Source organism: Brucella sp. HL-2 (assembly GCF_025846885.2).
In the GTDB taxonomy this organism is placed as follows: Bacteria; Pseudomonadota; Alphaproteobacteria; order Rhizobiales; family Rhizobiaceae; genus Brucella; species Brucella quorumnocens.
In genome coordinates this window covers 1-57,314 of sequence record NZ_JAOYTK010000023.1, presented here as the reverse complement: position 1 = coordinate 57,314, position 57,314 = coordinate 1, and the positions used below count along the sequence as shown (strand labels likewise).

Genomic DNA, 57,314 nt, shown 5'->3' with positions numbered 1-57,314 from the left:
ACAAGCGTTAAAAATCGCTCTCTTTCGATGGAGCACTTCCAGCAAAAGTGCGAAGCGGTTTTGCGCGGGATAGTGCGTAAAGACAAAAACGAGAGCCGTTCTGACATTTATTTTTAAACCAGAACTGCTCTCGCTTCCGTAGAAAGCAGATTCAAAAAAGTGGCGCGCATTGTTCGCGCCACTTTTTTTATTTATAGACGACGCAAACAATCCTTGGGTGTTTGCCCGCAAAAATCCGGAAAACTTCATGCTGCGCCGACTTTATGACTGGACGATCTCGCTTGCTGCCCGAAAGTCTGCCGAATATTGGCTCGCTTTCATTGCATTTGTAGAAAGCTCAGTTTTTCTCGTCCCAGCTGATGTGCTGTATCTGCCGATGGCGCTCGCCCGCCCCGAGCGGGCCTATCGCTATGCTTTGGTTGCAACCATATTTTCCGTTCTTGGCGGCATCGCAGGCTGGTATCTCGGCTACCATGCCTATGAGCAGGTCGCTAAACCCGTATTAGAAATGTATGGCAAGCTCGACACATTTGAGCAAATGCGCGGCACGACCAGCGCTGACATGATACTTCTGATGCTCATCACATCAGGACTGGCCCATTTGCCGCCTATCAAGGTGGTGACGATCCTATCGGGAGCCGCTGGCATCAACATCTGGCTGTTTATTGCATCGGCAATCGTGGCTCGCGGCGCACGCTTCTTCTTCCTTGCATGGCTGTTGAAGCGCTACGGTGAACCGATCCGTGGTTTTATCGAAAAGCGCCTCGGCCTTCTGGCTGGGCTGGTTGCCGTGGTGCTGATCGCGATGTTCCTGGCGGTTAAATATCTCCACGCCTGATTTTGCCTCAAGTCGGTCAAAATAAACTGATTGGAGACAAAGTAGTAATTTGGCTTATCTGCACCAAAGAGCATTTCCAGCAAAAGTGCGTGAGCTTTTTGCATGAGGATAATGCGATTAAATAAATACTGAGAGCCGCTTCAGGGAATTTCATATGGCATTTGCACTCAACAAACCGGTCGGCAAAATTCAGGCTTGGTCCGCTGGCATCATGACAGTCGGATTGGCCGCAACCGTTGGAACCGCTCTCGGCTTCGAGCATCTGGCTGGGTTCATGCCCTGCAAGCTCTGCCTTGAAGAGCGTACGCCATATTATATCGGCGTTCCCGTTCTTGTTGCGGCCTTGGTTTCCTATCGCTTGAAATGGCCTCCAATCCTGACGCGCGGCCTGATCCTGATCGGCGCGCTGCTGATGACCTTTGGTCTGGCGCTTGCCATCTATCACACAGGCGTCGAGCTAAAATATTGGCCGGGTCCGGCTGATTGCAGTGCAGCGACCATGAAAGTGACGCTAGATGCAGGCAATCTGCTCGGCGATCTCAACGCGACCCGCCCACCAGCATGTGACAGTGCACCAGGCTTTTTCCTTGGCCTGTCTTTTGCCGGATGGAACGTCGTCGCAAGCCTGCTCTTTGCAGCGATCGGCTACTACGGCGCTTTTGCAAAAGCTGGGAAGTAAGAGCGATTTCTGAGGGAATCGTTCTTTCTACAGCATGTCGCAGAATAGTGTCTGAATCAATAAGCGGCAGGCCGTGGCGAAAATGGTGATTTTCGAGTACCGAAGCGGAGTGTACTTTTGGGTACATGAGCATCGGAACGCAGACAAATCGCAATTTGCAGACCGGCTTGGCGACTTTTGGAACAGACACTAAGGCTCTAGTTCAACATCCCAATACAGAAAGTCGAGCCAGCTGTCGTGGAGATGGTTGGGTGGGAAAAGGCGCCCATTATTGTGCAGATCCTGCACAGTGGGCGTGACCGGCTTCTGGCGCGGCCACATATGCGCCTGAGCCGGCATCAAGCCGCCTTTGCGCAAATTGCACGGAGAACATGCGGCGACCACATTTTCCCACGTCGTCTCGCCGCCATGGCAACGCGGGGTGACGTGGTCGAAAGTCAGATCGTGCAGAGAGCCGCAATACTGGCATTCGAAACGATCACGTAGAAACAAATTGAAGCGCGTAAACGCCGGATAGCGCGGTGGCTTCACATAATCCTTCAAGCAAATCACGCTGGGAACGCGCATAGAGAATGAGGGGGATGATACGATCTGGTCGTATTCCGCCACAATATGCACGCGCTCGAGAAACACCGCTTTGATCGCGTCTTGCCAGGACCAGAGCGACAAAGGGTAATAGCTGAGCGGACGATAATCCGCATTGAGGACCAGCGCGGGTAATCCACTGCTCGACACGGTCCGGGGAGAGACGGCTACATTCAAGGGCGCACCTCCTTCAGAGCAACTCCGAAAGGAAAAGTGCGAATGGCTTTCCATGCGGAATTGCGTTCTTCATCGAAGCGCCGCGCGTCCATTCTGGGCGCAACCTACGACGCTCCGATCTTGTGAAAGCGGCAAGTGCGATAGGCAGGATATCAAGCTTCTGCGAATCGAAATGCCGTCATCACCTGATGCGAATAATGTAATCCCGACGTGACAGGATTGTGAAGCGGAAACGCATTTATGTCCCCGGAAACACGCAAGATTTACAGAAGCGGCGCCGCCTCGCGGCCTTTGATTGCAGCGTAATATGCCCAAAACAAACGCGCTGCCACGCCACGCCATGGCGCCCAATCTTCCGCAAGCAGACGAAGAGCTGCGGCATCCGGCCGTGTTTCATGCGCAAAAGCGTGACCGACCGCAGTTTGCAAGGCGACGTCGCCTGCCGGAAATACATCTGGATGACCGGCTGCAAAAAGCAGGTAAACCTCAGCGGTCCAGGGGCCGATACCCTTGATCGCTGTCAATGTCTTGATCGCTTCCTCCGCAGGCAGTTCGCAAAGTCCATGCAGGTCAATCGCCCCTTCTGCCAAAGCTGCACTCAGCGCAAAAAGCGTTCTTTGCTTCGGACGCGAAAGCCCGGCAAATCGCCACGCTTCTTCGCCGCCCGCAATGTATCCCTCCGGCGTCATAGGATCGACCACCTGCTTGAACCGTGCCCAGATCGCAGCCGCACTCGCGGTTGAGACCTGTTGTGCGACAATAATTGAAGCAAGGCTTTCAAACCCCGGCTCGGATCGGCGAAGCGGCACTTGATGAGAACGGCTGCGTATATCGACCAGTCGGGCATCGACCAGCACCAGTGCCTCAAGCCCGGCCTCAATATCGCTCAATGTATCGATCCGCAGCATAAGATGGCCTTTCATTTCATTAACTTGCAAAGTACCAATACCGTCAAATGACAATCAACTGACATGATCATGACAAAATCTGTTTTCCGCTTTGCCCCTAGCCCCAATGGCCAACTGCACCTTGGCCATGCCTATTCCGCCCTTCTCAACGCAAGCATGGCGAACGACTGCGATGGTCGCTTTCTTCTGCGTATGGAAGACATCGACACCGCCCGTTGCACGCCTCAACTCGAACAGGGCATCTATGATGATCTCCATTGGCTTGGGCTAAAATGGGAACAGCCGGTGCGTCGCCAGTCGGAGCATTTTGGCGAATATCGCAACGCATTGACCAAGCTTGCCGACAAAGGTCTCGTCTATCCCGCCTTTTTGAGTCGCACAGAAGTGCGCGAACAAATCGGCGAAGCGCACGCCAAAGGCAAAGAATGGCCGTCCGATCCCGACGGTACGCCGCTCTATCCCCAGGGCGAACGTAACCTCAGTGAAAAAGAACAAATGGAGCGCATTGTTTCTGGTGCACCCTATGCATGGCGGCTCAATATGGAAAAGGCGCTTGCAACCACAGGCAAAACACTCTTCTGGAACGAAAGCGGCAAAGGCCCAGATGGCGAGACTGGTCGCCTACCCGCGGACCCCACACAATGGGGCGACGTGGTGATTGCGCGCAAAGATACACCCACCAGCTATCATCTGTCAGTCGTGGTGGACGATGCCCTTCAAGGCATCACTCATATTGTCCGCGGACGCGATCTTTTTCATGCAACATCCGTACACCGGCTGTTGCAGACCCTACTCAGTCTGCCGGAACCGCATTATCATCATCACGATCTGGTGCTGGGCGATGATGGGTTGAAACTCTCCAAAAGCCGCAAGGACACCGCACTTGCATCTTTGCGCGAACAAGGCTTTACGCCTGACGATATACGCGCAAGACTATCACTTTAAAGACCATTTTCGCCGCAGCGTCACAGATGATGTGCCCGGGGGCCGATTGACGTAAGCGCGCTAAAGCGGTTCAAGGATGCATGAAGCTGGCGTTGAAAGACACTGGCGGTATTGTTTTATATTGAAGGAGGCGGAGCCATGGGTAACGTAACAACAAATAATTACGTTGAGATTGAAGGCTTGCGTGTTGCCCCCGAACTGGTGGAATTTCTGGCCAAGGAAGCCGCACCGGGAACGGGCGTGGAACCAGAAACATTCTGGAAGGGCTTCGCAGCCATCATCCGCGACCTCGCGCCGAAGAACCGCGCACTCCTCAAAAAACGCGACGATCTGCAAGCCAAGATCGATGCCTGGTACAAAGAAAATCGCGACAAGGGTTATTCGCAGGCTGATTATCAGCAGTTCTTGAAGGACATCGGCTATCTCCTGCCGGAAGGTGGAGAATTCAAGGTCTCGACCGCCAATGTCGATCCGGAAATCATGCATATTGCAGGACCACAGCTTGTCGTTCCGGTTATGAATGCCCGCTATGCGCTCAACGCTGCCAATGCACGCTGGGGATCGCTCTATGACGCGCTTTACGGCACCGATGCTATCTCTGAAGATGATGGCGCAGAAAAGGGCAAAGGCTACAACCCGAAGCGCGGTGAAAAAGTCATCGCATGGGCCAAGAATTTCCTCGACGAAAGCGCACCGCTCAATGCGGGCAAGTGGGCCGACGTCTCAGGCCTTTCCGTCACGGACGGCAAACTCGCTGTAACGCTTGCCGACGGTTCGAGCGCCGCCTTGAAGGACGGCAGCCAGTTCAAGGGATATAATGGCGATGCAGCGGCACCGACCAATGTGCTGCTGGCCAAAAACAACATGCATGTTGATATCGTCATCAATGCGGACAGCCCGATCGGCAAGACCGACCCGGCACATATCGCAGACATGGTTCTGGAATCGGCCATCAGTACGATTCAGGATTGCGAAGATTCGATCGCTGCTGTTGACGCCGAAGACAAGGTTGCCGTTTATCGTAACTGGCTCGGTCTCATGAGCGGCAAGCTCGAAGACACCTTCGAGAAGAACGGCAAGCAGATGACGCGTCGCCTCAATGGCGACCGTAGCTATAAGGCTGCCGATGGTTCCGAACTTACCCTCAAGGGTCGTTCGCTGATGCTGGTTCGTAACGTTGGTCACCTGATGACCAACCCGGCGATCATCGATGCAGAAGGCCATGAAGTGCCGGAAGGCATTATGGATGCGGCCTTCACCAGCCTGATTGCACTGCACGACATCGGCCCGAATGGTCGCCACCTGAATTCACGGGAAGGCTCGGTCTATATCGTCAAGCCCAAGATGCACGGCCCGGAAGAAGTGGCATTCGCCAATGAAATCTTCACCCGCACCGAAGAGTTGCTCGGCATGAAGCCGAATACGCTGAAGATCGGCATCATGGATGAGGAGCGCCGCACCACGGTCAACCTCAAGGAAGCAATCCGCGCAGCAAAAGAACGTGTGGTCTTCATCAATACTGGCTTCCTCGACCGCACGGGCGACGAAATCCATACTTCGATGGAAGCTGGCCCGATGATCCGCAAGGGCGACATGAAGCAGGCCGCATGGATTGGCGCTTATGAGCAGTGGAATGTCGATATCGGTCTTGAGTGTGGCCTGTCCGGCCATGCACAGATCGGCAAGGGCATGTGGGCCATGCCGGACCTGATGGCTGCGATGCTGGAACAGAAAATCGCTCATCCGAAGGCTGGTGCGAACACCGCCTGGGTGCCATCGCCAACCGCTGCAACATTGCACGCAACACACTATCATCAGGTTGATGTGGCTGCCGTTCAGGACAAACTCAAGAGCCGCCCACGCGCCAAGCTCGATGATATCCTGTCAGTGCCTGTTGCCAGCCGTCCAAACTGGACGCCGGAAGATATTCAGAAGGAAATCGACAACAACGCGCAGGGCATTCTCGGCTATGTCGTGCGCTGGGTTGATCAGGGCGTCGGCTGCTCGAAAGTGCCGGACATCAACAATGTCGGCCTGATGGAAGACCGCGCAACGCTGCGCATTTCCGCTCAGCACATCGCAAACTGGCTCTATCACGGTGTGGTTTCAGAAGCGCAGGTCATGGAAACCATGAAGCGGATGGCCGCGGTCGTTGACAAGCAGAATGAAGGCGACGCGCTTTATCGCCCGATGGCCGCAAACTTCGACAAGTCAATTGCCTTCCAGGCTGCCTGCGATCTGGTTTTCAAGGGCCGCGAACAGCCGAATGGCTATACTGAGCCTGTTCTGCATCGCCGCCGTTTGGAACTGAAGGCGCAGGGCTGATACCAATATTGTAGAAATAGTTTGGCTGCGGCGGGAGAAATCCCGCCGCATTCTTTTGTCTGCTATCCTGAATAACGCTTGACTCCATTATAATAGATATTAATTCTATCATAATGGAAAACGTAATAGATCGGCTCGATAACGCCATCGGCGACAATCTGCGCCGCCTGCGCCTTGCGCAAGGCATGACGCTGGATGCGCTTGGGGATGCGTCAGGAGTCAGCCGCGCCATGATCTCGCGGATCGAGCGTGGCGAAACCAGCCCGACCGCACAGCTTCTGGCGCGCATTTGTGCAGCTCTCGGCACATCGCTCTCAGCCTTCTTTGCTGATGCGGAAGCCCCTGCTTCTCCCTTGCTCACGCATGATCGCCAGCCAGTCTGGCGTGATCCGGATACAGGCTATATCCGGCGGTCTGTTTCGCCACCAGGAACGGGATCGAGCATCGACATGATCGAGGTCGAGTTTCCCGCAGGGGCAAAGGTCGCCTTCGCTCCACAAACAGCCAATGCAGGCATCACACAGCATTTGTGGCTCCTGAAGGGAGAAATGGAAATCACGGTTGGTGAAACCGCATATCGGCTCCAAGCCGGCGACTGTCTTTACATGCCACTCGTCGAGGGCATCACCTTTCATAATCCCGGCATGTCGACCGCACGCTATACAATCGTACTCGAACGCCGCAGCAGTCTTTGAAAGCAATAAGCATGATTCGCGTTCTCAATTTCGAAGAAGCCAGAGCCGCCATCCCGGCACTTGCCGAAATCATTACGGATTGCGTGAATGGCGGCGCATCGGTCGGCTTCATGGCACCATGCGAAACGCATGATTTCATCCCCTACTGGAACCGTGTCGCCAATGAAGTCGATGCTGGCGAGACTGCGCTTCTGATTGCCGAACATCAGGGCGAGATCGTCGGCACGGTACAGCTTGGCCTGTCGCAAATGCCAAATCAGCCGCATCGCGCCGACCTCAAAAAGCTGCTCATCCATACAAAAGCGCGCGGCCTTGGCATTGCGCGCAAACTGATGGAAGCAGCCGAAGAAAGTGCTCGCAACCATCGCAAGACACTCATCTGCCTTGACACCGCGACCGGCAGTCATGCGGAAGCAATCTATACCCATCTTGGCTGGGAACGGGTCGGCGTGATCCCGAACTATGCGCTTTATCCTGACGGAAGCCCCTGTGCGACCACACTTTTCTATAAAGGCCTCTGAAATGACCCTGACTATCCGCTTTGCCAACGAAGCTGACCTCCCTGCCCTGCTCGCAATCTACAATGACGCGGTCAAGAACACGCTCGCCATCTGGAACGACACACTTGTCGATCTGGAAAACCGCCGTGAATGGCTCAAAGCCCGCAATCGCGACGGCTTTCCGGTGCTTGTTGCCGAACGTGAGGGGCAAGTTGTTGGCTATGCGAGTTATGGCCCTTTCCGCCCGTTTGAGGGTTTCCGCCACTCATCCGAACTCTCCGTCTATGTGGCGAGTGACGCACGGGGCGGCGGTATTGGGCGCACCCTTCTCGCCGAGCTTGTCGAAGAAGCCCGTAACCGAAAAGTCCATGTCCTCGTGGCGGGCATTGAATCAGGCAATGCGGCCTCCATTGCGCTCCATAAATCGCAAGGCTTTGAAGATTGCGGAACGCTGAAACAAGTCGGCCAGAAATTCGGACGCTGGCTCGATCTGACTTTCATGCAAAAGATTCTCTGATCAGCAACAAAAAGGCCGCTTTCGCGGCCTTTTTGTTTAGTTCGTCTGTGTAACAACGTCCCCAACTGGCAGCTCGTCAAGACCAATCTCGCCTTCAACCTGATCGCTGCGCGCCATCAGGTAGAGGCCGAGCACGGAAGTCAGAACGGCGATGAACACCAGATACCACGCATGTGCCATCGGATTGACCGCGAGCAACGATGTTACAACAACGGGCGTCAGACCACCAAAAATCGCATAGGAAATATTGTAGGAAAACGACAGGCCAGAGAAGCGGACAGGCGCTGGGAATGCGCGCACCATCACATAAGGAACAGCGCCAACCATACCGACAGAAAGTCCCATCACCGCATACAGCGCGAACAGAACAGGCAGGGAAACCGCCGCATAGGTGTAGAACGCGAAGGTTGCAACACCGAAAAAGACACCAGCGACCGCGAAGAATCTTCCGCTGCCGATACGATCGACAATCGCGCCAGCAGTCACGGTCCCAAACATCAGAAACAGCGTACCAAAGCTCGTCGCAGCCAGCGATTCCAGCGGCGTATAGCCGTAAAGCTTCTGCAGGAATGTGGCGGTCATCAGCGTCGTGACGACAATGCCTGCCGACAGAATCCATGTCAGCAACACGGAAATGACAACACCATGCATGTGGTTGCGCAGAACCGTGCCAAGCGGCAGCTTGTCCTTGAGCAAATGGCTGTTCTTCATCTCGGTGAAGATCGGCGTTTCAGCCAGCCAGCGGCGCAGATAAACGGCAAACAGACCGAAAATACCACCGATGAAGAACGGAATGCGCCAAGCATAGGCAGCAAGCTCTTCCGGGGTGAAAATCCAATTGATGGCGGTTGCAATCAGCGAGCCGATCATAATGCCAAGCGTCAGACCCGAGCAAAGGAAACCACACGCCATGCCAACACGATTGGCCGGTACATGCTCAGCCACGAAGGTCCATGCGCCAGGCACTTCACCGCCAATGGCAGCACCCTGCAACATGCGGAAGATAATCAACAGGATTGGCGCACCAACACCCAGCGTTGCATAGGTTGGCAAACAGGCCATGGCCAATGTCGAAATCGACATCAGGAAAACCGAGAAAGCAAATACGCGCTTACGGCCGAACTTGTCGCCAAAATGCGCCAGCACGATGCCACCAATCGGGCGCACCAGGTAACCTGCCGCGAAAATGCCAAACGTCTGGATCAGCACCAGCCAGTCCGGCATGTCGGGCGGAAAAAACAGATGACCGATAACGCTCGCAAAAAACACGAAGATGATAAAATCATAAAACTCCAGCGCGCCACCCAATGCCGATAGGCCAAGAGTGCGAAAATCCTGCCGGTTTAATGGTCGGGGATTGTTGCTTGCATGAGAGTTTGTCGGTGCCATCGATCCAATTCTTTTCTGGTCGTTGTATTTTGGAGTGGGTTTTAACGCGCATCCCGAAAAGTGTGAAACGGTTTTCGGACAAGATGCGCGTGAAAGCAAACTTTGAGATGCGCCGATATGATTTTATCAGATCGGCGCTCCAATGCTCCAGTTGCGGGCGCTGCAAAGCTTGACTTCTACACGATAAAACTTATTTTAGAATTATTCTAAACTATGGAATTTTGAAATGCTCAGCCGATTCTTTCGCAATGGTCGCCGACCTTTTGATTCGCTCTCCGAACAGGAAATATTGGCGCTGGCCATATCCTCTGAAGAGGATGATGCACGTATTTACCTCTCTTATGCCGATGGTCTGCGCGACGAGTTTCCGCAGTCGGCAAAAATATTCGAACAAATGGCGGCAGAAGAACATGAGCACCGTGATGCGCTGATTGAACGGCATCGCGCGCGCTTCGGTGAACGCATCCCACTGATCCGTCGCGAACATGTCAGCGGCTATTTTGAGCGCAAGCCCGACTGGCTGGTGCGCCCACTTGGCATCGACAAGGTGCGCGACGCCGCAACTCAGATGGAAGAACAAGCTTACCGCTTTTATATCGAGGCCGCGAAGCGTGTAACTGATGCAGGCACGCGTAAGCTTCTTGGTGATCTGGCCCAGCAGGAAAAAAAGCATGAGGTGACAGCCGAGGCGCTGGAGCACGAACTGACACCACATACGGTGCAAGATGAGGAGCGCGCGCTCGAGCGCAAACGGTTCATCCTGACCTATGTGCAGCCGGGTCTGGCGGGTCTCATGGATGGATCAGTCTCGACCCTTGCGCCGATTTTCGCTGCAGCCTTTGCTACGCAGGATACATGGCAGACATTTCTGATTGGCCTTTCGGCATCGGTCGGTGCGGGGATTTCCATGGGCTTCACCGAAGCCGTACATGATGATGGCAAGTTGTCTGGTCGAGGCTCACCCATCAAACGCGGGCTCTCCTGCGGTATCATGACGACACTGGGTGGCCTTGGCCATACTCTGCCGTACCTGATCAGCGATTTCTGGACCGCAACAACGATTGCAGCGATTCTGGTGTTCTTCGAGCTCTGGGCAATCGCCTTTATCCAGAACCGCTATATGGAAACGCCGTTCTTCCGCGCGGCGTTGCAAGTGGTGTTCGGCGGCGCTTTGGTTCTGGCCGCAGGCATTTTGATCGGCAGCGCCTAAGCCTTAACTGCGTCGCGGGGCTGAGAGATCGGTCCTTCAAAGACATCAATCGCAATACGCCCCTGCCGGGAAACAGTGACAAAGCTGTTTGCCGGCACCGCCATCCAGTTTGCCTTATCGCCATCAAGCGGCTCAGAAACCACGCAAATACCAGACGCACTGCCCAGTGTCGCCGTATAAAGTGTTGGCGCAAAAGCATCGGTGGCATAGCGGATCGCATAAAGCTGGTTCCCATCGGAAAAAGCCGCAGTCAGCCGCAAATAAGGTGGAACTCCGGCGCGCACAGCCTCTTCAACAATCGTTGCGACCATACGTTTCATGGCCAGTGCAGGATCGCCATCAAGCCCAAACTCCAGCATCAGCAGAAAGATCAGCTCTGAATCAGTTGCACCGTGTTTCTGACGATAGACGTCGTCGCTCAAGTGGCCTTCAAGCCTGCGCCGCAACCGGTCGAAGTCGCCAATCTGGCCGTTATGCATGAAGCTCCAGCGGCCCGACACAAATGGATGGCAATTGGAGCGGCTGGTTAGTCCGCCCGTTGATGCTCGGACATGCGCAAGAAAAAGGCGCGACTGAATTTGCCGCGCCAGGCTCCGCAAGTTTTGATCAGACCAAGCGGGCAGAATATCCCGATAAAGCCCCGGTTCATCGCGATTTCCGTACCAGGCAACCCCGAAACCGTCGCCATTTGTACGTGTTTTGGCTTCATGCGCATCGTGGCTTTGGGCCACGAGCGAATGGCAGGGAGACGAAATAATGTCTTCCAGATAAGTCTCAGGTCCGAGATAGGCGGCCCAACGGCACATGTTTGATCCGGAAATTACCGGCCCCGGTTGTGTGTCCGCTCATAAAGCTGGCGGACGATCGTGCTTGCCGTCTTCTCGAATAAAAATGGCAAAATTGCATGGATAAGCGCTGCGAACGCTGCGCAAAAAAGCTTGAATGAAAAACGACCGGCAAAGGCCATATGCTGAAAATAGGTTTCGTCAACAGATTCCGGATGCTCGGTAAAGAGGCGGGTAATACGTGTTGTCATTGGAAATACTCCCGTCAATGAGTAATTTGTTCCCGTTACGCGGCGCAGATTGCACCTTGTCTAGAAAATCATTTTAGCAAAAGCAAACGAGATGAAATCTCAATTTGTCCTTGATAAATACGATTCTTTGAGACAAATATCCCAATATGAAACCTTCATTGGATGAAATTGATCGCAAAATATTGGGTGAACTGCAAATTGACGGAACCTTGTCCGTTGATTCTCTCTCAGAGCGTGTGCATCTTTCGCGCAATGCCTGCTGGCGGCGCGTCAAGCGCATGGAAGATGAAGGCTTCATCAAGGCGCGTGTCGCTCTTGTCGATGCCGAGATGGCTGGTTGCGGCCTTTCGGTATTCATTCTGGTTCGCACATCGAGCCACGATCCTGATTGGCTGGGCAAGTTTCGCTCGGCCATGGCGCGCTTTCCTGAAATCGTTGGCGTCTATCGCATGACGGGCGATCTCGACTATGTGCTGAAAGCGCGTGTTTCCGACGTCAAAGCCTACGACCGGCTCTATCAGCGCCTGATTGCCAGCGTCCCCCTGTCAGATGTGTCAGCCTCTTTCGTGATGGAAGAGATCAAGGAAACCACGTCCGTACCGCTGGAACGGGATTGAATTGGCTCAGACATCGCAGCTCATGGTGTAAAAGCATGATCCTGTGCCGCAGTATCATTGCAAAACGTCAAATAGACTGTACACCTTTGGTGCAATTTCACGTATGAGCGTCGCCAATTTGAATTTTCGCAGGAAAGGCTCCCTCATGACCGCAGCATCCGCTCTAGCACCAACGCTCGGCATCATCCGCCTCGAACATGCGGACGGCCTTGAACTCCCCGCTTACGAAACTTCCGGCTCTGCTGGCATGGATCTCCGTGCGGCTGTTGCCGAAGACCGCCAGATCGTACTTCTGCCGGGCCGCCGGACCTTGGTGCCAACTGGCCTCATCTTCGAAATCCCGGAAGGCTACGAAGTTCAGATCCGCCCTCGCTCGGGCCTCGCATTCAAGAACGGCATCACCTGCCTCAACACACCGGGCACAATCGATTCGGACTATCGGGGCGAAGTGAAGGTCCTTCTGATCAATCTGAGCGACGACGACTTCCGCATCGAACGCGGTATGCGCATTGCACAAGCAGTCTTCTCACCTGTCGTTCAGCCAAAGATCGAAGAACGTTCCGAAATCAGCGAAACCGCCCGTGGTGCGGGCGGTTTTGGTTCGACCGGAACGGCCTGAATAAATTACCAAGCAAGCATTATGAAAAGCCGGAACCTCGTTCCGGCTTTTTTATTTGCACTCTCTAGATCACTTTTCTCAGCAGATTTTTCGCGAATCTAAGCTCTAGGACCATTCCGCGCATGACAAATAATTAAGATGAATTCTTGAGTGGGTGAGCATAGATATCTGATTAATACAGCTACTTTACATTGAATTCTCAGAGGGTACAGGGTGCTTAGATCCACCGATTCACTTCCGGCAGGTCAGAAAAAGACCGCATCAGCCAAGCGTGCACCGCGTAATCGACGCCGTTTGTGGGTCTGGTTGCCAATCGCCGCTATCGCTTTGGGCGCGGGTTGGTATTTCCTGAGCGCACGCGAAAGCGGTAGCCAGAAAAGCACCTATCTGGCCGAAACAGTGGAACGCGGAAATATCGAAAATTCGATCACCGCCGTCGGCACGCTCAGCGCCCTGCGCAGTATCAATGTCGGCGCTCAGGTTTCCGGACAGCTTAAAAGCGTCAAGGTCGAAGTTGGCGACGAGGTCAAACAGGGGGACCTGATTGCCGAGATTGACCCCTCGCCGTTTGAGAAAAAAGTTGAAATCGCCAGTGCGCAGCTCGACAATCTCAAAGCCCAGCTTTTAAGCAAGCAAGCGCAACTAACGCTGAAAAAGTCGAATGCTGCCCGTCAGCGCTCCTTGCTCGCAAGCCGCAATGCTTCACAGTCGACTATCGATCAGGCTGATGCTGATCTCGCCATGGCTGACGCTGACGTGAAAGCTTTAAGCGCGCAAATCCGCCAGCAGGAAGCGCAGCTTGCCAGCGATAAGGTCGATCTCGGCTACACCAAGATTTACAGCCCGATGGCTGGCACCGTCGTCGACCAAGCCGCCAAGGAAGGCGAAACACTGAACGCCGTGCAAAGTGCGCCGACGGTCGTCACGGTTGCGGATCTCAAGGTGATGACGGTCGAGGCACAGGTCTCTGAAGCCGATATCAGCAAACTTAAGCCCAATATGCCGGTTTATTTCACCTTGCTCGGCCAGCCTGACAAACGGTTTACCGGCACACTGCGTCAGATCAAGCCAACGCCACAGACCGACAACAATGTCGTTCTCTATTATGCATTGTTCGACGTTCCCAACCCAACTGGCGAACTCATGATCAATATGAGCGCACAGGTCTATTTCGTTCTCGATCACGCCGACAATGTGCTGATCGTTCCGACCGCAGCGCTCAATTCCAAGCGCGAAGGCCAAGGCAAACCACAAGCAACGGTTCAGGTCGTCGATAAAAGCGGCTCCACCACGGAGCGCACCGTAGAGGTGGGCGTTCGTAACCGCGTACAGGCGGAAATCAAGAGCGGGCTTGAAGAAGGCGACAAGGTGGTTGTCACCTCCGCCTCGGCAACGGCAGGCTCAACCCAGCGCGGTCGCAGGCCCGGCGGCATGTTCTTCTGATGGGAGCATCCATGAACGACGCGCCCCTCATCAGACTGAACAATATCAGCAAGACCTATCACAATGGCGATCTCGCCGTTGAGGTTCTGCATGGCATTAAGCTTGATATACGCGCCGGTGAGTTCGTGGCTATCATGGGCGCATCAGGCTCGGGTAAATCGACGCTTATGAATATTCTGGGCTGTCTCGACAGTCCCAGCGGCGGTGAATATCTGCTCGATGGCGAAGATGTATCAACCCTTGATGCAGACGAATTGGCCGCATTGCGCCGCCGCACCTTCGGCTTTGTGTTCCAGAGCTACAACCTCATTGCAACATCGACCGCGCAAGAAAACGTCGAGGTTCCGGCGATCTATGCAGGCATGCCGGCCACCGAACGCCATGAACGCGCGGCCGAACTTCTCAACTCACTGAAACTCGGCGACCGCTTGGACCATCGCCCCAATCAGCTTTCCGGTGGTCAGCAGCAGCGCGTTTCCATCGCACGTGCGCTTATGAATGGCGGACGCATTATTCTTGCGGATGAACCGACAGGCGCGCTCGACAGTCAGAGTGGCGAAGATGTCATGGCGCTGCTTCGCTCCATGCATGAACAGGGTCATACGATTATCGTGATCACCCACGCCCGTGAAGTTGCGGAACGGGCAGACCGGCTGATCGAAATCCGCGATGGACAGATCCTGTCCGACACAACCAATCGTGAAATGCCGATTAGCGATGCACCACAAACCTTGCAGCAAATGACAGCAAGTGGTGCCGCACATATTGCCGATATTTCGGAAGCGGTGAAAATGGCAATGCGTGCGCTGCGCGCCAATATTTTCCGCACAATCCTCACCTTGCTCGGCATCGTCATCGGTGTGAGTTCGGTCGTCACCATGCTTGCCATCGGCACAGGCGCGCAGAATTCTATTCTTGACCGTATCAACGCAATGGGCACCGATCTGGTGCTCATTCGACCATCCATGCCGGGTTTTCGTGGCTCTGGCTCAGTGGCAACGCTGGTGCCGGAAGATGCCGACGCTATCCTGCAGCTGCCCAACATAAAAACGGCTGTTCCAGAAGTGACTGGCAGCGTTACGCTCCGGCGCGGCAATGTCGATTACCAATCGCAGGCAAACGGCACTGTTGCGGCATTCACGGAAGCGAAATCCTGGAAGGTCGCAACAGGCGATTTCATCGCCGATCATGATATGGAAACCTATGCACCCGTTGCGGTGCTGGGCGCTACGGTGGTCAAAACACTGTTCCCGGATGGCTCAAACCCCATTGGTCAATACATCCTAATCCAGAAAATACCTTTTCAGGTGATAGGTACTTTGGAACCCAAAGGAGCTGGCTTTGGTGGGTCGGATCAGGACGACGTGGTGATCGTACCGCTTTCGACCGGAAATCTCCGGCTGTTTGGCCAGAAATTTGTCCGCACAATCACGGTTCAGGTAAAAGACTCGGATCTGATCGATACGACACAGGATCAAATTCAGGAATTGCTGGACCACCGCCACAAGCAGCGTGACACCATGATCACAAACATGTCCTCGATTCGCGATGACGCGGCAGCGATGGGATCGACCCTGACGCTGTTTCTGGGATCTGTTGCCGCAATCTCGCTTCTGGTCGGCGGCATCGGCGTCATGAATATCATGTTGGTCAGCGTCACTGAGCGAACGCGTGAAATCGGTGTTCGCATGGCAACAGGCGCGCGACGACGCGACATTCTGCTTCAGTTCATCACCGAAGCGCTGACAGTCTCGGCAATTGGCGGTGCTGTTGGTGTTATACTCGGCGTCGGCACAGCAGCGGCCCTATCCTGGGCAGGTGTACCTGTTGGTTTCAGCGCAGGTCCTGTGCTTCTCGCCTTTGCCTGCGCCTTTGCAACAGGTCTTGTGTTTGGCTTTCTGCCCGCACGTAAAGCCTCGCGGCTTTTGCCAGCAGTAGCGCTCTCATCGGAATAAGTTACGCAACCGCCAGAACAGAAGCAAAAAGCCCGGCATGAAAGCCGGGCTTTTTGTTTAGAGCATAGTCCTATCGGATTGAAACGAGGATCGATAAGACTATGCTAAAAGTAAAATGAGTTAGAGCGCCGATCCGATTCAATCAGATCGAAACGCGCTCTAATGAAGAAATTCCAAAAGCTTATTTGAACTGAATTGGCACCGTAATCGGCATTCTCGGCTTAGCAATTGCCGCTGGAGGAGCAGGCACAGGCGACGAATTACGCGTTGCTTCAACTGCCAGCTGATCGACAGTTGGATTGCCTGATGATCCAACCAACCTTACGGAAAGAATATTTCCGGATGGATCAACAACGAAAGCGACCTGGGCCGTACCCTTTACGCCGCTTCCGGCCTTACGTTGCAAAGAACGTGTACGGCGCAACAAATGCGAATAGAGCTTGGCCTGCCACTTGTTGGAACTGACACCGGCAGAAGCATTGTTGTCGCCCCGGCGATTGGCTACAGCTTTTGCACCTGCATCAACATCCATGCGCGGTGCACTGGCCTGACGTGTTTCCTTGGCAGGCTCCGCCTTCTTGGGCTTTGGCTTTTCGACCTTCTGCACCGGTTTCGGCTTCTCAGGCTTCGGCTTTTCAACCTTCTTTTCCGGCTTTGGCTCAGGCTTTTCAATCGGCAGCGGCACAGCCACTTCCGGCTTCGGCGCTTCAACCACATCCGGAATCACTTCTTCCGGTTCCTTTACAGGTTCCGGTTCAGGCTCTGGCTCTGGTTCCTTGATTTCTTCCGGCACCGGTTCAGGCTCAACCTGTTCTTCAGGCTCTGCAGCTGTTTCCTGCTGTGGAGCCTCAGAGGCCACCTCTTCCATCGGAGCTTCAGGTTCAGGCGCAAGTTCGATCACCATGGCTGCGACCTGCGCGCCATCCGGTTGATCTTCCTCTTTCGTCAGATGCACAGCATAAGCACCGGCGGCATGAACACTAAGAACGATAATACCCGCACCGATCCAGCGCCCTGCATCATGCCAGAAGGAATGATGATGGCTATCGGTCGACGCCACATTCTTTATAGGGGGATGTTCGGGCGGGAGTCTGTCCATTTACTGAGCTCCCTGAATAGCTGGAGCTTGGGTCGGAGCTTGATCTGGGGCTGCTGCTGCAGAGCCATCAGGCGTAGCAGCACCAATGGTCTCAAGTCCAACGAGTGCAATCTTGAGATAGCCTGCTTCACGCAGCAGGTTCATCACACGCATCAGCTCGCCATAGCCAACATTCTTGTCAGCACGCAGGAAGACACGGGATTCCTTGTTCTTTTCCGACACGATGTCGAGCTTGGGTCCGAGACCTTCACGAACCACCGTGTCATTGCCAACGCTGACGGTCAGATCTTCCTTCAGTGTCACATAAATCGGCTTGTCCGGGCGTGGCGCAGGTGTTGCGCTTGATGCGGGAAGGTCGACATTGATGTCGACCGTTGCCAACGGCGCCGCAACCATGAAGATGATCAGAAGAACAAGCATAACGTCGATGAACGGCGTCACGTTAATCTCGTGGTTCAGCTCCAGATCGTCGCCGTCGCTTTCGCGAATTTTGCCAGCCATAAACGTTACTCCGCAGCGTGCAGCTTGCCCTCAGGCACACCTGCAGTCTTGAAGTCGAGATCGCGGCTCACCAGACGCTCAACACCGGCAGACGCATCTGCCAGAAGCTGACGATAACCTGTGATCGCACGAGCAAAGACGTTGTAGATCACAACCGCCGGGATAGCCGCCACAAGGCCGATAGCCGTTGCAAGCAATGCTTCTGCAATACCGGGGGCGACGACAGCGAGGTTAGTCGTCTGTGCCTGACTGATGCCGATGAACGAGTTCATGATGCCCCAGACAGTACCGAACAGACCCACAAAAGGTGCAACTGAACCAATGGTTGCGAGAATGCCCGTACCTTTGGAAAGACGACGACCAGCCTTCGCTTCGATACGCGACAGGCGCGAAGAAACACGTTCTTTAAGACCTTCACCGCCTGCACGGGCCAGTGCCGGACCAGAGAGGCGAACTTCATCTTCGGCAGCACGTACCAGAATTGCAGCAGGGCCTTTCGCATCGTCCAGAGACCGTACAGCCTCAGAAAGCGTCGCCGAATGGCCGATCACCTTCATGGCACGCTTGGCGCGGCTGCGTGCACCAGCAAGTTCAAGGGATTTGGCAACCCAAACGGTCCAGGTTGCAAGCGATGCCAGGGCAAGGCCGATCATGACCGACTTGACCACCCAGTCGGCGGCCATGAACATGCCCCAAGGCGAAAGATCATGTGGCAATACGAATGTGGGTGCCGCCTCTGCGGTTGTCACAGGCTGTGATACTTCAGGCGCGGTCTGTTGGGTTGCAGCAGGCTCGTTTGATGGCGTCGCTGAAGGTGTGGTCGCTGGCTGTTCAGCAGTTGGCGCCGAGTTTGCAGGTGCTGGGCTTGCAGGTGCCGGAGCTGTCGGCTCGCTTGCAGCAGGTGTGCTTGGCGCTGGCGTTGTCGGCGCTGGACTTGTTGCAGCCGGATTATTGGTGGCAGGCTCGGACGCGCCTTGCGCAAGTGCAGAACCCGCAAATGCCAGCAGCCCCACGCCCATCGCCGCAGCCGTGAAGCCTTTTCGCCAGAAACCAGTCATCTTGATCGCCTTTTGATTGTTCAGGTCCGAGCGCTTATGACTGATCGTTCATGCAGACCGTCGCGCCGCTTGTCGGCCTTTTCTTAACTCCCATTAACCTGATGATGCAAGTCATGTTTTGAATTTAGTTATATTTTCCCACGTTAGAGGTCCGCAAAATGAACTGAACCGCGGAAGAAATACCTATTGCATAAAAACTTCAAATCAGACGTGATATAGACAAGACAGTCAGGACCGACATTTCTCATAAGTGCACGGACCTGGTTGAGGCCTGTGGAGGACATGCCAATGATGTTCAAGGACATTCAGACCCTCGAAAATGCGGCACGCACGGCCATGGCCGGCAATGAAGACCCATTGCCTGTGCAGCAGCCGCTGTTGAAGCCATCCCATTACGGTCTGGCTTTCATAACCCTGCTTGGTGCCGCATATTTGCTTTTCGCCTGAAGCGAGAAGAACAACAGCCCATCTCCGGCTCCCGCCGATGTTTACCATGACTTGCAGTAGGTCATGCATTGAGTTGCTGACCTGCGGCTTTGCATGCAACCATTGGGCCTGAATAGCGTTATCTTGGCTGAACAACATGTGTTGCAGACCAGAGATCGAACAGGAGGCCTGACATGGCGCGCGGAACAACAAATACGCGGAAAATCGAGGAAAAGCTCGAAGAAGCACTGACGGATTCGACAACCGAAGACCTTCAGTCACAGGTCGAACAACTCAAGGAAGATATTGCAGCCATTGCTGCTACCTTGGCTAATCTCGGTTCGCAGACCGTCCGCGATGCGAAGCGCACTGCCAAAGAAACCTATAAAAGTGCCTATGTGCAAAGCGAAGACGTCGTTGGCGACCTCAAGAACAAGGCGCAAGACGTCGAAGCTCAGCTGACCGAGACGATCCGCGCCCGGCCGATTGCATCGCTCGCGACAGCTGTCGGCGTCGGTTATCTGCTCGCCCTCCTCTCGCGTCGCTGATCCGCGCCATGCTGAAACTTTTGGCGCCAGTCGTGGCATCACTTGCCGGTGAAGAGCTGAAGCTCCTCACTGGACGAGCCAAGCGTGCCGCCATTTTTGGGGCGGCAATTGCTGTCTTCGGCCTTATCGCTGTTGTGTTTCTTTGCGTCGCGGCCTTTTTGGCTCTAGCGGAAAACTACGGCGGACCGATTGCAGCGCTGATTCTTGCGGGTCTGTCGCTGATCCTCGCTCTGCTGATTCTCGCTGTTCTGAAAATTCAGGCGGCTGCAGAAGAGAAAAAACGCAAGCAGCGCATTGAGGCGGACAAATCGGCCCTGATGGCCACGGCTGCAATTGCCACGGTGCCATCTATACTGAAATGTCCGATACTGGCCGTCGCGTTGCCGCTGGTCGGCATTGCACTTGTCAGCATGCTTTCAGACAAGAAGAAGCGCTAGAGCGCCGTGCGCCCTCTTGGGCGCACAAAGGTCGCTCTAACACTTTATATTTACAGCATAATTCCTTAAACTGATTCAACTTTAAGGAATTATGCTGTAGTCAAAAAAGCATCTCCCCGTGATCCGCGCATTTCCAGAAAAAGTTGGAACTGGCTCTGATCACGGGGAGATGTCTTTTGTTATCAGTGCCTTTTATCCGGCGGCTTCAGTTTCTGGATCTTCTTTTGTGCTCGCAAGGGATGAAAGACGCACAATGACACGTGTGCCGGAACCGCTCTCAGCCGTTTCGTAGACGGGCTTTTCACCGAACTGCATACAAAGCTGCTCGACGACCAGCGTTCCAAGCCCGGTCTGTTCCTTGGCGTTCTCAGTCTCGTCCCTCTGCCAACCAACACCGTTATCTTCAACGATCAGAGCAGGTATTCCGGTTTCATCATCAAATTTGAAACTCACTGCGATCTGCCCCTCTTGCCGCCCCTTAAAGGCGTGCTTGACGGCGTTGGTGATGAGTTCGCCCAAAATGATCCCGACGGTGGTGACATCGCGTGCTTTGAGATCAAGCGGCGCAAAATCGGTCTGAAAGCTGATCTTGCGGTCTTCGCCGATAGCGTTGCGAATATCCTCGATAACGGTTTCCAGAAACTCGTCGATACGCGTCGATTCCATATCTTCACCCAGGCGAAGCCTGCGGTGGGCAGTGGAAACGGTCTGCACACGATCGCGGGCGGCAGAAAGGGCGGCGCGCGCTTCTTCACTGCGCGTCTGTCGCAGCTGCAGCCCAAGCAACGACGAAACAGTCGCAAGAGAATTACCGATACGATGGTTGGAATCCTGCAAAAGAATCTCGACGCGCTGACGCTCCCGTTCAGCGATGGCGCGTTCTTTCTCCAATTCAGCTGTCCGTTCACCCACACGCTTTTCAAGAAGCTCTTTTTCCGACAGCAAGGCCGACTGACCTTCAAAAAGAACGCGTGCCGCGCGTTGAACACGCGAGAAGAGCAAAAAGCCCAGAACGAAAGCGGAGGCAAGCGCAACAATCGAAGTCGCTGTCAGCCAGTAACGCATCTGATGAATATGGGCGTTACGCTCGGCAAGTTCCTGTTCTTCGGTGGCAATAAACTGAGAGACAGTTTCGGAGAGCTGATCCATCAGGAGCCTGCCCTCATCACCGCGCACTTTTTCAATGGCTTCCTGAACCCTGCCCGCCTTGGCGAGATTGACTGTGGTTCGCACATCATCATGTGCACGCTCGACCAGCGCCTTGATCTTTTTGACCCGGGCATCCTGTTGCGGATTGCCTTCCGTCAACAAAGCAAGATCGGAGAGCGTCTGATCGATATTGACGATTGAGCGCTGGTAAAGCTCGAGATAGGCGTCATCCAAAGTCAGAAGATAGCCGCGACGACTCATCTCGATATTATAGGCAATGCGCGTGACCCGGCCGACCTGCTCACGCAGTTCGAAATTCTTGGAGATATCAACGACCTGGCTGTTAACACCATAGGAAAGGAACAGTGTTATCAGCGCCGACAACAGAACTAAGCTAAGCGACACGATGAATGCTATCGGCCGAACGGAAGGTTTTAAAAGACGAGTTGAAAAGGCTGATACCAAAGGTCAATCCACGATAGAATTATTAAGCTTAAGCCTCACGCGCGAAAGCGCCTGAAATAGACGGCGCTGCAACGTTTTGAAGCCGCAACCAGCGCCGATGACCATTACGGGTCACCGGCGCTGGTTTCGCAAGCAAATATTAGTAGAGCGAAATCTTCAAGTAGCTAATGCTTAAAAACCACAACGGCATCAGCCCAGAAATCGGTATCGATTTTTGGAAGGCCCACTGCGTTGATACGAAAGTTTAGAGCATCGTTGTATAGCGCCCGAGAGGGCGCACGACGCTCTATCTTTTTGTTTTTACGCATATCTTAGTCAGAACACCGGCACCCGCTTTTCGGGTCGTGTTCTAGGCAAAGCTTCTCAAAGTCACGCGGGAGGAGTTCGCATCGGGTCCATAGTCTGCATCGCCTTCAATCTGCAATATCTCCTGCAGACGCGTACGAGCCCGGCTGACACGACTTTTGATCGTGCCCACAGCACACCCACAGATTTCGGCAGCTTCCTCATAGGCAAAGCCTGATGCACCGATCAGAATGATTGCTTCACGCTGATCATCAGGCAATTGGTCGAGAGCTGCTTTGAAGTCCTGCAAATCCAGCATTCCATACTGCGAAGGATGCACGGCAAGCTGCTCGCTGAACACGCCATCAGTGTCCTGCACTTCACGACCGCGCTTGCGCATTTGCGTGTAAAATTCATTACGAAGGATCGTAAAGAGCCAAGCCTTCATGTTGGTACCCAACTCAAAGGATTCCTGCTTGGCCCAGGCTTTCATTATTGTGTCCTGAACGAGATCGTCAGCGCGGTCATGCTGACCGATCAATGATATGGCAAACGCACGCAGACTCGGCAACGATGCCAGGAGTTCACGCTTGAATTGCGCCATCTCCTCAGCCGACGGAACCAGTGCTCTGCTCACGCGTACTCTCCTGTTCAGCCTGATCGAGTTTTTCCAAAAGATCGAGAAAACGATCCGGAATTGTCTCATCCTGTATCGAAGTATAAAGCGCTTTTAGTTTGAGGCCTACTTCGCAGTTTGGCCCCAAAATGTCCTTCCGGACGCGCCCGTTTAGCCGTACCCCGACCCCGTTCGCATGAAAGTTTTTCTTATTCGTCATCTCTTGTTCATTCTAGGCATTAAGCCCTGTTTCGATATTACCAAGCCCCAGCATTCACAGGCTAAATGCACCCACTCTCAAAAAGTTCCCGGAATTGTCACTTTCTCGTGGAACTATTTTCAAGCCGTGACGTTTTCGTATCATAATGCCGCGCTCTATAACATTCTCCAAAGGCTTTCAGGCCTGACCGTGAGTGTTAAAAAACAAGAATAGCGGCACTGAGGAGTCTATGAACCATGACGTTATCGACGCGTATTGCGCCGCACCTTCCTTATCTTCGTCGTTTTTCGCGCGCCCTGACAGGCTCGCAGGCATCGGGTGATGCCTATGTTGCAGCAACATTGGAAGCTTTGATCGCAGATATCAGTATCTTCCCGCCTTCATCTGCTGATCGAATTGCTCTTTATCGACTGTTCTGCAGTCTCTACAAGACGGCGTCCGTCCAGATACCGGAACCTGCGTCTGAATTTGCATGGGAAAAGCAGGCAGCAAGGAACCTGTCTCATATCGCTCCCTTGCCGCGACAGGCATTTTTGCTCGTTGCAGTCGAGGGCTTCAATGATCGTGAGGCAGCCGAAATTCTCGAACTGGAAGAAAGTGAATTTGGTCGGATTCTGGCAGCCGCTTCCACCGAAATCTCGAAGCAGGTCGCGACCCGCATCATGATCATCGAAGACGAACCGCTGATTGCCATGGACATCGAACAGATGGTCGAAAGTCTGGGTCATGAAGTGGTTGGTATTGCGCGCACTAAGGATGAAGCGCTTGCGCTGTATAAGCGCGAAAAGCCACGCATGGTGCTTGCGGATATTCAGCTTGCGGATGGAAGCTCGGGTATCGATGCGGTCAATGAAATTCTGCAGGATGATACTGTTCCTGTGATCTTCATCACGGCTTTCCCGGAACGCCTCCTCACAGGCGAACGGCCTGAGCCGACCTTCCTTGTGACCAAGCCGTTTAATCCCGACATGGTCAAGGCGCTTATCAGCCAAGCCCTGTTTTTTGAGGAAGCCGCTCAAGTCGCAGCCTAAAAACACACGATAGAGCCCATAAGTTAGTGCCCCCTGTAAAGAAAATCTTTTCAGGGGCATTAGCTTTCAGCAAACAATCATCCGCTTGAAAACGCGTGATTTTTTTGGGTCTGGACCTGCAAATTGTCTATTCCAAGGAACCAAAAGCATAGACAGAACGTTTCCCTTTCAATCAATGAAAAGGAGAACCAAAATGCTTTATTACGCTCTCGTTTTTCTCGTGGTAGCTCTGGTCGCAGGTGCTTTGGGCTTTGGTGGTATCGCTGGCGCATCAGCCGGTATCGCACAGATTCTGTTCTTCGTATTCCTGGCGCTGCTCGTCGTATCGCTGATCGCTTCTGCTATCCGCAAGGCTTAAGGGATAGAAGGAATATTGCTGGTAGAGGGCATATTTCAGCCCTCCCCCAGCCCACAAATAGATCGCGTCGTGATAAGGCTCCAGCCAACGGCGCGATCATTCGTCTTCGAAACAATCAGACGTTCTTAAACTCTCTATTTCAAAACACAATTTTATCGATCACCAAGCTATTTTCATTCTACAACGGACGGCAGTTGAGGCATTCATGACAGCATCAAACCCAACTCTCAAAGAAACAGAGCCGGATGCTTCACGTTTGCGCGCATTGTTGCGAGCCGTGCGGAACAGCAATGTTTGCGTTCTCTATCAAACACCCGACCTCCTTTACTCATGGGGCGAAAACATCCCCACTTACTGGCAGGAAAAATGGAAAGCGGGCGGCAAGGATTGCGATTTTATCTTCTCCACATCCATGTCGCGGCTTGATCATGCAAAACAGACAGCACTCGAAACTGGCACGGCACAGAATGTCGAGTTGGCTATCAACGACGGCGATAAACTTCGCTGGATAGAGTTTCACATTGATTGCGATCGCGATTCCGATGGAACCGTATTGGGGCTGGTCACCACGGCTCTTGAAATCAGCGAGCTGAAACGCCGCGAACAAGTGTTGAAAACATTGTTGCGCGAGGTCAGCCACCGCTCAAAGAATTTGCTCGCCATTGTGCAGAGCATTGCCAGCCAAACGGCTCGCTTCACTGATTCTGTCGATGACTTTCTTCTAAAATTTCGCGGTCGTATCCAGTCCCTCTCCTATTCTCAGGATCTGGTGACCGATTCCAATTGGCACGGCGCATTGTTTCTCGATCTCGTCCGCTCACAGATTGAAAAATATATCGACATTAACGATGAGCGCCTGATCATCGAAAGCGACAATCCTTATCTTTTCCCAGGTGCTGCATTGCATGTCGGCCTTGCTCTGCATGAGCTGATTATCAACGCGACATCTTTTGGTGGGCTTTCGATCCCTTATGGACGCGTTATCATCTCCGCAAAAATCCACCGTACGGAAAAAGGTGACGAGGAGCTGGTTTTTCATTGGGAAGAAACCAACCCGTCTATGCCCGAAGTCTATCAACACGATCCGCGCTTTGGCAGCGCCGTTCTACAACGCATTGTTCCCTCAGCTGTGGGTGGACATGCTGAATACCGCGTGGATGGCGCAGGCGCTGTCTATTCTCTTACGGTTCCGGCAGAACAATTCGATTCTTAGAAAGACCAGCGCATCGGCCCTAAAATCGGAATCGATTTTGGGAAAGCACGATGCGTAGAGCCAGTAAGTTAGAACCTGCTTTGGGCCGCCGAAAGGCTGCATGGGCTCTGAAGAATGCCGCGCTCAAATGGATTCATTTGAGCTCCCGCGAACATGCAACAATTAAATGAACCTAGAGCACGTGCCACGGGTGCGATTAAAGCATTTCCAGCAAAAAGTGCGAAGTGATTTTGCGTTGGATAATGCGTAAAAACAAACAGTTACAGCGGTTCTAACGTTTCAGTCTTAACTGGAACCGCTATAGCGCGACACGCTCAATTGGCCCATCAATCCAAGTCACACGACCAAAGAAAAGCCGTTATGGTCCTCACCACAACGGCTTTACTCTGAATATGCGGAACGCCAGCTGCATAAACGGGGGCGTCTGCGCGGCATTCTCGCTGTCCACTTCATACGGGGAGATTGAAGTGAACGATGAAGACTGCTTGCGGGGCGGGTTGCAGTCCTCATAGCAAAAAACGCCAGTTGAGGGATTTGGTTCCCTCAGGATTTTATTTTTTTGCAATAAAGTTCGAGACGGTGATGAACGATCTCATATCCGAGCGAACGCGCAATCTCTTCCTGCAATTTTTCGATTTTGTCAGAGCGGAATTCGACCACATCGCCACTATCCATATCAATAATATGGTCATGATGTGCGCCACTCGCCTGTTCGAACCGGGACGGTCCACCAGCAAAGGCGTGGCGGTGGATCGCACCTAGCTCTTCGAGCAGTTTCATAGTCCGGTAAACGGTGGATAGCGAAATGCTATTGTCGATCTCGACCGCACGCCGGAAAATCTCCAGCGCGTCCGGGTGATCTTCCGTCTCAGTCAATATGTTCAGGATGATGCGGCGCGGCCGCGTAATGCGGACACCAGCCTGCCTCAACTCCTGCTCATAATCGGGTTTCTTATACGATTCACTCATGCTGAGATTATGCACCGGCAATGCTCCAGTTGCAAATTTTTGCAACTGGAATGGCAAACATCTCCCCAGACCATTTTCTGATCACCCTTGCTAATGAGGGCTCTTCATCGTGCGATCACAAATAGGCAAGCGGTGAGAGGCTCAGAATGAAGCCTATAAAGGCAACAAAGCTGCGCCAGTAAAATAGGCCCCAGAGACCGGATATGATCCCCACGGGTGCCGTGTAGACACAGAATATCACCAGATATCCGTCGTTACCCACGCCGAAGAAAACAAGATAGTAGAAAATGAATGCGGTTATTGCGCCAAAGATCAGGGATATAATCGCCGAGAAGCACCAGTTCTGCTTCCTGATAGATTTCGCTTGGTTCATACAGAGCCGATTCTCCGATTAGTCCCTGAGCAGAATAGGCACCTTGGCCGAAGGTTCTGATACAACCAAGGATGTCGGCCCCATTACCAGCGCGGTGTGCACCGATTATGGTGCACCAACGCGAAAATAGGTGCCGGCCGCAGTGCCAAAGCCACCGGAAGTAGACTCATCGCAAAATTGTGTAGGAATTTTCAAGGTTGCTCCTTCCAACTGAAGCACAAGGGGTCCGGACCCGCCCTTAAACTCTGCCTCACCCGGTGTTTTCTGCTCAAGCACACCCTCGAAGTTGCACACCCAGCTCCCATTCGCCTGATCGGCAACGTTGATTTTCACCGACAGCTGGCCTGATGTATTTTTTTCCAGCTCTACGAGGCCCCATTCGTTGCGCCAGTTGCCTTCAAAGGATGAGTTGCTGGTGACCGATATCCAGTTGAGGAACTCTGCGCGCATTTCTGTCCGGTCCAGCAAACCTTGCAGTTTGCTTTCTTGATTAGATAAATTGCTTTCAAACGCCTGAGTGCGCAACCGAATGAAGTCGCCCTGATCCACACGAAGTGCTTCCTTCAATGCAGGATCGGCTCTTTCAATCAGTGCAGAATACGCAATCGACATAGCACGGTCTGCCTCGGCAATCTCTTCCTTAGAACAAATCGCCTTTTCCGTTGCAGTCGAAGCTTTTCCGCAGTCAAACCCTGCTTGGGCCAATGCTGGAACAAGGGGGAATGCGTACATTCCTAAAGCGGCGCAGAAGACAGCGGAGTATTTCGTATGACGCATTTTCACCCTCAGTATTTAGCTCTTCAACTGTCGTCGATATATCTGTGATCAGGAGTAGACTTGTAATGGCTTTATGCCGTGCATCAAACTCTTTAAGCAACGTTTGCGTCCAATGCTAGAGGCTACCGCTTCAACCAGTCAGCGCGCGAACGTCTCTCCAAATTGAACAGACGTCAATTCGCGAGCAAGAGCCATTTTAATTGAAGGTGTTGAAATCTTGGTACGCCCAAGGGGAATCGAACCCCTGTTTGCGCCGTGAGAGGGCGCCGTCCTAACCGCTAGACGATGGGCGCAGAGCCAAGTAGCTTCCGCTGATATAGACCTGACAAGCCCAAAGCGCAATGCCAGCTGATATTGAAAAGGGCGACAAAACTGCCGCCCTGTAACTCATGAATTACTCGACATTACCGAGCTTGATGCGGCCAATGATACGGGACTCGCGATAATCGTAAACGATAATCTCAGTGCCGCCGTCTGGCAGTAAAGTTTCCAGCGAAAGCTGCTGGCCAGACAGACTTTGCGACAGCAGGCGCGTACCCGGCGCAAGTTCAATCTGCGATTCAATCAGCTTGATTGGCTCAGGCAGCGAGGGTGCAATTGCAGCCTGTCCCGGAATGTCTGTGCGCGCAGCTTCTGTTTCGCTTGCGTCCGGCGCGCGATTGATCTTGTAGACAACGGCGACAAGCACAGCCATAAGACCTATCAACATAACACCGATGGAAACTGCAAGCAGACGGATCATCTTGCGACGGACTTTCTCCATCGCTGGATCAAGCGGGGGTTCCGGCTGTTGTTGTTCCGGATAATAGCCCTGCTGATAGTCCTGATATCCTGAATCCTGCTGATTCTGATATCTGGGATAGTGTGGATCCTGCATTAAATGACTCCGGTTCATGCACCCGCGTGGGCGCGTGATAACGAAGGGAAGAGACAATTGAAAGAACTAATTGCCGACCTAGATGCTGCAGGCAAAAGATTAGACCAGTGGCTGGCCGCAGCATTGGGGCCGGAACTCTCCCGCAGTCGCGTCCAGTCCCTGATTGCTGAGGGTCATGTGACCCTCGATGGTATTCCCGCCAGCGGTGCCAAGCAAAAGCTGCGCGAAGGCATGAAGATTGCCATCGTGCTGCCTGAGCCTGAACCTGCCGATCCGCAAGGCGAGAACATCCCGCTGGATATTCTCTATGAAGACGATGATCTCATCGTCATCAACAAGCCCGCAGGCCTTGTTGTCCATCCGGGGAACGGCAATTGGACGGGAACGCTTGTTAATGCCCTCATATATCATTGTGGCGATAGCTTGTCCGGTATCGGTGGAATCCGCCGTCCCGGCATCGTTCATCGTCTGGACAAGGATACAAGTGGCGTTATGGTTGTTGCCAAGAATGACCGTTCCCATCGCCATTTGAGCGAACAGTTTGCCGATCACGGTCGCACCGGCGATCTGGAACGCGCTTATCTTGCACTCGTCTGGGGCATGACTGAGCGCCCGCAAGGTGTGATCGATGCCCATCTTGGCCGCTCGCATCGCGATCGCACCAAACAGGCCGTCGTGAAAGAAGAGCGCGAAGATGCGCGCCACGCGGTCACCCATTATTCGACGATTGAGAAGTTTGCACCACAGGAAGATGCAACCTCGCTTGCTTCGTTGGTCGAGTGCCGTCTCGAAACGGGTCGCACGCATCAGATCCGTGTTCACATGGCCCATATCGGCCATCCGCTTGTCGGCGACATGGACTATGGCAGTGCCTATAAAACCAAAGCCAACAAGTTGCCAGAACCGCTCAAGAACGCCGTACATGGCTTCCACCGCCAAGCACTGCATGCATGGCTTCTCGCTTTCACGCATCCCGCAACAGAAGAGCTAATGCGCTTTGAAGCCGCGATGCCGGAAGATATGAAACACCTTCTGGAAAGTTTCCGCAGCCACTCTATATAAGCCTGTAAAGAATATCGGGCTCGTTTTTGGGCCACTCATGACTATGTTTAAGCTCATCCCGAAAAGTGTGAAACGGTTTTCGGATGGGATGTGCGTGAACACAAATAGCAAGGGTGCTTATCGCAGCATCATGGATGAGCATGTGCTCCCTTGCTGTTCACATTCTAGTGACAGATTGTTTCATGAGTTTAAAGATCGTGTTTTCGCCAAAATCGTGCCTATATATGGAGGCTCGCGTGTGGGAAGTGCAGGAGGCAGCCCCCGCGACAGGTTCGCCAAATGGGAGCCTGAAACTATAAAGGAGGGTGCTCTATGGCCCAGGTTAATCTCCCCAGCATTACATCCGGTGACGGTGGTCTTACCCGTTATCTTGAAGAAATTCGTCGTTTCCCAATGCTTCAGCCGCAGGAAGAATACATGCTGGCTAAGCGTTATCATGAACATACTGATGCGAAAGCAGCTCATAAGCTGGTGACCAGCCATCTTCGCCTGGTTGCGAAGATTGCAATGGGCTATCGCGGCTATGGCCTGCCGATCGGTGAAGTTATCTCCGAAGGCAATGTCGGCCTGATGCAGGCAGTCAAGCGCTTTGAACCAGAACGCGGCTTCCGTCTTGCTACTTATGCAATGTGGTGGATCAAGGCGTCGATCCAGGAATATATCCTGCGCTCGTGGAGCCTTGTGAAGATGGGCACGACTGCCAATCAAAAGCGTCTGTTCTTCAATCTGCGCAAGATGAAGAGCAAAATTCAGGCGCTTGATGACGGCGATCTCAACCCGGATCAGGTCAAGCAGATTGCGACCAAGCTGCAAGTCAGCGAAGAAGAAGTCGTTTCCATGAACCGTCGTCTGTCCGGCGATGCTTCGCTCAATGCGCCTCTGCGCGCGAGTGAAGGGGAATCGGGCGAATGGCAGGATTGGCTGGTCGATGACAGCAGCAGCCAGGAACAGGTTCTGATTGAACAGGACGAGCTGGAAAGCCGCCGTTCGCTGCTCGAACAGGCCATGGACACGCTTAACGAACGCGAACGTCGCATTTTTCAGGCTCGTCGCCTTTCAGAAGACCCAATGACTCTGGAAGACCTTTCCGGTGAGTTTGGCATCAGCCGCGAACGCGTGCGTCAGATTGAAGTGCGCGCCTTTGAAAAAGTACAGGCCGCCGTCAAGGCCGCAGCTTTCAAACAGCAGAAGGCGTTGAACCATGTCGAGGAAGCTCACGCCTAAAATTCTTCTGTCTTTGAAACCAATGTCTGCCGCAAATGGATCACTCCATTTTGCGGCAGTTTGTTTTTGAAATGCTTGACCAAATTGACAAGCGGATTTTCGGGTAAAATCGAAATGCGCTGTTCGCTACTCGTCGAGTGGTGACGCACTGTCACGCAACTGATAAAAATCCGTCAAATAACTGTGACGCAATGGCTTTAGGCAACAGGTGTATTTCACCGAAGCCTAAAGGTCATCCCATGAAAAAGCTCCTGCTCGCTGCAGCTCTCGCTCTCACCGCTGCGACCGCCGTATCCGCGTCTGAATATGTCTCTTATCTCGACTATCCTCAGAAAGAACAGGACGGGAAAGAGTTCTTCACTGCCATCGAAATTCCTCAGGGCAGCTTCACCAAATATGAAATTGACGACAAGACCGGTCACATCGTTGTTGATCGTTATCAGTCGATGCCTGTGATCTATCCGGCCAATTACGGTTCGATCACCAGCACGCTCGCTGGCGATGGTGATCCGCTTGATGCCCTCGTCTACACCCGTGAACCTATCGTTCCAGGCGCAATTATCAAGGTCCGCCCAATCGGCGTTCTGAAGATGATCGACGGTGGCGAAACCGACGATAAGATCGTGGCTGTTCCAACCTCCAAAATCGATCCAACCTACGACAACATCAAGGAGCTCTCGGATCTGCCAAAGATTGAACAACAGCGCCTGGAAGCATTCTTCCGCGTTTACAAGCAGCTCCCAGAAGGCCGTAAGGTTGTAGAACTGGGTGGCTTTGACAGTGCTGAAACTGCAGCAAACGAAGTAGCCAAGGCAATCAAGGCTTTCGCAGAAAAGAAATAACCGTATTGGTTTCAATAAAAAAGGCCGCTTTACAGCGGCCTTTTATGATTCTCTGTTCTGCGTTTTAGTTCACGCCGAGAACGTCATTAAAGACCTTCTCGCCGGGAACTCCTTTTTCAAGACTGATCAGCGCACGGCGACCATTGCGGTAGGAAACCGGAATATCGATCCACTGCAGACGACGCATCAGCGAAAGATTGGTATCTTGCGCGGTCTTTGCATCATTAAGCCAGATGATGAAGAAATTATCCGCGATCTTGGATGGTACAGCGATCAACGGGTTGCCCGCTGCCTGCTCGGTATCCTTGAACGTAATACGCTGAACATTATCGACGACACCGCCAACGAAATTATCAGGCACGGTGAAGACCATTTCAATCAGATGGCTGGCAGGAATCGATTGATCCGTATTCTTGCGGATCGTCATCTTCAGCTCAACCTTGCTGTCAGGCATCGTCACGCTTGCACGAATAGCTGGCGCTGCCGGTTCGCCCTCGCTTGGGCTTTCTTCAATCTCGGACCAGACGACGTTGCCACGCTCAACCGATCCGGTTTCCGTACCGCCGCGCTCTTCATAGAGAAGCGCCTGCTGGCCAACGGCTACGGCCTGCTGAGACTGCGGCTGATTCTGGGTGTTGGTCTGCTCAGGCGTTGGTGTCGAAGCGGCTGTTGATTTGCCTTCGCCAACGCCAGCCTGACCACCCGCCGGGCCTTCATCAGTCTCACTGCCATCTGGCATGAGACGCTGCGTCATCTTCTGTTCTTCAGGTGTTGCTGGCGTCTGTTCGCTCGGCGGCTGCTCATTACCGGCGGTCTGTCCGGCTGGCGGCGTCTCTTCTGCAGGTGGTTGCGTTGTACCAGTATCACCGCTGGCAGGCGCATCGCTGCGGCCAAGGCTTGATGCCAGTTCCTGCAGCTTGTCCTTGTTTGCCCAAACGCCATAACCCACGCCACCAAGAGCGAGGACGGCAATAAGGCCGATGATCAAACCCTTGAACGAGCGCTTTTCTTTCCGAACGTCCTGATCTGCATATTCCCCGCGGCGGGCATACGCCTTGTCATCAGAACCGTCCCTATCGCGCTCAACGGCCCAGTCATCATTGCTACGAGAATGAACCGGCGCGGCAGCAGCATCACTATCGACATCGCCGTCGGAATAACGACGCTCGGTCGAAACCGGAGCTTCATCATCATAGGACGACATTCGTGTCGAACGGGTTGATTCGTGCAGAAAGTCTTCCAGCGGATCCGTCTGCGGTTCTTCAACCACAGGCGTCGATGCCGGCGGGGCGTAAAAAGCTTCAACTTCTTCAATAGCGTCTTCGAGAATCTTGCGCTGGCGGACAGCCACAACTTGCGAGGCATTCGCAGTCACAAGCTTCTGTTCAATCGTCGCACGCGCCTTTGCATAGACACGCTGGCGCAGTTCAGGCGATTTGTCTGCCTGCGCATCGATTGTCTTTTTCAGAACCGCTACAAAATCCGCCATGCCGTTTTACCCAGTTTCCGCGAGTTCGAAATGCAGTAAATGTCTCAATAATCACAATAATCGATGGAAAGCAAAGGTTGCGGCAACGATTAAGTGAACGCTTTCAAAATGATCGCGAAAAAACCTTAAAAAAATACCCGGTCCGCCATGATGACAAACCGGGTGTATTATTTTTGCAGAACCGAAGTTCAGATCAATCAATCCTGGAATGGATCGGTTACGAGGATCGTGTCTTCACGTTCAGGGCTCGTCGAAAGCATTGCAACCGGAGCACCGATCAGCTCTTCGATGTGGCGAACATATTTGACAGCCTGTGCCGGAAGATCATTCCACGAACGCGCACCAGCTGTCGTTTCCGACCAGCCCGGCAGCGTTTCATAGATCGGCTTCACGCGAGCCTGCGCACCCATTGAGGATGGGAGATAGTCGATGCGCTTGCCATCAAGCTCATAGGCCACGCAAATCTTGATTTCTTCAAGACCGTCGAGAACGTCGAGCTTGGTCAGTGCAATGCCGGTAATGCCGGACGTGCGAACCGTCTGGCGAACGATAACCGCATCGAACCAGCCGCAACGACGCTTACGACCCGTCACCACGCCAAATTCATGGCCCTTGGTGCCAAGGAATTCGCCGATTTCGTCATTAAGTTCGGTCGGAAATGGGCCTTCGCCAACACGGGTGGTGTACGCCTTGGTAATGCCGAGAACATAACCGATTGCTGTCGGACCAAGGCCCGAACCAGCAGCTGCCTGACCGGCAACCGTATTGGACGAGGTGACGAACGGATAGGTGCCGTGGTCGTTATCGAGCAATGCACCCTGCGCACCTTCGAAAAGAATGCGAGCGCCAGCCTTACGGCGTTCATCGAGAACGCGCCAGACCTGATCAATGTAAGGCAGGATCTTGTCGGCAACCGAAGTCAGCTCTTCAAGAATGGTCTTAACCGAGATTTCTTCAAGACCCATGCCGCGACGCAGCAGGTTGTGATGGGTGAGCAGACGCTCAACCTTTGGCTCCAGTGTTTCCGGCTCAGTCAGGTCGATGACGCGGATTGCACGACGGCCAACCTTGTCTTCGTAAGCAGGGCCAATACCTCGCTTGGTCGTGCCGATCTTGAGGCCTTCAGTAGCGCCTTCGCGCATAGCGTCAAGTTCGCGATGAATGGAGAGAATCAGCGGAGCGTTTTCCGCAATGCGCAGCACGTCCGGCGTGATTTCGATGCCCTGACCGCGCAGTTTCTCAACTTCCATGACAAAATGATGCGGATCAACCACAACACCGTTGCCGATCACGCTCAGCTTGCCGCGCACAAGGCCGGATGGCAGAAGCGAAAGCTTGTAGCTGACGCCATCGATGACAAGCGTATGACCCGCGTTATGACCGCCCTGATAGCGCACAATCACATCGGCGCGCTCGGACAACCAGTCCACGATCTTTCCCTTGCCCTCATCGCCCCATTGCGACCCGACGACAACTACATTCGCCATTGAGAAAACTCCTCGGTCCGGCATTTCAGCCGTAATGTATAGCCCAAGGATCGCAAGCAAGCCCCGTCAATGAAACGCGAGGTGCTGATCCCTCGTCTCTATACCGACTGAATCCTGCTTACGCGACTCTTTCATGCAGGAAATGCGAATATTTTCACGACAACTTGGAAAAACAGCTTTCAAAACGGGGAAAAACATGGCGAACTGGTGTCGAGAATGTGGCTATTCTGTGGCAAAACGCTCTTTTAGCCAGCGCGAACCATGTAGAGCGCCTCATCAGAATAGCCTTGCAGCTTTTCCTCGAGTGCAGGCACATCACGAATGACAAAGCCCTTTTTCTCCCAGAAGCCCTGAGACCCATTAACGGCAACAAGTGCCATGGTAACGAAACCATCACGTTCGGCCTGCGCTGCCATCAGCTCGACAACACGCGATGCCTGCCCGCCAGAACGGACTTCAGGCAGAAGTGCAATATCGTGAATGTAATACGTGCTGATGTCATTGGGCAGTTCACCCAGCACCGAATTAAGGGCGGGGACCGAATCAAGTTTCCACGGATGGCTGATACCATAACCGAGAATTTCAGTGCCGCGTGCCAGTACAAAGCAACCAGCCGGATAAATGCTGAAGCGGTCCCGGAAGACCGCCTCATCCTCGAAGAAGTCGGGATGAACGACATTGGCCACAGCCGTCACACGCGCCATATCTGGCGCTTGCATGCGTCGCCATTCTGCCTGTTCAATCCCGTCCGTCATGTTGCTCAAGCTTCCTCGATGTTGAATTCCAAAGGTCTTGCCGCCTTGATTGCCTCTTGTGCAATGAGTTCGTCAAGTGCTGCCTGTGGAATCCTGTCATCGACATAGAGCATCGCGATCGCATCGCCGCCCGGATGATTACGTCCGAGAGCGAAGTTTGCGATGTTGATATTGTGCTTGCCGCAGATCGTACCAAGCAGACCGATCATGCCCGGAATGTCGACATTCGTCACATAAAGCATGTGTGGACCGACTTCGGCATCAAGGTTGATTCCCTTGATCTGAATGAAGCGCGCCTTGCCATCAGAGAAGCAGGTTCCGGCAATCGAGCGTTCACGTTCGGTCGTCTTCACGGTCAGCTTGATATAGCCGTCGAAGATACCTGACTTGTCGCGTTTGATCTCGGAAACGATGATTCCACGTTCCTTCACCATGATCGGTGCCGAAACCATATTCACATCAGCCACCTGCGGTCGGATCAGACCTGCGAGAGCCGCACTCACCAGAGCGCGGGTGTTCATGCCAGCGGTCGAGCCGTCAAAAAGCACTTCGACTTCCTGAATAGGCTCGTCTGTTACCTGACCAACGAAGGCGCCCAGAACTTCTGCAAGCTTGACGAAGGGCTTGAGACGCGGTGCTTCTTCTGCCGTGATCGAGGGCATGTTGATGGCATTGGATACCGCCCCCTTGACGAGGTAATCCGACATCTGCTCGGCGACCTGCAAAGCCACATTTTCCTGTGCTTCTGAAGTCGAAGCGCCAAGATGCGGGGTGCAAACGACGTTTGGCAGATTGAACAGCTCGTTTTCAGTTGCCGGTTCAGTCTCGAACACGTCGATACCTGCGCCTGCCACATGCCCCGATTTCAGCGCTTCGACCAGATCTTTTTCCACGATCAGGCCGCCGCGTGCGCAATTGACGATACGAACCCCTGACTTGGTCTTTGCAAGTGCGTCTGCATTGATGATGCCACGTGTCTTGTCGGTCAGTGGTGTATGCAGCGTGATGAAATCGGCGCGTGCCAGAAGTTCATCCAGCTCCACCTTTTCCACGCCGAGTTCCTGTGCGCGCGATTCGGAGAGAAATGGATCAAACGCCACGACATGCATCTTGAGACCGATGCCGCGTGTGGCAACAACCGCGCCGATATTGCCGCAGCCGATAACACCAAGCGTTTTGCCAGTGATTTCGACGCCCATGAAGCGGTTCTTTTCCCACTTGCCGGCGCGGGTTGAAACGTCAGCTTCAGGAAGCTGACGAGCAACAGCAAACATCAGTGCAATTGCATGTTCTGCAGTGGTGATCGAATTGCCGAAAGGCGTGTTCATCACAATGATACCGCGACGCGACGCGGCCGGAATATCAACATTGTCGACGCCGATACCAGCACGTCCGACAACCTTGAGGTTGGTGGCGGCTGCGATCAGCTTTTCGGTGACTTTGGTGGCCGAACGAATCGCCAGACCATCATATTGGCCAATGACTTCAAGGAGCTTTTCCTTGTCCTTGCCAAGATCGGGCAGATAATCAACTTCAACGCCGCGATCTTTGAAAATCTGGACGGCGGTCGGCGACAATTTATCGGATACGAGAACGCGAGGTGCCATGGAAGGCCTCCTTCAAGTAATCTTTAATCGAGCATGTCCAGCAAAAGCTATGAACCGGCTTGGGTTTGGACCATGCGTCGAAACGAATGGAATGCTGATCGTGATCGCCCCAACGCGACCACGAATTCATGCACTTCCCCGGATTAAGCAGCAGCTTTCAGCGCGGCTTTCTGTAAGCCGAAAGCCCAATCAAGCCATGCTGTCAGTGCTTTGAGATCGGAAGTTTCAACCGTAGCACCAGCCCAGATGCGCAAGCCAGACGGTGCATCGCGATAGGCACCGATATCGAAGGCAACGCCCTCTTTTTCCAACGCCGAAACAATGCCCTTAGCAAAAGCCGCCTGCTGATCCGCCGAAAGTGCAGTCACTTCCGGGTCAACGATCGTCAGGCAGACAGAGGTATTGGATCGCGTTTCAGGCTTTTGCGCCAGATTCGCAATCCATGGCGTCTTTTCAACAAAAGCATCGAGAACTGCGAAGTTCGCATCGGCGCGCCCAACCAGACCGTCAAGACCGCCAACCGAGCGCGCCCAGCTCAGTGCGTCGAGATAATCTTCAACGCAAAGCATGGAAGGCGTGTTGATCGTTTCGCCGACAAAAATGCCCTCGATCAGCTTGCCGCCTGAAGTGAGGCGGAAAATCTTTGGCAGCGGCCATGCTGGCTTGTAGCTTTCCAGACGTGCAACAGCGCGTGGGGAAAGAATGAGAATGCCGTGTGCGCCCTCGCCGCCCAGCACTTTCTGCCATGAGAAAGTGACGACATCGAGCTTTGCAAAATCAAGACGCTGCGCGAAAGCAGCCGAGGTTGCATCGCAAATGGTCAGACCCTTACGATTTGCTGGAATGAAATCAGCATTTGGTACGCGAACGCCAGAAGTCGTGCCATTCCAAGTGAAAACCACATCGCGGTCGAAATCGACTTCAGCGAAATCGACCAGCTCGCCATAAGGCGCAACAAAGGTGCGCGAATCTTCGAGCTTGAGCTGCTTGATCACATCGGTGACCCAGCCCGAACCGAAGCTCTCCCATGCAACCATATCCACGCCGCGCTCACCGAGCAGCGACCACAGCGCCATTTCAACAGCACCTGTATCGGATGCAGGCACAATGCCGATGCGGTAATCAGCGGGAACGCCGAGAATTTCGCGGGTAAGGTCGATGGCTTCTTTCAGCTTGTTCTTGCCGATTTTCGCGCGGTGCGAACGGCCAAGCGGCGCATCGGCAAGCGCTTGAAGCGACCAACCAGGGCGTTTTGCACAGGGACCAGATGAAAAATTAGGGTTAGCCGGGCGAACTGCCGGCTTCGCAATCGTCGTCATTTTGTTTCCTATCCTCACAGATAGCACGCGCCTCGTTGGGGAGGCGTGGCCCGCTGATGAAAATACCGGAAAGCAAAATTTTCACAATATGGCGTGAAAGTTATTTTTGCAGAACCTGCCGAGATTGGTCCCGGCGAGTTTGGATGCCTAAAAAGCATGTCGAGCTCAAATGGATTCATTTGAGCTCCCGCGAACATGCGACAATTGAAAGAATCTAGAGCGAGCGCCATGGGTGCGATCAAGCGCGACACGCTCTAGTAGTCATTTAGATTCCGAAAACCTGTTCCCAATTTTGGGAGACATGCTCTGGGATTACTTCTTGGATGGCTCATCTTGCATGCGCGCATAATAGCTTGCGATGAGCGCACCAGAAACATTGTGCCACACACTGAAAACGGCACTCGGAACAGCCGCCAGAGGCGAAAAATGCGCGTTCGCGAGTGCCGCACCCAAACCACTGTTCTGCATGCCGACCTCGATGCTGATCGCCTTGCGTTTAGCAAGCGAAAGACCAGCAGCTCGTGCCGCGAAATAGCCCAACACCAATCCAAATCCGTTATGCAGCACGACAACCGCGAAGATCAATGCGCCGGACTGGGCAATCGCGACCTTGTTGACCGCAACCACAGCAGCGACAATCAAAACAATGCCGATGACAGACACCAGCGGCAGCATCGGAACTGCTGCCTTCACAAGACCTGGCATCAGCTTTTGCAGAATGAAGCCAAGCGCAAGCGGCACGAGGATAACCTTGAGGATGCTGACAAACATGCTCATCGCATCGACGGGAAGGTACTGACTGGCAAAAAACCAGACGAGAAACGGCGTGACAATCGGTGCAAGCAAGGTTGTGACGCTGGTGCAAGCAACACTGAGCGCAACATCGCCTTTACTGAGATAGGTCATCACATTGCTTGCAGTGCCACCCGGACAACAGCCAACAAGAATTACGCCTGCAGCAACTTCCGGTGACATCGGGATAATGCGCGTCAGCAAAACGGCAAGGAGCGGCATAATCAGGAACTGGGCAATAACACCGATAAGCACGTCAAACGGCCGTTTGGCAACTTCCGCGAAATCCTTGGTCGAAATCGTAAGGCCCATGCCAAACATGATGATGCCGAGCAACACGACGATCCACGGCGCAAACACGCTGAACGTCGATGGTAGCAGGAAACCAAGTACGGCAAAGACGATAATCCAGACGGCAAAGGAACGTCCGACAAAATCGGACAACGCGACGAGGGCTTTCATTTCTCTCCCTTCAGACTGCGCGCAGTCTAACTTTTATTTTTGAGGCGACACTAGAGCGTGTCGCGTTTGATCGCACCCATGGTGCTCGCTCTAGATTCTTTTAATTGCCGCATGTTCGCGAACGTTAAACGAACCCATTTAACTGCGACATGCTTTAATTTCATGCGGCCTTGTATGCGCAAACCGAAATTTTAAAAACGGAAAATCGTAACAAAACTAACTTATGTGCCGTTTGGACAGGATTTTCGGAAACAAAAAGAAAAAGGCCCGGTTGCCCGAGCCTTTATTTCAATCAACGCGTTACGATTAGCCGCCGAACATATAGCGAAGGCCGACACGTACATCGTGGACATTCATGCCTTTGTCGTATCCATCGCCCACACCGTATGCACCGTTAAACATCTTGCCACCATTGATATGGCGATAACGATAACCAGCATCGAGCTTGAGGTTCTGGGTCAGATCAACCGATGCACCGGCCATGAGAGCATAGGTGAAACGCCAGTTTGCATCGCCGGGCAATACGCCGTCATTCGTGGTATCAACAAGGTCGTTCCACTTCACGCGGGTGCCACCAATACCAGCACCGACATAAGGCGTCACGCCACCGAAATTGCCGAGATCAACATATGCGTTGGCCAGGAGTGACAAAGCAGACATTTGGCTTTCGTCGCGGTCGCTGGTGAACTTCGCACGCGTCATGTAGTCGAGCGTCAAATCCGTACGGAAGTAGTCGGTCACCTGATAGCCAACGCCACCGCCAAGCAGGAATGAGCCTTTCAGCTTGCCGCCATGGATCTGTGGATCGCCTTCACCGCAGGTATTGCACCCGCCTCCACCCGGCAGCGTATAACTCGCACCACGGAACTTTGCAGCCGAGTAGCCCACATCGCCACGCAGATACCAGCCACCAACAGCTGGGGGAGCGACAACCACTTCTGGTACGGGTTCAATGTAGTCGGCTGCTACACCGAGAGAACCTGAAGCCAACAAAGCTGCCGATGCGGCCAAACCAGCACACAAATTTCTAATAAGATTGTTCATTTATCTGCCCCATCGATTTGTCACGCCGCAACCGCGTCGGAACCGAGTATTCAGGGGCAGACTATTCAGGAAAAGTTAAATACAACTTAACCTTGTTTTTTAACTACGTTTATTAAGCTTCCCTAAAGTATGCGGCAGGGCGTATCCGCAACAAAAAAGCGCGGAATTGCCGCGCTTTTTTGTTCTCATGCAATCGTGCTAATCAGGCAGCGGCACTTTCCGAAGAAATGACGCTGATAATATCATTAACAACCTTTTCGACGAGAACGCGATCATCTCCTTCGGCCATCACGCGGATAAGCGGTTCGGTTCCCGATGGACGAATGACAAGACGACCCTGAGCGCCAAGACGCTCAGTGGCTTCGTCAATCGCGCTCTTGACCTTCTTGTTCTCAAGCGGCTTGCCGCCAGTGGTGCGGACGTTTTTGAGAAGCTGTGGCACCGGTTCGAACTTGCGGCATAACTCGCTCAGCGGCTTGTTTTCTTCCTGCGCGACCGCAAGAATCTGCAGAGCCGAGACCAGGCCATCGCCGGTTGTCGCGAAATCCGACAGGACGATATGCCCTGACTGCTCGCCGCCCACATTGAACCCATGCTCACGCATATGTTCAACGACGTAACGGTCACCGACTTTGGTGCGGGCAAGCGTCATATTGTGGTCATGGAGGAAGCGTTCGAGACCTAGGTTGGACATGATGGTCGCGACAATACCGCCGCCTTGCAGACGGTCAGACCGAGCCCACGATTCGGCAATCACCGCTAGAAGCTGGTCGCCATCAATCACGGTTCCATTCTCATCGACGAGCAGAACGCGATCCGCATCGCCATCAAGTGCTATGCCGACATCGGCACGAACTTCATGCACCTTCTTCATCAAACCAATCGGATGGGTTGAACCACAATCCTCATTGATGTTGATGCCGTTCGGCTCATCATTGATGGTGATGACTTCTGCACCAAGCTCCCAAAGGGCAGCAGGCGCTACCTTATAGCCGGCACCATTGGCGCAATCGACAACGACGCGCAGACCGTTGAGCGATATATTGCGAGGCAACGTGCGCTTTGCAAACTCGATATAGCGATAAATATCGCCATCGACGCGCTTTGCCTTACCCACTTCGCCATGGGTCGCAAGATGAGCCGAGAGATCACTATCGATCAGGCTTTCAATCTGCAATTCGATCTCGTCAGAAAGCTTGAAGCCGTCGGGGCCAAAAAGCTTGATGCCATTGTCAAAGAACGGATTGTGCGAGGCAGAAATCATCACGCCGATATCGGCACGCAATGAACGGCACAACATGGCAACAGCCGGTGTCGGAATTGGTCCAAGCAGAAACACATCCATGCCAGCTGCGGTGAAACCGGCCACAAGAGCATTTTCCAGCATATAGCCGGAACGACGTGTATCCTTGCCGATCACAACGCGCGAGGCTTGGCCCCTACGGCGGAAGATGTGCCCAACTGCCATACCAACTTTCATGGCAATATCAGGCGTCATCGGAAAGCTGTTGGCCTTGCCGCGAATGCCGTCGGTTCCAAAATACTTACGTGTCATATTTTTAGCCTTGCGTTGCGCCATAGAGCTATCTCGAAGCAATCAAATATCAGTCGCTGTTAAACCAGTGAGACGGCAATGGCATCCGGATTTTATTAGCCCGGCAATAGCCGACAACAGATTGTCTGCGTTATTAGCGCAAAACCACCAGTCATTGCAATTTCACCTTTCGGGGAAATAAATCGCATCAAAGCCGCATGCCTCACCATTGTGCTTATGATGCGCCGAAATCCTTAACCGAGCCTTTCTGATAAATCAGCTGCCAAAGCAGAAAAGCCGGGCTGACTGCCCGGCTTTTCCTAGGTTTAACAACGGTTACTGCGGCTGCGGATTTGGTTCGATGCCAGGCTCGCTGCCTGGTTCTTCACCCTTGCGCTTGCGCGCACTGCCAGCTTTCGGCACACCCGAACCACGCGACGGCGTATCGCTACCCTGATCGCGCGATGGCTTATTGCCAGCGATCAGTTGCTTGATTTCATCGCCGCTCAGCGTTTCATATTCAAGCAGACCTTCAGCCAGAGCAATCCAATCCTCACGCTTTTCAGTCAGAATGCGGGTTGCATCGGCATAGGCTTCGTCGATCAGGCGACGCACTTCGGCATCAATGATCTGCGCGGTTTCTTCCGAAACATTCTGCGTGCGCGAAACCGAATGGCCAAGGAAGACTTCTTCCTGATTATCGCCATAAGCCACGCGACCGAGCTTGTCGGAATAACCCCACTGAGTCACCATCGAACGAGCGAGCTTGGTGGCCTGCTGAATATCAGAGGAAGCACCAGAAGTGATGTTTTCCTTGCCGAACTTCAGCTCTTCAGCCACGCGGCCACCCATCATGATCGCCAGACGCGAAATCATCCACGTATAGGTCGCCGAATAACGATCACCCTCTGGCAACTGCATCACCATACCCAGCGCACGACCACGCGGAATGATGGTTGCCTTATGGACCGGGTCAGAACTCGGCACATTCATCGCTACGATGGCATGTCCGGCTTCGTGATAAGCCGTGTTGGCCTTTTCTTCCGGCGTCATGGCAGAGCGGCGTTCCGCACCCATCATGATCTTGTCCTTAGCGTCCTCAAACTCCTGCATGGTCACAAGGCGCTTGTTACGACGCGCTGCCATCAAAGCAGATTCGTTCACGAGGTTGGCAAGGTCTGCACCAGAGAAGCCCGGTGTGCCGCGTGCAATGATCTTGAGATCGACATTCGGTGCAAGCGGAACATTGCGCACATGCACTTTCAGGATCTGTTCGCGACCAACGATATCCGGGTTCGGAACCACGACCTGACGGTCGAAACGACCTGGACGAAGAAGCGCTGGATCAAGAACGTCGGGACGGTTTGTTGCAGCAATCAGAATGATTGATTCGTTTGCTTCAAAACCATCCATTTCGACCAGAAGCTGGTTCAGCGTCTGTTCGCGTTCGTCGTTGCCGCCACCAAGACCGGCGCCACGATGACGACCGACGGCATCGATTTCGTCGATGAAGATGATGCAAGGTGCATTCTTCTTGGCCTGTTCGAACATGTCACGGACGCGGCTTGCACCAACACCAACGAACATTTCAACAAAGTCAGAACCGGAAATCGTGAAGAACGGCACATTGGCTTCGCCAGCAACGGAGCGCGCAAGAAGCGTCTTACCGGTTCCGGGAGGGCCTACGAGCAGAACGCCGCGTGGAATTTTACCCCCCAGACGCTGGAATTTCTGCGGATCACGCAGGAATTCAACGATTTCCTCCAGATCCTGCTTGGCTTCTTCAACGCCTGCAACATCCTGAAAAGTCACGCGTCCGTGCGCTTCGGTCAGAAGTTTGGCCTTAGACTTGCCAAAGCCCATCGCGCCGCGCGAGCCACCCTGCATCTGGCGCATGAAGAAAATCCACACACCCAGAATAAGGATCATTGGAAGCCAGGAAAGGAGAATACCCAAAAGCGAGCTGGAACCGTCGCTTTCAGGACGGGCTGTGATAGCCACACCCTTTTCTTCAAGACGGGAAACCAGTCCGGTATCACCCGGCGAATAGGTTTGGAAGGTCGAGCCGTTATCGGCAAACGTACCGCTAATCCGCTCACCAGTGATCGTTACCGACTTCACGCGCCCGTTGGAAACGTCGTCGATAAACTGGGAATAGGAAACTTCACGGGAATTGGTGCGCTGGCCAGGACTCTGGAACAGGTTGAACAGCGCGATCAAGAGCAGAGCAATGATCGCCCAAAGGGCGAAGTTGCGATAGTTCGGATTCATAACGGGTCCAATCGATACCACGGCCATCCCGCGAGAACGGGACGATGTTTCGACTTAACATAGGATCGAAGGAAGGCCTTGCCAAGGCGCGAGAGCCGCCTCGTCTTCGATTCTTGTCAATCTGGTTTATAAAAATTAGGACATTCACGGCCAAACCGCTTTTCAACGGCATTTGCCAGCTCAAAATCATAGCCCGGCAGCACATGATCGAAGATTGCGAAGTGTCTTTCGATACTGATTCCTGTAGGCAATTTTTGTCCAACCATGGCCGGAAGCTGCGAAAGTTTGCCGTCTTCATATACGGCGGGGAGCATCATCAGTGCTTCCCGTTGCGTCGAATCAACCTCCAACCCGGTGTTTTTTATAAAATCAATCAGCTCCTGCCGTTCAGGAGCGCAGATATCAAATGAAAGAACACCCTCATTGGTGAACCGATAACGCCCGTCCCAAATGATCCGCTGGCCGGGTTCAAGTCGCATAACGGGAAGATTGCGCCGTTCACGTCGGAAGCGATGTGGCTGTCCCTTCTTGCCAAGTTCGATGAGCGCCCCGAAAACCGTCATGCGCCCGCTTTTTTCTTGCCCCGATAAAACTCTCTCGATGCGAGACCGCTCGGCATCACCGGGCAGAAAGCGCCGACCGCCTGCAATCGAGGCCAACAGGCCGGAAAACAGGCGCCGCAAATTTTCCGGTAACGCCGCATAGATATTGGCGTTGACCGTAATCGCGCCAAGCGGGCTCATATTTACGCAATCAGGATTAGCCAGAGCCGCAATCAGAATCGCGTTATCACGTTTGCGCGCAGCACTCGCGAGCGCAATCTGCGCGAGAATCATATCTGGATCAGCCTCAGCTGCGGAGGTCAGTCGCACACGCGGGCGTTCGTAATTGGTGTTCACATTGCTTGGGTCATCGATCCAGACGACATTTCTTTTGGTCAGTTCCTGGCGCAACTCGCTACGCGACTTCCCGAGCAGTGGCCTGATCAACTCGACAGAACTTTCCAGCCAGGACCGCGAAGCCATCGCTGCAAGCCCACGCGCTTCCGAATGAGAACTGCGTTCTTTCCGCATCAGGAATGTTTCGATCTGGTCGTCGCGTGTGTGTCCGGTAGCAATATAATCTGCACCAGCCTCTTGAGCGGCCTGCACCAGAAGTCGGTAGCGTGCAGAACGGGCAGCAGCAGCAACACCGCTTTTTGGCTTCACGTCTTCCCAAGCCAGCACTCGATGAATAACGCCATGCGCCTTGCAAAGACGTCCCACATCTTCGGCCTCTTTGGCCGATTCGTCGCGCAAACGATGATCAATGGTAACTGCAGTCAGCGACGGAGGATTATCCAGCGTCGTAAGATACTCTTTCAAAAGGAACAAAAGTGCCAGTGAATCGCTTCCGCCTGAAACGGCAGCCACAATTCCTTTAGCATTCTCAAGTCCGAAAGGTTTAAAAATTTCGATCGGGGAAAGCCCCACAAATGATCTCCGCAATCAGCATTTAATACGCGTGCGCTCATCCGTTACCCGCTTCAAAATTGCGGGCGCCGCATTCGGATAACGGTCAGGAACTTGTTTGAAAGTCGCACAAGCAACGTCATGATTGTCCATTTTTTCAAGCGTCATACCGAGCTTGAACATGTTTTCTGCTGCGCGCTTTGAATCAGGGTAATCGCGCTGCGTGTCGATGAAAACCGTTGCCGCTTCTGGAAAACGTGACTGACCATAAAGAGATTCACCAAGCCAATAGCGTGCCTCTGCAGTCGTCGGATCGGCGGGATAACGCTTGATATGCTCACGGAATCCAGTCTCCGCGGCTTTGTAATCACCTGACATCAGATACTGATAAGCAGCCTGATAAAGCGAATTCGGATTGTCGTCGGTTGGAAGAGAAGCGACAGCTTCACCAGCAGGAAGTGCTGCACCCTGTTCTGCCGGGCGTGGCTCCACATTCATGGTTTCGCCGATTACATTGCCATTGTTGTCAAAGCGAATGGAGCCGAGCTCTCTCGGCGGCTCCCCACGCTGGGGCCCACCCTGTGGGGCAGCACCTGAACCAATAGCCATGGAATCGGCGCCCGCTGAATTGTTGGCCGCCGTTTGCGAAGAAGAACCATAATTACCGTCTTGCGCAATGCTTCCAGACCCCCCGTTATCGGGGGTTCCAGTAGGAGCAGCATTTGCCAGCGATGTATTATTGCCGTCATTTGGCGTGCCACCAGCATCCGCACGATCACCATTTTCCAATACCTGGAAGCGGCGTTCGTTTTCTTCCTGCATTTTCTGCATCTGATCCTGCAGTTCAAGGACCTGGAAATTCATGGCTTCAGCACGGGCACCAAGTGTGTCTGCAATTGCTGCTGGGTTCGCCATGCCCTGCGTGCAAAGATCGCTACCGGGTGGAGGTGTTACCGGCGCATTCTGGCCCGCACTTGCTTGTGCTGCGGCTCCGCCACCCTTTTTCTTTTCCAGCTCTTCGAAGCGGAATTCATTGTCGTCCTGCGTCTTCTGCAACTGCTCGTTCGTGAACGCTATCTGTGCGTCGACATCCTCCACCTTACCGGTGAGATTGCGGATCAACTCCTGTTGCAAGCCCGGACTCTGAGATCCGCCCTGCCCGCCCGCGCCGCCGCTATCGCGCATGGCATCGTCAAGTATCGCAGTGGAACCGATACTGACATGGTTCTGCGCGCCACCCCGACCCTTTTCCAATGCCTGAAAACGGGTTTCGTTGTCGCGCTGGATTTTCAGCATCTTATCGCGAAGCTGCAGGATACGGGCATAGGACTGCGCATTCTGATGCGCGAGATTACAGACCTGCTGCGAAAACTGACCGCCGCCGGCATCACCCGCCTGCGCCAGCTGGATAACCCCTTGCTGCGAAGAAACAGATGCTGCCAGAACCGGAGCACTTGCCAAAAGCGGCAGCATGGCAATTGCCAGTGTCACTTTTCTCATTGGTTTCCTCATTCCCTTTTGCCCCTATCGCTCATGTGCCCTAAAATCTTGAACCGCAATAATCATGGCCATGTACAGGATGATCAGGCATCGTGCCTGAATATTATCTGAACACCCAATTTCTCACGGCTCTTCTCAGCTTTTAGAGAAAATCCATAAAAAGCAAAGATGCTTTCCCTATGACACTGGTGACTTCGGCCAAAATTTGTCGAAAGCACCAATAGTCGGGCTCTAAATCAAAAAAAGCGGCCCAAAGGCCGCTTTTTCCGGATTAGGTTCATGCTACTTGCTAAAACTTAGCTGCCAGCACCGTTGAGAACGGTAACGGCACGGCGGTTCTGAGACCAGCACGAATTATTATCACAAACAGCGATTGGACGCTCGTTACCGTAGGAAACGGTGCGCATGCGGCTGGTTGGAACACCACGAGCTGAGAGGAAGTCGCGGGTTGCAGCTGCACGACGCTGGCCGAGCGCAAGGTTGTACTCACGTGTACCGCGTTCGTCAGCATGGCCTTCGACGGTGATCGAGTACTGCGGATAGCGCTGCAGCCACTGAGCCTGCTTCGACAGCGTCTGCTGTGCATCGGCGCGGATCAGCGAGGAATCGAGATCGAACAGAATACGGTCGCCGACATTCACGGTGAAGTCCTGCGACGAGCCGGGCGTTGCAGCGCCACCAGCCAAGCCAAGATCACCGGCATTGTTCGGAAGATTCTTCTTGGACGCACAACCGGCAACGGCAAGCGTCATGAAAAGGGCAATAGCGATAGGGCTACGTGCAATCGACTGGAAACGGCGCATGGGCCGGAGCTCCTTAAGATTTGATGTTCCTGCGTAACCGACCAATAATCATATTTAGGTTAAGGCAGGCTCAAGAAGTATGGTTAACAATTTCTTTCGGCCAAATGCAAACCGGTTTTTTCCGGCAGCAATTCTGTTTTTAGCCAGTGATGGCTAAATGCGGCAGAAACACGGCTCGACGACCTGGATTATGGCAAATTGCCATAAAAAAAGGCGCGAAACCTGCATTCCGCGCCTTTAAACTTCTTAAAATCACCGTACAGACTAGAGCGCCGTGCGCCCTCTTGGGCGCACAAAGGTCGCTCTAACACTCTATATTTACAGCATAATTTTACCTTAAACTGATTCAAGTTTAAGGAATTATGCTGTAGAGCGTGTCGCGCTTAATCGCACCCATGGCGCTCGCTCTAGATTCTTTTAACTGTCGCATGTTTGCGGGAGCTCAAAGGAATCCATTTGAGCGCGACATGCTTTAGTCGAGCAGCGGCGACCAGGCCGGGTCGGAACCGAAATTCGGCGTCTGTATCTGGCGTTCGTTGCGGCCCGTCAGATCAATCGTAAACAGCCTTGGGCCACCGGCACCTGCTGCCTTGCGGAAGAACATCAGGACGCGACCATTCGGAGCCCAGGTCGGGCCTTCATTGTGAAAGCCTGAGGTCAACAGACGCTCGCCCGTACCATCGGTCTTCATGACGCCAATGGAGAACTGTCCCTGAGACTGTTTTGTGAAGGCGATCAAATCACCGCGTGGCGACCATACTGGAGTGGAGTAGCTACCGTCACCAGCAGATATACGACGCGGATTGGAACCATCGGCACCCATCACATAGAGCTGTGGGCGTCCACCACGGTCAGATGAAAATACGATCTGCGAACCGTCTGGCGAATAGGATGCACTCGTATCAATCGCCTGACTATTGGTGAGGCGCGTTGTGGTGCGATTACGCAAGTCCATCGTGTAGACGTTCGCGCTGCCGTCATCCTGAAGAAGGCTCATCACAACCTTCTGGCCGTCTGGCGAGAAGCGTGGCGCAATCGTCATGCCTGGGAAATTGCCAACAAGCTCACGCTGGCCGGTTTCGAGCTGCAGCAGGTACACCTTCGGCGAACCGCCTTCGAACGACATATAGGTTACTTCCTGACGATTTGGCGAGAAACGCGGCGTCAGTGAAATGGCGCGACCATCTGAAAGGTACCGAACATTCGCGCCGTCCTGATCCATAATAGCCAAGCGCTTCACACGCTTCTGTGCCGGACCCGATTCATCGACGAAAACAACGCGGGTGTCAAAATAGCCTTTTTCACCGGTCAGGCGTTCATAGATCGCATCTGCGATGATGTGAGCAACACGACGCCAGTTATCCGGTGTTGTGAAGAACTGCTGACCGATCAGCTGCTGGCCACCAAACGTATCCCAGAGACGAAATTCAGCCTTGAGCCTGCCATCCGGCTGCTTTGTAATACGGCCCGTGACCAGTGCCTGCGCATTGATGACTTTCCAATCTTCAAAACGCGGTGTTGCGTCCGGGTTGGAAATCTTTTCAATGAATGCATTCTTGTTGATCGGTGCGAAAAGGCCCGAACGCTCAAGATCTGCCGCAATGACCGAGGTGATATTCGCTCCGAGCTGATCGCCCGAAAGGAAATCGGTGATCGCTACCGGTAATGGCTCTACCACACCCTTGTTGATGTTGATTTCCACCACCGCACGAGCAGGCATGGTAGCAACAAGGCTTGCAGCAATCATACAGGCGAAAGCCGAAAAAACTGTCCGGATCTTTGTTTTCATGATGCCGATCTTCATGTCTTCAGGGACCTCTTTTGTCCTTAGAGTGCCGTGCGCCCTCTTGGGCGCACAAAGGTCGCTCTAACAGTTTAGATTTGCTGCACAATTCCTAGGGAACTATGCAGAGACCTTATTGAGGGGCCTTAGTGGCGGGCCTCATTCAGGCATTCGTTAGGAGTGACCAGCCAAGCTGATCAGAACATTTCGCTCGGGTCGAAGTTGACGATCACTTCCGACCAGTTGTCATATTTGTCTGCAGGCAGATTGTATGGTGCGCAACGAGCCACAGCGCGCTTGGCGCTTTCAGCTGCGGCACGACCCACACCATCTCCACCACCACCAGATGTCACCTCGGGGGAACCCTGGATAGAACCATCCTGATTGAGACGCATCTTCACCGTCACGACAAGTCCTGGTGCATCTGCCACACCGGCAGGAACGTTCCAGCACTTGGAAATCGCGCCACGAAGGGCATCCATTTCATTCTGGCTCAGCTTCGAGCCGCCCGTATTCTTCTTGCCGCCCAGCGATGCCTGATCGGTCGAACGCTTTGCACCACCACCGGATGCCTTCTGCTTGTTAAGCAGGGCGGCGACCTCATCAGCAATGGCGTCATTCTTCGACTGCGATGTCTGAGAAGCAGTTTGGGACTTCTTCTGATCTTCCGTTGGCTTGCGGTCTGGTGTCTTAGCCGTTTGCGCCTGCGGCGGTTTTGGCTTTGCCTGTGGTGCAGGAACATTGTCCGGCAGTTTCGGCGCGGTCTGATCTGGCGTTTCAGCCTGTTTTTCGATCGCTTCAGCAACCGGATCAGGTTTCACTTCCTGTTTTTCTTCCGGTTTGGTCTGAACTTCCGTCGCGGGCACCGGCGTCGGCTTTTCCTGCGGCGTAGGTTCTGGCTTAGGATCGGGCTTCGGTTCCGGCTTCTTCACCGGCTCCGGCTGCGCTTTTGGCTCCTCAGCCGCTTCAATCGGCTTGGCCTTATTTTCAGGCCGTGGTGGCGTTTGGCTATCGACTTCCTGATCGCCAAAATTCTGAGCTTCAGGAACAGTCTGCGGCTTTTTCGTCGGAACAGGAGCCGACTTTTCCTTCATCGGTGCGGTCTTATCGCCCTGCTGAATCTGGGTAATCGATTCGATCGGCACGATGTCGACCGGAAACGACTCCGAATCCTGCACGTCGAATGCCTTCGGCGAGGAGAAGGAGAAGAGCCCCAACGCGATAACGACGGTATGGAGCGCTACAGAAGATGTCAGGCCAGCCTTCATGATGGCGTCAGCTATCCTGCTCCTGGAGTGTCACAAGGCCGATATTCTTGAAACCGGCGGCGGAAATGCGAGCCATGACCTTCATGACAGTGCCGTAATCGGCAGACTTGTCACCGCGCACGAAAATGCGCTCTTCGTAACCGGTCTTGGCAATCGCCTGAAGTTTGGCAACAACTTCATCAAGCGGAATTTCAGTTTCCTGCAGATAAATCTGGCCTTCGCTGTTCACCGATACGGTGATCGGCTGTGTGTCAGCATTCATGGCTTTCGCCTGCGTATCTGGCAGATCAATAGGCACACCGACCGTCAAAAGCGGGGCAGAAACCATGAAGATGATAAGCAGCACCAGCATCACGTCCACGAATGGCGTAACGTTGATTTCACTCATCAATGCCTTCTTGCGGCCACGCCTGCGGCGACCACCCGACTGCATTCCCTGATTTCCAACTGACATGCCCATTTCAATATTCCCGAAGGCTCGTTTTAGCTTTGATGCTGGAACGCTCTATTTTTTGCTTTCACGCATGTCGCGGAAAACCGGTTCCCACTTTTCCGCGACATGCTTTAGCTGCGCGGCGTCAGCTTCTCATCAATTTGGCGCGACAGTATGGCAGAGAACTCATCCGCAAAACCTTCGAGCCGGCCATTGACCTTACCCGCATCGCTCGAAAGCTTGTTGTAGGCGATAACTGCTGGAATAGCGGCAAGCAGACCAATAGCTGTTGCGAGCAGCGCTTCGGCGATGCCCGGTGCCACCACCGCGAGATTGGTGTTCTTCGATGCAGCAATTGCCTGGAACGACGTCATAATACCAACAACCGTACCGAACAGGCCGATAAACGGAGCAGCAGAACCGATTGTAGCAAGAAAGCCTAGTCGCGATTCCAGCTTGTCGCTTTCTCGCGCCAGAGCCACATCCATTGCCTTGTCGATACGCATCTGAAGTGCAATCGGAGAACGTGCGCCCTTCTCAAACGACTTTTTCCACTCGCGCATGGCAGCCATGAAGATGGAGGCCATACCAGTCGTTCGGCGATCATTGAGATTGCGGTAAAGTTCTTCCAGTGACTGCCCGGACCAGAACGCCTGTTCAAAGCGATCAATCGCGCGACGCGCGCGTCCGTAAGCAACAATTTTGTCCACGATGATAGCCCAAGTCCAGACCGAGGCGACCACGAGACCAAGCATAACCAGCTTAACGACCCAGCCCGCCTGCATGAACAGGCCCCAGAGGGTAATATCGGCGGCAGGGGCCGCGAGCGCAACATTTTCCATCGATCTACCGTCCTCGAATCCAAACGCCCGGCCTCTTGACCGGGCGGCATCGCAAATTATTCAAGAAACATCCGCTTCCGAACGTCTCAACCTGCGCAGCTTTATCATTAGAGCGCCGTGCGTCCCTTGGGATGCACAAAGGACGCTCTAACAACTCAAGTTTATGCATAATTCCCTGAATTGAATTCATTCAAGGAATTATGCGGGAGCTATTTGCACACCCTGACGGATATGCTGACGCTCTACGCCACAACCGCCATTCCGGATTTCAACTTTAAATCCTCAAAGCGCTTGTTACGGTTAATTTTGGTGAAAGGAAGGCGCTGCGCTTCAACCCGGCCCTTCAACCGATTCCGTCATCATCATTAATGGAATATTATGGTTAAAGATGCGTTAGCATTTGCTGAGAAGGCGAGCTTGCCCGTTAATTATTGCAGGGCAACTCAAAAAATCAGTCGGCCTTCGTGAAAGCTTCGCGCCATTCATCCGGAATACGGCGGGGATGGCCCTGTTTGGTAATCATGACCGCTTCAACCTTGGCCTCCGACAGCAGCCGATCCCCACAAGTGATCTTCTGCGCCATGATTACGCGCGCGCCGCGAATCTCGCTCACCCGTGTTTCGACCAGGATGAGATCATCCATTTTTGCGGGCGATTTATAGTCGATTTCCATACGACGAACGACCCAGACCATTTCTTCACCAAGCGTGCCTTCAGCAAGCTCGATATGGTGGACATCCTGCAAGCGCAGAAAATCGGTGCGGCCACGCTCGTAAAATTCGAGATAACGACCGTGATAGACGAAGCCGGAAAAATCCGTATCAGCATAATAGATGCGCGCATAAAGATAATGGGCACCATCCCTCAACTCACCCGAAACAGATTGCGCTGCGGCTTGATCGATTTTATCCGTCATTCGTCTTCCATAAAAAGGCCGAACTGCGACTGCTGGACCACCTCGGCAGGTGCTGCCAGCCCCATATGTTGCCACGCGAGCGCAGTTAGAACACGTCCGCGCGGCGTGCGCTGCAGAAAGCCCTGCTGGATCATATAGGGTTCGATAATGTCTTCTATAGCATCACGCGGCTCAGACAAGCCGGCCGCAATGGTTTCAATCCCGACTGGGCCACCACCAAAATTACGGGCGATCATATCCAGATAACGCCGGTCAAGCTGGTCAAAACCGCGATTATCCACTTCAAGCCGTGACAGAGCTTCGTCGGCAATCTTGCGATCTATGACATCAGCACCCGCGACCAGCGCAAAATCGCGCACACGTCGCAACAGACGGCCCGCAATACGCGGTGTCCCCCGCGAGCGGCGCGCTACTTCCAGAGCACCATCCGGCGAAATACCCATCTGCATAATGCGAGCACCACGGCGCACAATATATTCGAGCTCTTCAACCGTATAGAAATTGAGCCTTACCGGAATACCGAAACGATCACGCAAAGGCGTGGTCAGAAGACCAAGCCGCGTCGTTGCTGCGACCAGCGTAAACTTCGCCAGATCGATCTTGACCGAACGTGCTGCTGGGCCTTCCCCGATAATGAGGTCGAGCTGGAAATCTTCCATCGCCGGATAGAGGATTTCCTCAACGGCCGGGCTCAGTCGATGAATTTCATCAATAAAGAGTACATCGCGATCTTCAAGATTGGTCAGAAGGGCGGCCAGATCACCGGCCTTCGCAATCACCGGACCAGACGTTGAGCGGAAATTAACGCCAAGTTCCTTGGCCATGATTTGCGCGAGCGTCGTCTTGCCAAGTCCCGGAGGCCCTACAAAGAGCACATGATCGAGTGCTTCACCGCGAACCTTGGCAGCTTCGATGAACACTTTGAGATTGGCGCGCGCTGCCGCCTGCCCAACAAAATCGTTAAGCGTTTGTGGGCGCAAGGTGCTGTCGGCGTCTTCGCCACGCAAGTCAGCATCGATAAGAGGATTACGGTCGCTCATGGCTCCCTCCTCGCATGATCGCTGAAATCAGGCAAGTATCTCACCGCGACAGCTCCTTCAGGCCGAGGCGAATAAGCTTGGCCGAATCGGCATCATCACCGGCTTCCCTCAAAGCCGCAGCTACGGCATTCGCTGCCTGATCGCGCGAATAACCCAAATTGGAAAGTGCTGAAACCGCATCTGTTACGGGAGCAGAGGCTGCACCTGCGCCCAGCTCCTGCTTAAGACCGATAGTCCCGCTTGCATCACCCGCAAAGGCAGGTGCCTTGTTCTTCAATTCAGTAACAATTCGCTCGGCCACCTTCTTGCCGACGCCCGGCGCACGCGAAACCATCGCGAGATCACGCAGTGCAATGGCATTGGCAAGCTCAGGTGGCGTCAATGTTCCAAGCACGGCAAGCGCCACCTTGGCACCCACGCCCTGCACATTCTGCAACAGACGAAACCATTCGCGTTCAAGCTGTGATCCGAAGCCATAGAGGCGGATCATGTCTTCGCGCACATAGGTCTCGATAAACAGAATAGCCGCCTCGCCTGCCCCACCCAGATTACCGAGCGTGCGGGCGGAACAAAAGGCAACATAGCCGACGCCATGCACGTCAATAACAGCATGATCCTCAGCGATTTCATCGATCACGCCCTTAAGCTTGCCGATCATATCAGTGCTACCCCGCTAAAAGCGCATCCCGAAAAGTGTAAAACGGTTTTCAGGACCAAATGCGCGTTAACTCAAAAGCGCCTGCATCCTGCGTGCGCTGACAATACTTTGCCGATGATGTGCGTGACAAATTGCGATGGCGAGCGCATCGGCAGCATCGCTGGTATCGAATGTTGCACGCGGCATCAAAACCTTCACCATCATATGAATCTGCTGCTTTTCGCCATGGCCAACGCCAATCACCGCCTTCTTGACAGCATTTGGCGCATATTCCGCAACCGGAAGTCCCGCCTGTGCCGGTGCCAATAGCGCAATGCCGCGCGCTTGCCCGAGCTTCAGCGTGGCCGTCGCATCCTTGTTGACGAATGTATGCTCAACCGCTGCTTCATGGGGCATGAATTCATGCAGGACTTTGGAAAGGCCCTCATGCAGCTGACAAAGCCGCGAAGCCAGATCCATTTCAGCATTCGAGGTTACCGTACCGGAAGCGATGAAATGCAGGGAATTTCCAAGCGATTCGACAACGCCCCAACCGGTGCGGCGGAGCCCTGGATCAATACCAATGATGCGAATCGTTTCTTTCATAAGTGAACCCTATCCTCAGACAGGTTCACTTGACAGCACAAAAGTGAACAAAAGAGAAACATACACATCTGCTGATGCAGGAAAACTGGGTAGATTTTGGCTGTGATCCGCCGAAAATGCCGTTCTTTGAGAACCGGAGCGGAGTGTACTAAAAGGTACATGAGCACCGGAAGCGCAAAAGAGCGTCATTTGCAGGCCATCACAGCCGAAATATCAGCAGTTTTTAAGAGGCGCCGAAAGCCGTCTTAAGCAACACGATCTGATCCGAAACCGGATTACCGCGTGGAGCACTTTGCAGTGAAACGACTTCACCATAAACATTACGATCCATGCGACGGACGCGTGCCTGAAGGCGGATCGAGCGTTCGATGAGTTCAATGAATGCGAATGGCAGTTCATTCCAGCCGGTCGCCACTTCACCAGCCGAAGGCGTATCAAGACGAACTTTCGCCTTCTCGGCCTCGACCTGCTGGCGAGACATTTCACCATTGCGAGCGGCGCGCTGCAACAGAAGCCAGGACGCCACCTGCATGAGACGGGTGGTCAGGCGCATCGATTCGGCAGCATAAAGCGTTGCGGCAACGCGCGAGAGATTACGCGCTTCTTCGCGGCCCTCACCGTCGAGATAGCTTGCGGCTTCCTCGACCATATCCATGCCTTCACTGTAAATCGGCTTGAAGGAATCCGAGAACACCATGCGTTCAGCAAGGCTGATCATGTTACCCGGCATCTGTCCCTGTTCGCTAATCACTGCTCTGCCACCTTACATGACCGCACAACGGGCGATCATTCTGTTGCTCGCATTCTCGTCAAATGAATGCGAATGAAATTATTGAACCGCTGTTCGACCATGGGGAGAGCTGGGACGGAACAGCTGCGTTAGACAAGTCCACGACAAACTGCACCTTCATGCACGGTCGCGCAAGTTTATGTTTAACGTTCGGTTAATATTTTTCGGCAGATTTAAACAAAGCGTGAAAAGTTTGGACGCCAGACAGTCCCGGATGCACTTGATTCTATGAAGCGCATAAAAAAAGAGCCGCAAAGGCGGCTCTCAGGAGTTTAACAGGGAGGCGTCAAACAGAGTGGCTAAACCACTCGGTAAGAATCCAGCCGAACTGGATGTAAACCATTTAACGCCGTTAAGATTAATGAAGGGTTAATTTTAGGGTCTGACGCATTTTTGAAGACGATTTCTTTCACATTGCGCCGATCAACCGTGCCTGAAGAAGATCCAGCTTGGCACGCCCATACATTTGCCTTTTAACGAGCTTCAGCTTGTTGATCTGCCCTTCGACCTGGCCGTT

The 57,314-nt window shown here is 53.5% G+C and carries 58 protein-coding genes and 1 tRNA gene (1 of these 59 running past the window's edge); 22 read left to right on the top strand and 37 right to left on the bottom strand.

Annotated features, from left to right (window positions below):
- The 3 genes from OIV19_RS18780 to OIV19_RS18770 all read left to right on the top strand — a co-directional run.
- Positions 1–11, top strand: the 3' end of a protein-coding gene (locus OIV19_RS18780; RefSeq protein WP_264232827.1) for an NAD-dependent succinate-semialdehyde dehydrogenase. Its footprint begins 1,441 nt before the window's first position; the window shows 11 of its 1,452 coding nt (coding positions 1,442–1,452); its start codon lies beyond the left edge, outside the window; the stop codon is at positions 9–11.
- A gap of 236 nt (positions 12–247) precedes the next feature.
- Entirely contained in the window at positions 248–838 is a 591-nt protein-coding gene (locus tag OIV19_RS18775) for a YqaA family protein (RefSeq protein WP_095447284.1), read from the top strand.
- 154 nt (positions 839–992) lie between these two features.
- Positions 993–1,517 (top strand): disulfide bond formation protein B, encoded by a 525-nt coding sequence (locus OIV19_RS18770; RefSeq protein WP_095447285.1) that lies wholly within the window; start codon positions 993–995, stop codon positions 1,515–1,517.
- Positions 1,518–1,706: 189 nt separating this feature from the next.
- Here the strand turns inward: OIV19_RS18770 and OIV19_RS18765 are convergent, their stop codons facing one another.
- Positions 1,707–2,279: an HNH endonuclease gene (locus OIV19_RS18765; RefSeq protein WP_095447286.1), complete on the bottom strand. Its 573-nt coding sequence runs from the start codon at positions 2,277–2,279 to the stop codon at positions 1,707–1,709.
- 263 nt (positions 2,280–2,542) lie between these two features.
- Positions 2,543–3,187, bottom strand: coding sequence for a DNA-3-methyladenine glycosylase family protein (locus tag OIV19_RS18760; protein ID WP_095447968.1), 645 nt, complete (start codon positions 3,185–3,187; stop codon positions 2,543–2,545).
- A gap of 69 nt (positions 3,188–3,256) precedes the next feature.
- On the opposite strand from OIV19_RS18760, the gene gluQRS reads away from it, so the two are divergent.
- The 5 genes from gluQRS (at position 3,257) to OIV19_RS18735 (ending at position 8,169) form a co-directional block, all read left to right on the top strand.
- Positions 3,257–4,132, top strand: a complete 876-nt coding sequence (gene gluQRS / locus OIV19_RS18755; RefSeq protein WP_095447969.1) for a tRNA glutamyl-Q(34) synthetase GluQRS — start codon at positions 3,257–3,259, stop codon at positions 4,130–4,132.
- A gap of 138 nt (positions 4,133–4,270) precedes the next feature.
- The gene (locus tag OIV19_RS18750) at positions 4,271–6,457 is read left to right on the top strand and encodes a malate synthase G (RefSeq protein WP_264232823.1); all 2,187 of its coding nucleotides are present in this window, start codon (positions 4,271–4,273) and stop codon (positions 6,455–6,457) included.
- A gap of 113 nt (positions 6,458–6,570) precedes the next feature.
- Entirely contained in the window at positions 6,571–7,152 is a 582-nt protein-coding gene (locus OIV19_RS18745) for a helix-turn-helix domain-containing protein (protein WP_095447288.1), read from the top strand.
- A 5-nt stretch (positions 7,153–7,157) separates the two neighbouring features.
- The gene (locus OIV19_RS18740; protein WP_095447970.1) at positions 7,158–7,673 is read left to right on the top strand and encodes a GNAT family N-acetyltransferase; all 516 of its coding nucleotides are present in this window, start codon (positions 7,158–7,160) and stop codon (positions 7,671–7,673) included.
- A 1-nt stretch (position 7,674) separates the two neighbouring features.
- Complete coding sequence (locus tag OIV19_RS18735) at positions 7,675–8,169, top strand: GNAT family N-acetyltransferase (RefSeq protein ID WP_264232818.1); 495 nt, start codon at positions 7,675–7,677, stop codon at positions 8,167–8,169.
- 36 nt (positions 8,170–8,205) lie between these two features.
- Here OIV19_RS18735 and OIV19_RS18730 read toward each other — a convergent pair whose 3' ends face one another.
- The gene (locus tag OIV19_RS18730; RefSeq protein WP_191794036.1) at positions 8,206–9,558 is read right to left on the bottom strand and encodes an MFS transporter; all 1,353 of its coding nucleotides are present in this window, start codon (positions 9,556–9,558) and stop codon (positions 8,206–8,208) included.
- A gap of 226 nt (positions 9,559–9,784) precedes the next feature.
- Between OIV19_RS18730 and mbfA the strand changes: the two genes are divergently transcribed.
- Positions 9,785–10,768 (top strand): iron exporter MbfA, encoded by a 984-nt coding sequence (mbfA, locus tag OIV19_RS18725; protein ID WP_095447291.1) that lies wholly within the window; start codon positions 9,785–9,787, stop codon positions 10,766–10,768.
- Here mbfA and OIV19_RS18720 read toward each other — a convergent pair.
- A complete protein-coding gene (locus OIV19_RS18720; RefSeq protein ID WP_264232814.1) occupies positions 10,765–11,574 on the bottom strand; it encodes a class II glutamine amidotransferase in 810 nt (269 codons plus the stop codon). The two genes, mbfA and OIV19_RS18720, sit on opposite strands and share 4 nt — an antisense overlap.
- 14 nt (positions 11,575–11,588) lie before the next feature.
- Positions 11,589–11,804 (bottom strand): DUF6356 family protein, encoded by a 216-nt coding sequence (locus OIV19_RS18715; protein ID WP_064321024.1) that lies wholly within the window; start codon positions 11,802–11,804, stop codon positions 11,589–11,591.
- Positions 11,805–11,950: 146 nt separating this feature from the next.
- On the opposite strand from OIV19_RS18715, the gene OIV19_RS18710 reads away from it, so the two are divergent.
- The 4 genes from OIV19_RS18710 (at position 11,951) to OIV19_RS18695 (ending at position 16,438) form a co-directional block, all read left to right on the top strand.
- Entirely contained in the window at positions 11,951–12,421 is a 471-nt protein-coding gene (locus OIV19_RS18710) for an Lrp/AsnC family transcriptional regulator (RefSeq protein WP_095447293.1), read from the top strand.
- Positions 12,422–12,566: 145 nt separating this feature from the next.
- Positions 12,567–13,040 (top strand): dUTP diphosphatase, encoded by a 474-nt coding sequence (gene dut, locus OIV19_RS18705; protein WP_095447294.1) that lies wholly within the window; start codon positions 12,567–12,569, stop codon positions 13,038–13,040.
- 213 nt (positions 13,041–13,253) lie between these two features.
- Positions 13,254–14,483 (top strand): efflux RND transporter periplasmic adaptor subunit, encoded by a 1,230-nt coding sequence (locus OIV19_RS18700; RefSeq protein WP_264232811.1) that lies wholly within the window; start codon positions 13,254–13,256, stop codon positions 14,481–14,483.
- Positions 14,483–16,438: a MacB family efflux pump subunit gene (locus OIV19_RS18695; RefSeq protein WP_421522417.1), complete on the top strand. Its 1,956-nt coding sequence runs from the start codon at positions 14,483–14,485 to the stop codon at positions 16,436–16,438. Before OIV19_RS18700 ends, OIV19_RS18695 begins: the two co-directional genes overlap by 1 nt.
- A 181-nt stretch (positions 16,439–16,619) precedes the next feature.
- Here OIV19_RS18695 and OIV19_RS18690 read toward each other — a convergent pair whose 3' ends face one another.
- The 3 genes from OIV19_RS18690 to exbB are packed head-to-tail and all read right to left on the bottom strand — an operon-like array spanning position 16,620 to position 19,096.
- Positions 16,620–17,537: an energy transducer TonB family protein gene (locus tag OIV19_RS18690; RefSeq protein WP_095447297.1), complete on the bottom strand. Its 918-nt coding sequence runs from the start codon at positions 17,535–17,537 to the stop codon at positions 16,620–16,622.
- On the bottom strand, positions 17,538–18,038 hold the full coding sequence (gene exbD / locus OIV19_RS18685; protein ID WP_264232810.1) for a TonB system transport protein ExbD: 501 nt from the start codon (positions 18,036–18,038) through the stop codon (positions 17,538–17,540). It abuts the gene before it with no gap.
- Between the two features lie 5 nt (positions 18,039–18,043).
- Positions 18,044–19,096, bottom strand: a complete 1,053-nt coding sequence (exbB, locus tag OIV19_RS18680; protein ID WP_264232809.1) for a tonB-system energizer ExbB — start codon at positions 19,094–19,096, stop codon at positions 18,044–18,046.
- Positions 19,097–19,384: 288 nt separating this feature from the next.
- On the opposite strand from exbB, the gene OIV19_RS18675 reads away from it, so the two are divergent.
- The 3 genes from OIV19_RS18675 (at position 19,385) to OIV19_RS18665 (ending at position 20,507) form a co-directional block, all read left to right on the top strand.
- On the top strand, positions 19,385–19,543 hold the full coding sequence (locus tag OIV19_RS18675; protein WP_167388302.1) for a hypothetical protein: 159 nt from the start codon (positions 19,385–19,387) through the stop codon (positions 19,541–19,543).
- A 173-nt stretch (positions 19,544–19,716) separates the two neighbouring features.
- Positions 19,717–20,070 carry a DUF883 family protein gene (locus OIV19_RS18670; protein ID WP_151096046.1) on the top strand — a complete coding sequence of 118 codons (354 nt, stop codon included), beginning with the start codon at positions 19,717–19,719 and terminating at the stop codon, positions 20,068–20,070.
- Between the two features lie 8 nt (positions 20,071–20,078).
- Positions 20,079–20,507 (top strand): phage holin family protein, encoded by a 429-nt coding sequence (locus tag OIV19_RS18665; protein WP_264232807.1) that lies wholly within the window; start codon positions 20,079–20,081, stop codon positions 20,505–20,507.
- 192 nt (positions 20,508–20,699) lie between these two features.
- On the opposite strand, the gene OIV19_RS18660 is transcribed toward OIV19_RS18665, so the two are convergent.
- From OIV19_RS18660 to OIV19_RS18650, 3 genes are all read right to left on the bottom strand, one after another.
- Positions 20,700–22,121 (bottom strand): CHASE3 domain-containing protein, encoded by a 1,422-nt coding sequence (locus tag OIV19_RS18660; RefSeq protein WP_264232805.1) that lies wholly within the window; start codon positions 22,119–22,121, stop codon positions 20,700–20,702.
- Positions 22,122–22,470: 349 nt separating this feature from the next.
- A complete protein-coding gene (locus OIV19_RS18655) occupies positions 22,471–23,010 on the bottom strand; it encodes an RNA polymerase sigma factor (RefSeq protein ID WP_095447303.1) in 540 nt (179 codons plus the stop codon).
- A gap of 4 nt (positions 23,011–23,014) precedes the next feature.
- Positions 23,015–23,242, bottom strand: a complete 228-nt coding sequence (locus OIV19_RS18650; protein ID WP_095447304.1) for a NepR family anti-sigma factor — start codon at positions 23,240–23,242, stop codon at positions 23,015–23,017.
- Between the two features lie 236 nt (positions 23,243–23,478).
- Between OIV19_RS18650 and OIV19_RS18645 the strand changes: the two genes are divergently transcribed.
- The 3 genes from OIV19_RS18645 to OIV19_RS18635 all read left to right on the top strand — a co-directional run bounded on the left by OIV19_RS18645 (position 23,479) and on the right by OIV19_RS18635 (position 25,844).
- Positions 23,479–24,273, top strand: coding sequence for a response regulator (locus OIV19_RS18645; RefSeq protein ID WP_095447305.1), 795 nt, complete (start codon positions 23,479–23,481; stop codon positions 24,271–24,273).
- 193 nt (positions 24,274–24,466) lie between these two features.
- Complete coding sequence (locus OIV19_RS18640) at positions 24,467–24,631, top strand: DUF1328 domain-containing protein (protein ID WP_007876538.1); 165 nt, start codon at positions 24,467–24,469, stop codon at positions 24,629–24,631.
- 205 nt (positions 24,632–24,836) lie between these two features.
- Complete coding sequence (locus tag OIV19_RS18635) at positions 24,837–25,844, top strand: PAS domain-containing sensor histidine kinase (protein ID WP_095447306.1); 1,008 nt, start codon at positions 24,837–24,839, stop codon at positions 25,842–25,844.
- 543 nt (positions 25,845–26,387) lie between these two features.
- Here OIV19_RS18635 and OIV19_RS18630 read toward each other — a convergent pair.
- From OIV19_RS18630 to OIV19_RS18610, 5 genes are all read right to left on the bottom strand, one after another.
- Entirely contained in the window at positions 26,388–26,813 is a 426-nt protein-coding gene (locus OIV19_RS18630) for a Fur family transcriptional regulator (RefSeq protein ID WP_024895691.1), read from the bottom strand.
- Positions 26,814–26,928: 115 nt separating this feature from the next.
- Positions 26,929–27,186, bottom strand: a complete 258-nt coding sequence (locus OIV19_RS18625) for a hypothetical protein (protein WP_210318362.1) — start codon at positions 27,184–27,186, stop codon at positions 26,929–26,931.
- Between the two features lie 105 nt (positions 27,187–27,291).
- A complete protein-coding gene (locus OIV19_RS18620; protein ID WP_095447307.1) occupies positions 27,292–27,963 on the bottom strand; it encodes a lysozyme inhibitor LprI family protein in 672 nt (223 codons plus the stop codon).
- 218 nt (positions 27,964–28,181) lie between these two features.
- Positions 28,182–28,256 (bottom strand) — tRNA-Glu (locus tag OIV19_RS18615).
- Between the two features lie 101 nt (positions 28,257–28,357).
- Entirely contained in the window at positions 28,358–28,840 is a 483-nt protein-coding gene (locus OIV19_RS18610; RefSeq protein WP_095447308.1) for a hypothetical protein, read from the bottom strand.
- Between the two features lie 3 nt (positions 28,841–28,843).
- Here OIV19_RS18610 and OIV19_RS18605 point away from each other — a divergent pair, with 3 nt between their 5' ends.
- The 3 genes from OIV19_RS18605 to OIV19_RS18595 all read left to right on the top strand — a co-directional run bounded on the left by OIV19_RS18605 (position 28,844) and on the right by OIV19_RS18595 (position 31,968).
- Positions 28,844–29,902: an RluA family pseudouridine synthase gene (locus OIV19_RS18605; RefSeq protein ID WP_191793450.1), complete on the top strand. Its 1,059-nt coding sequence runs from the start codon at positions 28,844–28,846 to the stop codon at positions 29,900–29,902.
- A gap of 312 nt (positions 29,903–30,214) precedes the next feature.
- On the top strand, positions 30,215–31,126 hold the full coding sequence (gene rpoH / locus OIV19_RS18600) for an RNA polymerase sigma factor RpoH (protein WP_264232796.1): 912 nt from the start codon (positions 30,215–30,217) through the stop codon (positions 31,124–31,126).
- 239 nt (positions 31,127–31,365) lie between these two features.
- The gene (locus OIV19_RS18595) at positions 31,366–31,968 is read left to right on the top strand and encodes an inorganic diphosphatase (protein WP_095447311.1); all 603 of its coding nucleotides are present in this window, start codon (positions 31,366–31,368) and stop codon (positions 31,966–31,968) included.
- 64 nt (positions 31,969–32,032) lie between these two features.
- Here OIV19_RS18595 and OIV19_RS18590 read toward each other — a convergent pair whose 3' ends face one another.
- The 21 genes from OIV19_RS18590 to rcdA all read right to left on the bottom strand — a co-directional run bounded on the left by OIV19_RS18590 (position 32,033) and on the right by rcdA (position 56,737).
- Positions 32,033–33,457 carry a transcriptional regulator gene (locus OIV19_RS18590; RefSeq protein ID WP_095447312.1) on the bottom strand — a complete coding sequence of 475 codons (1,425 nt, stop codon included), beginning with the start codon at positions 33,455–33,457 and terminating at the stop codon, positions 32,033–32,035.
- A gap of 197 nt (positions 33,458–33,654) precedes the next feature.
- Positions 33,655–34,944 (bottom strand): adenylosuccinate synthase, encoded by a 1,290-nt coding sequence (locus tag OIV19_RS18585; protein WP_095447313.1) that lies wholly within the window; start codon positions 34,942–34,944, stop codon positions 33,655–33,657.
- A 245-nt stretch (positions 34,945–35,189) separates the two neighbouring features.
- A complete protein-coding gene (locus tag OIV19_RS18580) occupies positions 35,190–35,699 on the bottom strand; it encodes a GNAT family N-acetyltransferase (protein WP_095447314.1) in 510 nt (169 codons plus the stop codon).
- A gap of 5 nt (positions 35,700–35,704) precedes the next feature.
- On the bottom strand, positions 35,705–37,306 hold the full coding sequence (gene serA / locus OIV19_RS18575) for a phosphoglycerate dehydrogenase (protein ID WP_095447315.1): 1,602 nt from the start codon (positions 37,304–37,306) through the stop codon (positions 35,705–35,707).
- A 143-nt stretch (positions 37,307–37,449) separates the two neighbouring features.
- Positions 37,450–38,625, bottom strand: a complete 1,176-nt coding sequence (locus OIV19_RS18570) for a phosphoserine transaminase (RefSeq protein ID WP_264232792.1) — start codon at positions 38,623–38,625, stop codon at positions 37,450–37,452.
- Between the two features lie 312 nt (positions 38,626–38,937).
- Positions 38,938–39,879: a bile acid:sodium symporter family protein gene (locus OIV19_RS18565; protein ID WP_095447317.1), complete on the bottom strand. Its 942-nt coding sequence runs from the start codon at positions 39,877–39,879 to the stop codon at positions 38,938–38,940.
- 306 nt (positions 39,880–40,185) lie between these two features.
- The gene (locus OIV19_RS18560) at positions 40,186–40,923 is read right to left on the bottom strand and encodes an outer membrane protein (protein WP_095447318.1); all 738 of its coding nucleotides are present in this window, start codon (positions 40,921–40,923) and stop codon (positions 40,186–40,188) included.
- Between the two features lie 202 nt (positions 40,924–41,125).
- A complete protein-coding gene (gene glmM / locus OIV19_RS18555) occupies positions 41,126–42,478 on the bottom strand; it encodes a phosphoglucosamine mutase (protein WP_191793448.1) in 1,353 nt (450 codons plus the stop codon).
- A 315-nt stretch (positions 42,479–42,793) separates the two neighbouring features.
- Positions 42,794–44,728, bottom strand: a complete 1,935-nt coding sequence (gene ftsH, locus OIV19_RS18550; protein WP_095447320.1) for an ATP-dependent zinc metalloprotease FtsH — start codon at positions 44,726–44,728, stop codon at positions 42,794–42,796.
- Between the two features lie 116 nt (positions 44,729–44,844).
- Positions 44,845–46,200: a tRNA lysidine(34) synthetase TilS gene (tilS, locus tag OIV19_RS18545; protein ID WP_264232788.1), complete on the bottom strand. Its 1,356-nt coding sequence runs from the start codon at positions 46,198–46,200 to the stop codon at positions 44,845–44,847.
- A gap of 15 nt (positions 46,201–46,215) precedes the next feature.
- Complete coding sequence (gene ybgF / locus OIV19_RS18540; protein ID WP_264232786.1) at positions 46,216–47,691, bottom strand: tol-pal system protein YbgF; 1,476 nt, start codon at positions 47,689–47,691, stop codon at positions 46,216–46,218.
- A 284-nt stretch (positions 47,692–47,975) separates the two neighbouring features.
- A complete protein-coding gene (gene pal, locus OIV19_RS18535; RefSeq protein ID WP_094578174.1) occupies positions 47,976–48,482 on the bottom strand; it encodes a peptidoglycan-associated lipoprotein Pal in 507 nt (168 codons plus the stop codon).
- A 472-nt stretch (positions 48,483–48,954) separates the two neighbouring features.
- Entirely contained in the window at positions 48,955–50,286 is a 1,332-nt protein-coding gene (gene tolB / locus OIV19_RS18530; protein WP_095447323.1) for a Tol-Pal system beta propeller repeat protein TolB, read from the bottom strand.
- Positions 50,287–50,462: 176 nt separating this feature from the next.
- The gene (tolA, locus tag OIV19_RS18525; protein ID WP_095447324.1) at positions 50,463–51,533 is read right to left on the bottom strand and encodes a cell envelope integrity protein TolA; all 1,071 of its coding nucleotides are present in this window, start codon (positions 51,531–51,533) and stop codon (positions 50,463–50,465) included.
- Between the two features lie 7 nt (positions 51,534–51,540).
- Positions 51,541–51,993, bottom strand: coding sequence for a protein TolR (tolR, locus tag OIV19_RS18520; protein WP_024895713.1), 453 nt, complete (start codon positions 51,991–51,993; stop codon positions 51,541–51,543).
- A gap of 104 nt (positions 51,994–52,097) precedes the next feature.
- The gene (gene tolQ, locus OIV19_RS18515; RefSeq protein WP_024895714.1) at positions 52,098–52,808 is read right to left on the bottom strand and encodes a protein TolQ; all 711 of its coding nucleotides are present in this window, start codon (positions 52,806–52,808) and stop codon (positions 52,098–52,100) included.
- A gap of 451 nt (positions 52,809–53,259) precedes the next feature.
- Positions 53,260–53,724 carry a YbgC/FadM family acyl-CoA thioesterase gene (locus OIV19_RS18510; RefSeq protein ID WP_264232781.1) on the bottom strand — a complete coding sequence of 155 codons (465 nt, stop codon included), beginning with the start codon at positions 53,722–53,724 and terminating at the stop codon, positions 53,260–53,262.
- Entirely contained in the window at positions 53,721–54,764 is a 1,044-nt protein-coding gene (ruvB, locus tag OIV19_RS18505; RefSeq protein WP_095447326.1) for a Holliday junction branch migration DNA helicase RuvB, read from the bottom strand. Before ruvB ends, OIV19_RS18510 begins: the two co-directional genes overlap by 4 nt.
- 40 nt (positions 54,765–54,804) lie before the next feature.
- On the bottom strand, positions 54,805–55,422 hold the full coding sequence (ruvA, locus tag OIV19_RS18500; protein ID WP_095447327.1) for a Holliday junction branch migration protein RuvA: 618 nt from the start codon (positions 55,420–55,422) through the stop codon (positions 54,805–54,807).
- A gap of 66 nt (positions 55,423–55,488) precedes the next feature.
- Complete coding sequence (ruvC, locus tag OIV19_RS18495) at positions 55,489–56,007, bottom strand: crossover junction endodeoxyribonuclease RuvC (protein WP_095447328.1); 519 nt, start codon at positions 56,005–56,007, stop codon at positions 55,489–55,491.
- Between the two features lie 223 nt (positions 56,008–56,230).
- Positions 56,231–56,737: a protease adaptor protein RcdA gene (gene rcdA / locus OIV19_RS18490; protein ID WP_095447972.1), complete on the bottom strand. Its 507-nt coding sequence runs from the start codon at positions 56,735–56,737 to the stop codon at positions 56,231–56,233.
- Between the last annotated feature and the right edge of the window lie 577 nt (positions 56,738–57,314).

Coding starts and splice junctions, on each gene's coding strand:
- OIV19_RS18690 (WP_095447297.1), bottom strand. CDS start 17,537: ATGGACAGACTCCCGCCCGAACATCCCCCTATAAAGAATGTGGCGTCG.
- gluQRS (WP_095447969.1), top strand. CDS start 3,257: ATGACAAAATCTGTTTTCCGCTTTGCCCCTAGCCCCAATGGCCAACTG.
- tolB (WP_095447323.1), bottom strand. CDS start 50,286: ATGAAGATCGGCATCATGAAAACAAAGATCCGGACAGTTTTTTCGGCT.
- ruvA (WP_095447327.1), bottom strand. CDS start 55,422: ATGATCGGCAAGCTTAAGGGCGTGATCGATGAAATCGCTGAGGATCAT.
- tolA (WP_095447324.1), bottom strand. CDS start 51,533: ATGAAGGCTGGCCTGACATCTTCTGTAGCGCTCCATACCGTCGTTATC.
- OIV19_RS18655 (WP_095447303.1), bottom strand. CDS start 23,010: ATGGCGCAATTCAAGCGTGAACTCCTGGCATCGTTGCCGAGTCTGCGT.
- OIV19_RS18735 (WP_264232818.1), top strand. CDS start 7,675: ATGACCCTGACTATCCGCTTTGCCAACGAAGCTGACCTCCCTGCCCTG.
- dut (WP_095447294.1), top strand. CDS start 12,567: ATGACCGCAGCATCCGCTCTAGCACCAACGCTCGGCATCATCCGCCTC.
- OIV19_RS18665 (WP_264232807.1), top strand. CDS start 20,079: ATGCTGAAACTTTTGGCGCCAGTCGTGGCATCACTTGCCGGTGAAGAG.
- pal (WP_094578174.1), bottom strand. CDS start 48,482: ATGCGCCGTTTCCAGTCGATTGCACGTAGCCCTATCGCTATTGCCCTT.
- exbB (WP_264232809.1), bottom strand. CDS start 19,096: ATGACTGGTTTCTGGCGAAAAGGCTTCACGGCTGCGGCGATGGGCGTG.
- OIV19_RS18620 (WP_095447307.1), bottom strand. CDS start 27,963: ATGCGTCATACGAAATACTCCGCTGTCTTCTGCGCCGCTTTAGGAATG.
- OIV19_RS18695 (WP_421522417.1), top strand. CDS start 14,483: ATGGGAGCATCCATGAACGACGCGCCCCTCATCAGACTGAACAATATC.
- OIV19_RS18670 (WP_151096046.1), top strand. CDS start 19,717: ATGGCGCGCGGAACAACAAATACGCGGAAAATCGAGGAAAAGCTCGAA.
- OIV19_RS18605 (WP_191793450.1), top strand. CDS start 28,844: ATGACTCCGGTTCATGCACCCGCGTGGGCGCGTGATAACGAAGGGAAG.
- OIV19_RS18610 (WP_095447308.1), bottom strand. CDS start 28,840: ATGCAGGATCCACACTATCCCAGATATCAGAATCAGCAGGATTCAGGA.
- OIV19_RS18595 (WP_095447311.1), top strand. CDS start 31,366: ATGAAAAAGCTCCTGCTCGCTGCAGCTCTCGCTCTCACCGCTGCGACC.
- OIV19_RS18590 (WP_095447312.1), bottom strand. CDS start 33,457: ATGGCGGATTTTGTAGCGGTTCTGAAAAAGACAATCGATGCGCAGGCA.
- OIV19_RS18570 (WP_264232792.1), bottom strand. CDS start 38,625: ATGACGACGATTGCGAAGCCGGCAGTTCGCCCGGCTAACCCTAATTTT.
- OIV19_RS18775 (WP_095447284.1), top strand. CDS start 248: ATGCTGCGCCGACTTTATGACTGGACGATCTCGCTTGCTGCCCGAAAG.
- OIV19_RS18580 (WP_095447314.1), bottom strand. CDS start 35,699: ATGACGGACGGGATTGAACAGGCAGAATGGCGACGCATGCAAGCGCCA.
- OIV19_RS18625 (WP_210318362.1), bottom strand. CDS start 27,186: ATGAACCAAGCGAAATCTATCAGGAAGCAGAACTGGTGCTTCTCGGCG.
- glmM (WP_191793448.1), bottom strand. CDS start 42,478: ATGACACGTAAGTATTTTGGAACCGACGGCATTCGCGGCAAGGCCAAC.
- OIV19_RS18510 (WP_264232781.1), bottom strand. CDS start 53,724: ATGACGGATAAAATCGATCAAGCCGCAGCGCAATCTGTTTCGGGTGAG.
- serA (WP_095447315.1), bottom strand. CDS start 37,306: ATGGCACCTCGCGTTCTCGTATCCGATAAATTGTCGCCGACCGCCGTC.
- OIV19_RS18585 (WP_095447313.1), bottom strand. CDS start 34,944: ATGGCGAATGTAGTTGTCGTCGGGTCGCAATGGGGCGATGAGGGCAAG.
- OIV19_RS18640 (WP_007876538.1), top strand. CDS start 24,467: ATGCTTTATTACGCTCTCGTTTTTCTCGTGGTAGCTCTGGTCGCAGGT.
- OIV19_RS18565 (WP_095447317.1), bottom strand. CDS start 39,879: ATGAAAGCCCTCGTCGCGTTGTCCGATTTTGTCGGACGTTCCTTTGCC.
- OIV19_RS18645 (WP_095447305.1), top strand. CDS start 23,479: ATGACGTTATCGACGCGTATTGCGCCGCACCTTCCTTATCTTCGTCGT.
- OIV19_RS18770 (WP_095447285.1), top strand. CDS start 993: ATGGCATTTGCACTCAACAAACCGGTCGGCAAAATTCAGGCTTGGTCC.
- ruvC (WP_095447328.1), bottom strand. CDS start 56,007: ATGAAAGAAACGATTCGCATCATTGGTATTGATCCAGGGCTCCGCCGC.
- OIV19_RS18760 (WP_095447968.1), bottom strand. CDS start 3,187: ATGCTGCGGATCGATACATTGAGCGATATTGAGGCCGGGCTTGAGGCA.
- mbfA (WP_095447291.1), top strand. CDS start 9,785: ATGCTCAGCCGATTCTTTCGCAATGGTCGCCGACCTTTTGATTCGCTC.
- OIV19_RS18650 (WP_095447304.1), bottom strand. CDS start 23,242: ATGACGAATAAGAAAAACTTTCATGCGAACGGGGTCGGGGTACGGCTA.
- ruvB (WP_095447326.1), bottom strand. CDS start 54,764: ATGAGCGACCGTAATCCTCTTATCGATGCTGACTTGCGTGGCGAAGAC.
- tolR (WP_024895713.1), bottom strand. CDS start 51,993: ATGGGCATGTCAGTTGGAAATCAGGGAATGCAGTCGGGTGGTCGCCGC.
- OIV19_RS18715 (WP_064321024.1), bottom strand. CDS start 11,804: ATGACAACACGTATTACCCGCCTCTTTACCGAGCATCCGGAATCTGTT.
- OIV19_RS18675 (WP_167388302.1), top strand. CDS start 19,385: ATGATGTTCAAGGACATTCAGACCCTCGAAAATGCGGCACGCACGGCC.
- rpoH (WP_264232796.1), top strand. CDS start 30,215: ATGGCCCAGGTTAATCTCCCCAGCATTACATCCGGTGACGGTGGTCTT.
- OIV19_RS18730 (WP_191794036.1), bottom strand. CDS start 9,558: ATGGCACCGACAAACTCTCATGCAAGCAACAATCCCCGACCATTAAAC.
- OIV19_RS18750 (WP_264232823.1), top strand. CDS start 4,271: ATGGGTAACGTAACAACAAATAATTACGTTGAGATTGAAGGCTTGCGT.
- rcdA (WP_095447972.1), bottom strand. CDS start 56,737: ATGCCGGGTAACATGATCAGCCTTGCTGAACGCATGGTGTTCTCGGAT.
- ybgF (WP_264232786.1), bottom strand. CDS start 47,691: ATGAGGAAACCAATGAGAAAAGTGACACTGGCAATTGCCATGCTGCCG.
- OIV19_RS18630 (WP_024895691.1), bottom strand. CDS start 26,813: ATGAGTGAATCGTATAAGAAACCCGATTATGAGCAGGAGTTGAGGCAG.
- OIV19_RS18745 (WP_095447288.1), top strand. CDS start 6,571: ATGGAAAACGTAATAGATCGGCTCGATAACGCCATCGGCGACAATCTG.
- OIV19_RS18635 (WP_095447306.1), top strand. CDS start 24,837: ATGACAGCATCAAACCCAACTCTCAAAGAAACAGAGCCGGATGCTTCA.
- ftsH (WP_095447320.1), bottom strand. CDS start 44,728: ATGAATCCGAACTATCGCAACTTCGCCCTTTGGGCGATCATTGCTCTG.
- tolQ (WP_024895714.1), bottom strand. CDS start 52,808: ATGGAAAATGTTGCGCTCGCGGCCCCTGCCGCCGATATTACCCTCTGG.
- exbD (WP_264232810.1), bottom strand. CDS start 18,038: ATGGCTGGCAAAATTCGCGAAAGCGACGGCGACGATCTGGAGCTGAAC.
- OIV19_RS18720 (WP_264232814.1), bottom strand. CDS start 11,574: ATGTGCCGTTGGGCCGCCTATCTCGGACCTGAGACTTATCTGGAAGAC.
- OIV19_RS18560 (WP_095447318.1), bottom strand. CDS start 40,923: ATGAACAATCTTATTAGAAATTTGTGTGCTGGTTTGGCCGCATCGGCA.
- OIV19_RS18710 (WP_095447293.1), top strand. CDS start 11,951: ATGAAACCTTCATTGGATGAAATTGATCGCAAAATATTGGGTGAACTG.